The following is a 57,671-nucleotide window of genomic DNA, read 5'->3' as shown; positions in this document are numbered from 1 at the left end:
CTTTTAATGCATCAACAAAGAAACTTGAGGATGTGCCTTCTGTTAAACTCGTAAAAAACAGACCAATTGTAAATGATTTTTGCGAGACAAGGCCTCTGGCATGGACATTCGGTGAGTAATTCAGCTGTTTTGCAATCGACAAGATGTTTTGTTTTGTTTTCTCTTTAATAAAAGGACTGTTATTCAAAGCCCTTGATACTGTGGTATGAGAAACGTTTGCCAATTTTGCTATATCTTTGATTGTGACTGTCATGCTATTCCGCCTTTTATGATTTTTTATCATCTTATCATAAAAACGCTTTCATATTCTTGCTTTTTGTTCATATCATCTTGCTTTTATGCGAAAGCTCATTTGCCCGTTCAAATTGAAAATACTGCTTTGCATTTTCATAGCTGATTCCTTTTACCATTCCCCCTAGCAAATTGAGATCATTAGGCGCTTCACCTTTTTCCACCCAATCTCCAATGATGTCACATAACAGTCTACGGAAATATTCATGTCTTGTGTAAGACAGGAAGCTTCGTGAATCTGTCAGCATCCCAATAAATCGGCTGATCAGTCCGATACTGGAAAGTGCCATCATCTGCTCTGTCATTCCCTGCTTTGTATCATTAAACCACCAAGCTGTTCCATGCTGCATTTTCCCAGGAGTCTTTCCATCTTGAAAACTTCCAGCTATTGTTGAAATCACCACATTGTCCCTTGGATTCAAGGAATAGAGGATGGTTTTTGGCAATGCATGTGCTTGTTCTAACCGATCTAATACGCGGCAAAGAGGCTTTGCAATGTCTTCATCATTCATTGCATCATATCCGGTATCTGGTCCAAGTCGCTTAAACATTTTCGAGTTGTTGTTTCTGAGCGCATTGATATGAAGCTGCATCGCCCATCCCCGCTGAGCATATGCCTGACCTAGTTCAATGAATGTGTGTGTTTTAAATTGAACCTTCTCCTTTTCCGTCAATGGATGTCCAGACATTCTTTTATGAAAAATGATCGTAGCTTCTTCTTCCGTCGTGTCTTCGTACGTCATTTCATTGATGGCATGATCTGAAATCAAACAGCCCTGTTCATGAAAGAAATCGATACGCATATGAAGTGCTTTTATGAAGTCTTGATAGGATTCGATCGGGATAGATGAAACCTCCGCCAACTGATCAACATATTCGATAAACAAGTCATTTGTGATATCTAATGCCTTATCTGGCCGAAACCCTGGCAACACTTGCACAGAAAAGCCTTCTTCCCGCAGTTGTTGGTGATAAATCAACGAATCAACCGGATCGTCTGTCGTCACAACCGTTTCAACATTTGATTTCACAATGAAATCTCTCGCACCAAATCCGTCTCCTTGCAACTTTTCATTTACTTTTTTCCAGATGATATCTGCGCTATCTTCATTCAAAAGTTCTTCGACATCAAAATATCGTCTTAGCTCTAGATGGGTCCAGTGATAGAGAGGATTTCCAATCGTCATCGGAACGGTTTTCGCCCATGCTAAAAATTTCTCATCATCTGAGGCATCTCCTGTGATATGTGTTTCAGGTATCCCATTTGCTCTCATGGCGCGCCATTTGTAATGATCTCCGTAAAGCCATGCTTCAGTTATATTTTGGAACGTTTTATTTTCATAGATTTCTTTTGGACTTAAATGACAATGGTAATCAATAATCGGAAGGTTCTTTGCAAATTCATGGTATAGCTTTTCCGCCGTTTGACTGTTTAATAAAAACTGCTCATCTAAAAAGGCTTTCATCAAACTCCCCCATCTCTTATAATGATGAAAATCAATTTGTTCACGTTAACAATTTTATTGTAATCGTTTACAAAATTGATTTCAATCCTAAAACAAGAAAAAACGATTTCCTTTAGAAAAGAAAATCGTTTTTTGGCTATTTTACAGATGGTGTTTTCTTTAGGATAATCGCAATAGTTGTTCCTTGACCTAATTCACTTTCTACTTGAATATCGCCATCGTGCAGTAAGACAAGCTCTTTTGCAATCGCCAGTCCTAGTCCTGTTCCATTTGTTGGATCATTCGTATTTGTCCCTCTATAGTAACGATTAAATAAATGATCCACCGTTTCTTGCGCCATTCCGCGTCCGTTATCTTTCATTTCGATCCGAACTTCATCATTTGTTTCAGATAGAACAGCTTGAATAAGAGTACCTTTCTGGTTATGCTTCACTGCGTTCGCCAGCAGGTTCTCAATGACTCGTCTAAACCAGGCTTTATCGATCTCAAACATGACACCCTCTGTTTGATCTTCAAAGGATGATAAATAATCTTCTGAAAGCGTGCTTCTTGAAAACTCGTCCATAATGGAGGCTAAAAATTCACCAAGTTCAACAGGTTTTCGATTAATAGGCAATGCACCATTTTTCAATCGATACGTGAGGTTTAAATCCTCAATCAAGGTCGACATGTATTCTGATTTCTCACGAATGACTTGTCCCATTTCCATGACTTCTTCCTTGGACCATTGGTATTGATCTGATTCTAGCATTAATCCATAGCCGTAAATCGTGCTAAGAGGCGTTTTTAGATCATGAGACAGCCCTGCGATCCATTCTTCCCTTGTGGTTTGAATTTTTCTTCGGTTTGCTTCATTCTCTTTTAACGTATTGGTGAGCTGATCCATTGTTTTGAGGATATCCTCAAACAGCCGGTACTCCCGCTTAATACGGCCCTTTTTATTTTTACTTACTGGAATACCTTTTCTATTTGTTGGCTCCTGCAATTTATTTCTTGATAAGAAAATCAGCCAGCGGATAATGTGATAGATCGGTAGCCCATAGCGATACGAGTACCATAATGTCATAACGATAATAATCGTAAGCGCAAGACCTGCAATCAAAAGCGTTGTATATTGGTTTAAAGCCTCTGTCTCTTTATCATAAAGCTCGTCTGGGCTGTATACTTTGTTTGGCACCGAAACAATCATATACAAATCCTTATTCACTTTGATATACGACAGGTCACTTCTAAACTCCCAAGGCTTTGATTGATACTTGAGCAGTTCAACATCCGTTACGTTATTTTTCAAATTATTTTTGGCTCGGATACCTTTTAAGTATTTTCCTTCTTCATTAAACAGATGCACCGATCCATTCATTCTTTTCAAAAATTCTTTTGTTTCAACTGAATATTGAGACAATGCAGCCAGGTTTTTTTCATGCTGCTTGAGATAATTGGCTACCTTTGTGCTGTTCGTTTTAAATCCATATAAGACGATAAAGCTTTCTTGATCAATCTCAATTGGCCAGAAGTACATCTTATAATCTTTAAATTGTCTTTTTTCAAAGATCTTGATCATTTCATCCTTTTGATAGGATGTTGGAATGTTTTTAGGGAGTTGATAGCTATAGACGTTGCGTTTTTTGGAATCAATCACTTGTAGCCAGCCATCACGTTTTTCCACTGCTTGTTTGAGCTGATCATCGGCTTCCATTTTTCCATCCTCGTTAAAATAAAGCCAGCTCATGAGTGTATCTCCATCTGCCTTCGTTAAACCAGTTTCAGTCATATTCTCATAGCGTTTTTGAAAATAAAGATTTTCAGAGAATGTTTGCCCGATCGTTAGAATGACGATGACAATAAACATTTGTCCGACAAAGTGAAAGAAAAGTTTTGTTCGTAAATTCATAAACTATTGAAGAACCTTCACAGGTTGGGGAATGAACTTATAGCCCATACCACGGATCGTCACAATATATTCAGGCTGACTTGGATCTAACTCTATTTTTTCTCTCAGCTTTCGGATATGAACCATGACGGTGTTGTTGTCACCATATGACGGAACCCCCCATACTTTCTCATAGATTTGATCTTTTGAAAGTACTACATTCGGATGGTCACAAAAATACTTCAGCAAGGACAAAAGCTGAGCTGAGCAAGCCGTCACCTTTCCCCTTACTTTCAACTCGGCTGCATGAGGATGGTACGAGAAATGAGTATATTCATATTGACTGTGCGCTTCTTCCTGCTCCTCCTGTAAGGAGACATAAGTTCGGTTTAAGTGCGCCTTAATTCTAGCTACTAGCTCTAACGGATTAAATGGCTTTGTGATGTAATCGTCTGCACCTTGTGCAAATCCAGTCAATTTGTCTACATCAGACGTTCTTGCTGTTAAATAGAAAATCGGTGCCTTCGTCATTTTCCTGATGTCAGGCAGAACATCAAAGCCTGACTTACCGGGCATCATCACATCTAGAAGTAAGAGGTGGATGTCCTCGTTTTTGACAATATCTAATGCTTCATCTGCATGATAGGCTTTATAAATATGTTGAAACCCTTCTTTTTTTAATACGCGTTCAACCATTTTTACAATTGCTTCTTCGTCATCTGCAATCAATATTTTTGCTGTTTCCACGCATCTCTTTCCTTTCTAGCTATGATCTCTAACCGTATATTACCATTGTCCAAAGTAAAAAAGTACCTCTTTTCTACATAAAAGCGAAAAAAGATCGACTGGAGAAAATGGCATAACAAGGTAATATCAAAAAATGCAAAAAAAACCCGGTCATACATACCGAGTTTTTGTCCATCTATTATCCGTTCACAGCTTCAAGCTTTCTTTCATGATTCATTAAGTCATATGTTAAACAGATCGGCTTATTCGTTCTCGGATCAAGAACAATTTCTGCATCGATGTGGAACACCTGACTGAGCACCTCTTTTGTCATGACCTCATGAGGCGTACCCTCTTTAATGACTTTCCCTTGATTGAGGGCAATCATGTAATGCGAAAAGCGTGCAGCATGATTGAGGTCATGAATTACCATCAGCACCGTTCTGCCCTGTTCTCTGTTTAAGCGTTCTAATAGCTGAAGGATCTCCAGCTGATGAGCAAGATCTAAATACGTCGTTGGTTCGTCTAATAAAAGCAGCTCTGTTTCCTGAGCGAGTGCCATCGCAATCCATACCCGCTGACGCTGTCCACCGGAGAGTGCTTCAATTGGCCGGTCATGAAATGCAATCATTCCCGTCTCCTCAAGTGCCCATCTGATGATTCGTTTGTCCTCATTTGATAAGCGGCCAAATCCATTTTGATGTGGGAAACGTCCATATGACACAAGCTCATAAACGGTCAGACCACTTGGGGCTTCAGGCGTCTGCGGTAAGATAGCCATTTGTTTTGAAATTTCTTTTGTTGGTGTTTGATGGATCGCCTGGCCATTTAAATAAACAGCACCTTGATGGGACTTCATAATACGAGACATTGTTTTTAAAATCGTTGACTTCCCGCACCCATTCGGCCCAATTAATGTGGTCACCTTGCCTTTTGGGATGCTGATATTTAAATCGTCTACAATCAAACGGTCATGATAGCCAATACAAAGCTTTTCTGTTTCAAGTGATTTCATCTGTTGTACTCTCCTTCCTCATTAGTTCGTTTTCATCAATAAGTAAATGAAGTAAGGTGCGCCTAAAGCAGAAACGACAAGTCCAACGGGCACCTCTGATGGAGCAAGTATGACACGCCCAAGTGTATCTGCAAGTAATAACAGCAGTGCACCAATCATAGCGGACGCCGGTATCATTCCTTGATGTTTCGGTCCAACTAGCTTTCTTGCGAGGTGTGGTGCCGCTAACCCTAGGAACGATATACTCCCTGCAACAGCAACACTTGCACCGGCTAATGCAACTGCAATCAGCATGAGAAAACTTCTTTCTTTATGAACTGAAATCCCTAAGCCATAAGATATCTGGTCACCCAAATTCATGATATTTAAGTAGCGTGCCCTCACCATCGCTAATACAAGAAAAATCAGCATCCACGGCACGACTGATAAGACATATGTCCAGCTTGAGCCCCAAATACTTCCTGACAGCCACACAATGGCTTGGTTAAAATCATTTGGGCTCATCTTTAATTGAATGACCACAATTGCTGCCGAAAATGCAGCATTGATCCCAATACCAGTTAAAATCAATCGAACAGGCGTAATGCCCTTTTTCCACGCTAGCACATAAATGAGAAATGCAGCAAAGGCTGCACCTGCGAAAGCGAAAAGCGGCAGTACAAATATCGTAAAATCACCTAAGTTCGACATCGAACCCTGAAAGGCAAAGATAAACAAAACAACCGCAAAACCTGCACCCGCATTTACACCTAGAATGCCGGGATCAGCTAAACCATTTTGAGAAACACCTTGCCAAATAGCACCTGATACAGCGATAGAAGCGCCAACAAGTAAAGCGATGACCATCCTTGGAAGTCTGAACTCGAATAATACAAGCTCATCCATTTCACTTCCGAGTCCAAAAAATGTTTTGAATGTATCCATCGGAGAAATCCTTATCTCTCCGGTATTTAAACTAATCAGGAACACAGCCACGATGGCTAAAAAGATCATGACCATCGTTCGTTTGTATTTCTTTTTCTTTGCCTGCTGCACCATTTCCATTTAAATTCCGCTCCTTTCACGTCTCGCTAAATATAAGAAGAAAGGAACGCCTATAATGGCTGTAATGGCACCAACTGGCGTTTCAAACGGCGCATTGACAAGCCTTGCCGCAATGTCTGCATAAATGAGCAAAATAGCCCCTAAAATAGCTGAGCAAGGTATAATCCAGCGATAGTCAACGCCGACCAAGAAACGCGTAACATGAGGAATCACAAGCCCGATAAAGCCAATAGAACCTGCAACTGACACGGCTGCACCTGTTAAAAGGATCACGACCAATATGCCAAGTACCTTGACTGTTCGTGTATATTGTCCAAGCCCTTTTGCTAATTCATCACCTAAGCTTAAAACCGTGATGGAGCGGGCAAGAATCATTGCGATGATCAGTCCTACAACCGCAACTGGAATGATGATCTTAATATTGCTCCAATTTACCCCAGCCACACCGCCTGCGTACCAAAAACTCATATCTTGCGCGACGTCAAATCGAATGGCAATCGCTGAGGAAATTGAGCTTAAAAGTGCGCCAACAGCCGTACCGGCTAATGCGAGTTTCACAGGAGTAAGCCCCCCTTTTGAAAGGGTTCCAACCCCAAATACAATAGAAGCACCGAGTGCGGCACCCAAAAATGACCAAAGAATTAATGTAAAAGAAGATTGGCCTGGGAAAAAAGCAAACGCAATGGCAATCGCAAATGCAGAGCCATTTGTCACACCCATGATTTCAGGAGACGCAAGCGCATTTCTTGTCATGCCTTGCATGATGGCACCCGATACTGCTAAAAAGGCACCGACAAGTGCGGCACCAACTGTACGCGGCAGCCTCAGTTCCCTAATGATTTGATGTGAGGTTTGTTGTGAGTCAAAATGAAAGACGGCTTCCCATACCGTGTGTAAATGAATGTTTGCCGCTCCTAGCGATACTGATAAAAAAAGACCGAATGCTAAAGCAATGATTCCTATGATGACAACAGCTGCTGTACCAAAAGGCTTTGTCACAATATCTATCGCATCATCTTTAGCTGACAGCTGTTTATTCGATTGTGAGCCCAAAACCAGTCTCTTCCTTTCCGTTCATATCTATTCGTTATTAGTGATAATGATTATCAATCTCGGAGTCTAGTATATCACTTTCTTCACGTTTTGAAATCCTTGTTCTGATAAATTTCTTTATTTTCATCAAAAAACCGGGAGAATTTCACCATTTTCATTTTGGTCATAAAATAGCCGATGCATTTTTTCTTCTATCATGTTAAGATATAATCGCGAATGAGAATCATTATCATAAACAATTGAATAGGAGCGAACTTTTGTGAAAAAACGAACTGGACTTCTTTTGATTTCCTTCATGACCCTTATGATTTTTACTGCTGCTTGCGGCAGCACTTCCAATAAAGAATCGGGAGCCAAAAAAAATGCCACGATCACCTATCAAGATGTAAAGGGTGAAGTGAAACTGCCTCAAAACCCACAACGAATTGTGCTTCTGGCGGAAAGCTATTACGGGGATCTCGTCACACTCGGCAAAACCCCAATTGCTGCCACTGCGCCCATCTTTAAAAACCCTTTCTATAAAGGGAAAACAGATGGAGCGAAAAATCTCGGAAAATCTCCCTCTGTTGAGAAAGTAGCCTCTTTGAAGCCAGATATGATCATTGCTTGGGAAGAAGATGAGAAATTTGATCAATACAAAAAAATTGCACCTACAGTTGCCATTCAATACAATCAATATTCGTTTAAAGACCAGCTAAAAGAATTCGGTAAAATGACAGGCACATCAAAAAAAGCAACGGATTGGATCACAAAATGGGATGCCAAAATTGCTGAAGTGAAACCAAAAGTAACAAAAGCTGTAGGAAACAAAACCGTTTCGATCGTATCACCATTCGATAAGGGCATTTACATTTTCGGTAACACTTTTGCACGCGGTGGTGAAATCATTTATGACGAGCTGAAATTAAAAGCTCCGAAGGCCGTCCAAAAAGAAGCCATCGACAGTGGTGTCGGTTATGCAAACATTTCTCTTGAAAAGCTTCCAGAATTTGCAGGTGATTATATTTTCACAAGCCCATGGAGTGGATCAAAAAGTAATGGCGATCAAGTGTATAAAAGCAGCATCTGGGCATCACTTCCTGCTGCCCAAAACAAACGCGTATTTGAAACAGATACAGTCGGTTACTTCTTTAATGACCCTGTGTCACTAGAAGGTCAGCTCGAATTTATTGTGGATCAATTAACATCTGCCTCATAAAAAAATACGTTTCTCCAATGCTGGAGAAACGTATTTCTTATACTGTACCTTTGGCAAATTTTTTGGACATGAATGGGTAGAGTAAAATGCCAACTAAGAACAATCCAATACCAAGACCAAATGTTTTGAAATCAGCTGTGCCTGAAATAATGACCCAAGCGGAATACCCCATGGCCACAAGCGCAATGATCCCGTCTCTTGTCCGATTTCCTTTTTGGAGCTCATATGTGTCACCTTGCATGATGACCTTAAAGCTGTAGATCGACGACACGATATACGGAATGAGATACGCAAGTGTCGCTGATGTTGTTAAGAAAGTAAAGGCTTCATTAATCGTACGTGACATGACTGAGAAAATAAACAGCTGTGACATGATATTTGTGACAGTCAAAGCAAAAACAGGACTGCCTTTTTTGTTTGTTTTTGCAAACACTGCTGGGAAATCGCCAGCCTTTGCTGCTTGATAAGGGACTTCAGAACCAAGCAAAATCCAGCCAAGCATCGAACCAAATAAACAAATGATCGCAAGAAGTGCCATGACAATTCCGCCAGCCGGTCCGATAATGAGCTGAAGCACGTCTACGAATGGTTTATCAGAACCTTGCAATTGATCATGCGGCAGAACGCCCATTGTAATCAAGGTAATAATCATATAAATAGACAGTGCAATTAAAAGTCCTGTAATCGTCGCACGTTTGACATCACGCTGCGAGGAAGCTCTTCCTGATAAAATGACAGCAGATTCGATGCCGATAAATGCCCATAGTGTGGAAATGGCTGCATGATGAATTTGGCCTCCAAGTCCGAGCACTCCTTCACCACTTGCTGCTTCAACAGGGAAGTAATAATGTTCAAATAATGCGGTTTGGAATGCAAATAAGCCTGCGACAATAAAAAGGACGAATCCAAGCACCTTTGAAAAGGTCGTAATAAAGTTCAGCTTACTTGCTGCGCTTAAGCTTGTAATTAAAATCGTATGAGTCCCCCATAGAAGGATTGTACATACGATAAACGTTGTGAGCTGACCAAGTGTGATCGCTTCTTTTCCAAAAGTAAAGACCTCCGTTTTCACGGTTAAAATTGGGAAAAAGGTTGTTAAATAACCAGCTAGGCTTGTGATAATGGCGACATTACTAATCCAGCTTGCCACCCAATATCCCCAAACCATTGTAAAACCGGCTGCTTTTCCTTTTTTCGGATCTTTAAAAAGCGCTCTTGCATAGCTTTGTGGTCCAGCTGTTAGCTGCGGTTTATGAATGGACAAATGTCCAAACACAAAGGCAATCATCAGTACGCCGCCACCTGTGACAAGCCATGCCATCGTCACACCTAAAGGACTTGCATGCTGGGCAAGTGTACTAGGCAGCATAAAGATGCCTGAACCTACCATATTTCCGACGACAAAAGCCGTCAATAACCAAAAACCCCATTTTTTTGTCTGTTCCATTTTCGTACCTCCGTTATATTCACTTTGGACCAGACCCGGCAGTATCTTCATTGATATATTTGTGAAGCAATGACTTGCATTCTTTATGTTCATGTTGGGTCACTTTCTTACCAGCATACCCTTTTCTTAGGCAATCAGAACATAAAAAAAAGCCTGAACAAAAGTCCATGCTTTTCAAAACATACACCTTGATCTCCGGATAGCCCTCCACGCTTCAAAGACGTGGCAGTCCTGCATTTGTTCAATGCAGACCCAGCATAAAGAAAGTTGGAGCTCTCTCTACACTTCGGCGCTGATGCCTTTTTTCTCATGATCAACGATTCCATCTCTCCCATGAGTGACTCATCATCCGCGCAACCTCTACCTCACTGAGACATAGCGTGAGGATTTCTATTCATTTTTACTACACGAAGGTTATCAAACATTCTCATATCTGTCAAAGGGAAAAACATAGAAAAAAGGCAGAGAAATGATTCTCCGCCTTTTTGTCAGCTTATTGATGGTTGTTTTTCTTCTTTTGGACAGCTTCCTGAAGCGGATCGCCTGCTAGTTCTTTACTTGCTTCTTCTAACAGCTGATCGACCTGCTGATGGTCTTTCTCGCTTTTCGCCTTTTTATCCTTTTGGAAAAATGACATCGCTATTTCCCCCCTTTTCATAAAATGCCTTTGCCTGTTTAATTTGTGCTACAGCGCTCAGCATTATACAAAGAGGAGCGGTTCATTCATCGTGAAAGGTCTGTCTCATTTTTTGCAAATACGTTAGAAAGGTCTTTAAGTCTTCCTCTGTGAAGTCTGACATCATATGCTGAATCACCTTTCCAAAAAGACGTGTATGCTTTTCGTAAATAGCCAGCCCTTTTTCCGTGGCTTCTAGCCGGACAAGGGAATGATCGTCCTTGTCCCTCTCTCTCTGAATGTAGCCTTGCTCACATAATTTATTGAGGGCAATGGAAGCGGCACCTGGGTTGAGAGAGAGTCTTTGTTTGAGCTCTTCAGCATGTGATACTTTTCCTTGTATCAATATAGAAAGAGCATATATCTGTGGAGGCGTGATGTCTTTTTCTAACTCAAGTAACTTGCGGTTTAATTTACGGCTGACTTCATAATGTACAAGTACAATTTCTTTTAAAATGTCTGCATTACTCATCCGAATCGCATCCTTATCGTTAGTGTCAACATGACTTCCTTCTTATTATAGAATGTTTTTCCAAACAACCAACTATTTTATCCCATTTTTCTTTAGAAATAAGCCTTGCTGAATGGATTCACCCTTGATATAGTGAGTACTTGAACAAAAAACAGAACAGGAGTACGCATCATGACAGGAAAAACACATATTATGGGCGGAATTGCCGCCTCCACAGCCGTCGCCTATTATTACGGATTCGAACCAGTGACGATGGCTGCTGCTGGATCAGTAGGTGCCCTCATCCCAGATCTATGTCATACAAAAAGCAAAATCGGCAGGAAATTCCCGCTCCTTTCCACACTGATCAGTAGTGTGTTCGGGCACCGCACCTTTACACATAGTTTATTATTTTTGCTGATCATTTATTTTATTGCGACAACATACATTCCAAATGACAGCCTCAGTACCGGGTTACTAGTTGGGATGGCAAGCCACCTCATCCTTGATGCAGGCACAGTGAACGGTATTAAATTTTTGTTCCCTGCAACCATGAAAGTACGTCTCCCCTTTTATGTCAAAACAGGCAGCACAGGAGAACAAGTCGTACTAGCTGCTCTGACCATTGTCACCTGCTATTACATGGCTGTCATTTGCGGGATATCCATCCCATTGCCGTTTTAGAAAAAGAAAAAAGAGTTTTGCAAAAAAGCAGGATATGAATTGATCATTCCTCATTTTTTTAGTAGTTTTAAGATAAGTGTTTTTGCCTTGCAGCTGAATACAGAATGGTGAGGAGTTACATAAATGAAAGCGTTTTTCAAAAATCACTGGTTTTTAGTATACTCCATCCTCTTTATGTGGATGAAAACATACATCATTTATCAATTCGGATTTCATATACGAACGGCCAATCTGTTTCACGAATGGCTGCTTTTGATCAATCCACTTAGCTTTTTGCTCCCTTTGTTTGGGATTGCTCTTTTCTTAAATGAAACGAAACAAAAGGTCTTTTTATTGACCACAAATTTTATTTTGACAGCCATTTTGATATCGAATACGATCTTTTACGGTTTTTATATTGATTTCATTACCATTCCTGTCTTATTTCAAGCAAAGAACATGGGAGATATGGGCAGCAGTATGAGTGAATTGTTTCATCCGCTATTTATACTCATGCTGATTGATTTTGTGGTGCTGGCATGGCTCTTAAAACGGAAACCGCTATCACCAAAAGCGTCTTTTAAGACGATCAAAACATACTATGTGGTTTGCTGCAGCTTGCTATTGTTCCATGTCAGCTCAGCTTTGATGGACCACCCTCGATTTTTGACAAGCTCGTATGATCGAGAAGTCATTGTACGCAACCTTGGGCTGTTTCAATTCCATTTGTATGACGGTGCCGCTCAAACAGCACGTATTGGTCAAAAAGCCTTTGCTGACGAAGATACACTTTCAACAGTGGCAAACTACACAAAAGCTGATTACAGTGCACCAAATGAAGACTACTTTGGACTTGCTAAAGGCAAAAATGTCGTGTTCATTTCACTTGAATCAACGCAGCAATTTGTCATGAATCAAAAGGTGAATGGACAATACATCACACCATTTTTAAATCAACTTGCCAAAAAAAGCTTCTATTTTGATGAATTTTATCAGCAGACAGAGCAAGGCAAAACGTCGGACTCAGAGTTTATCGTCGCAAACTCCCTCTATCCATCTAGCAGTGGCGCTGTCTTTTTCACAGCGAGTGACAACGAATATGACACACTGTACAAGCAATTGAAAAAAGAGAATTATCAATCCGTCCAATTTCATGCGAATAATAAAACGTTCTGGAATCGTGATGTGATGTATGAGTCTCTTGGGATTGACCGCTTTTATGATGTCGATTCATTTGATGTCAATGAACAAAATTCGACTGGCTGGGGCTTAAAGGATATCGACTTTTTTGACCAATCCATCAATTATTTAAAAAAGCTGAAAACGCCTTATTACAGCACGTTTATTACCTTAACCAATCACTTCCCATTTGAAATTGATCCAAAGGATCAGTTCATTGATGAATACGATTCGACTAGCACCATTTTAAACCGCTATGTGACCACCGTCCGCTATCAAGATGAAGCCATCAAAAGGTTCTTTGAACGAATGAAAGAAGAAGGACTATATGAAAATACAATGTTTGTCCTGATGGGAGACCACTATGGCATTTCAGAAGCACATCATGAGGCAATGGCAGAGCTGCTGAAGCAGGATGAAATCACACCGTTTGATGCGGTTAAACTGCAGCGGGTTCCTTTTTTGATTTACATTCCTGGAGTGACAGATGAGGCCCCTCAAACCATTTCTGAAACAGCCGGTCAAATGGATGTCAAACCGACACTTCTTCATTTACTCGGCATTGAATCAAAAGATGCCATTCAATTTGGAAATGACCTTTTCTCCAATGAGCGTACACCGTTCGCTGTGCTGAGAAATGGAAACTTTATTACGGATGATTATCTTTATACAAAGAACACGTGCTATGATCAAAAAACAAAACAACCTGTTGAAGAAGATGAAGTATGCCAGCCCTATATAGAAAAAGCCAATAAAGAGCTGTCTCTATCAGATAAAGTGATCAACGGGAACTTACTACGTTTTTATCAGCATTAAAAGCTGCCCTCTGGCGGCTTTTTCTTTTCTCTTTTCCTGAAAGCCTATGAATGGTCAAATAAGTTTGATTATAATAAAGGATACACATGATGTTGAATGATAAAGAGGTGTGATCATGAAATATTTATTCTTAACCTTCGTCGCCATCTGTTTGCTCCTGACTGGGTGTCAAACGGAGTCGACGTCACCAGATCAAAGCAAAAAGACAGAACTTGTGATTTCAGCGGCGGCAAGCCTGCAGGATGCTTTGAAAGAGATTGAATCTGCCTATGAAGATGATCATCCAAACGTGACACTCACGAATAATTTCGGGTCATCCGGCGCATTGAAGCAGCAAATCGCTCAAGGAGCAAAAGCGGATCTCTTCTTCTCAGCAGCTGAAGATCCTTTTGATGACCTTGTTCAATCTGGCGACATCGATCAGGACCATACAAAGGATGCCATACAAAATGAGCTTGTCCTCATCGTGCCAAAAGAAGGTTCTTCTGCTATCAAAACCTTTCGAGATGTTCAGCACATAAAAGGAAAGTTAGCGCTTGGCACACCTGAATCTGTTCCTGCTGGTACATATGCAAAAGAGATTTTCACAAAACTGAATATATGGGATCAAGTGAAACAGAACGCTGTCTATGGCAAGGATGTTCGTCAAGTATTAAACTATGTCGAAACAGGAAATGTGGAAGCTGGTGTCGTGTATAAGACGGACGCGCTCGTTTCTCACAAAGTAAAGATAGTAGATGAGGCAAATCAAGACATGCACTCCCCCATCATTTATCCTGTTGGCATTGTCAAACAGACCGATCACATGAAAGAGGCGAAAGCATTTTTTCAATATCTCCAATCAGATCCAGCCGCAGCGATTTTTAAAAAGTACGGCTTTCAAGTGAAATAATGCCGATGCTGACCGAAGATTTTCTTTCACCTATCTGGCTGTCCGTACAAGTGGCTGCTTTCAGCGGGTTATTGGCTGTCGTTTTAGGAACGTCCATAGGTTTTTGGATGGCGCGTACATCTTTCAAAGGAAAAATGATCGTGGAAACGCTCCTCATGATGCCGCTTGTCCTGCCGCCAACGGTCGTAGGATTTCTGCTGCTCGTCGTGTTCGGGAAGAACAGTGTGATTGGACAAGCCATTGAATGGATCTTCCATCAGCCTGTCATCTTCACTTATTGGGCAGCGGTCATTGCATCGACAGTTGTCGCATTCCCGCTCATGTATCAATCAGCGAAAGCTGGTTTTTCTACGATTGAGTCAGACATTGAAGGTGCGGCAAAAGTTGATGGTGCGCATTCTTTCCAGGTCTTTGCCTATATTACCGTCCCACTCGCACTGCCATCTCTTCTCTCTGGTGCAGTTCTAAGTTTTGCAAGGGCTTTAGGAGAATTTGGAGCGACTTTAATGTTCGCCGGCAACATTCCTGGGAAAACGCAAACCCTCCCAACAGCCATCTATGTGGCGATTGATTCTGGACGAATGGAACTTGCGTGGGCTTGGACCATTTGTATTGTGATCCTGTCTTTCCTCATGCTGTTGGCTGTTCGCCGAAGCAGGAATTAAAAAATCCCCTTCTCAAAAAGAGAAAGGGATTCAGATTGTTGACAAAGGGCTAAAATGAACTTGATTTTAGCCCTTTGTCTTCTTTTCAACGTGATAGAAAACCTTTGCTAGTCTAGGAAGTACCAGTACTCACTGACAAAATATGCGAGGGTTTGTCTACACGCTAAGGGGATTTTTTATTTATTCAAACCCAACCGTCATCGTTTCTGGATTAGACCCGACACGTTCATTATTATTAAGTGCATTGATTTTTTCCATGTCTTCTTGTGAAAGCTCGAAGTCAAAAATGTCGGCATTTTGTTTAATGCGTTCTTCATTGATTGATTTTGGAATGGTGACAACGCCGCTTTGCAGATCCCAACGCAAGATCACTTGAGCCACAGATTTGTTGTATTGTGCTGCAATTTCCTTTAATACGTCATGATCCAAAAGCTTTCCTTGCATCAGCGGAGACCATGCTTCAATTTGAATGCCTTTTTCTTTCGCATATTGTCGTAATTCGACAAGTGTCAGTTTTGGATGAAACTCTACTTGGTTCACCGCTGGAACAACCTCTGCATCTTTTAACAGCTCTTCTAAATGCTGCACGTAGAAGTTGCTGACACCAATCGCTCTTACTTTTCCATCTTTATAAAGCTTCTCAAGCGCACGCCATGTCTCTTTAAATGTATCTGCATTTGGTCCAGGCCAATGAATCAAATAGAGGTCTAAGTAATCAAGACCGAGCCGGTTTAAGCTTGCATCGAATGCAGCGAGTGCTTTGTCATATCCTTGATCTGTGTTCCATACTTTTGACGTAATGAACAATTCTTCTCTTTTGACGCCAGATTCTTTAATGGCTTTCCCTACGCCTGTCTCGTTTTTATAAACGGCAGCCGTATCAATGCTGCGATAACCGTTTCGTATGGCTGCTTTGACGGCATCAACCACTTGGTTGCCGTCCTCCACTTTGAATACACCTAAACCAAACCATGGCATTTCTACTCCGTTATTTAGTGTTACGGTATCATTCAAGCTTTTGACCATGTTAACAACCACCTTTTCATAGATTCCATCTTTTTCATTATCTCATGTTGCGTTTGAAAACTCTATTATCAGGCGTTTCTCTTCGCTTCAATCGCTAACAGCAAAGCACCTGTCATACCTGCCTTGTCCTCAAGTCCAGGAGAGACAATGTATGTATCAAGCGGCGGCATGTCGACATAATCATTGACATACGCAACCAGCTTCTCTCGAATGAGCGGAAATAGCTGTTTTTGCTTCATGACGCCTCCACCCATTATGATTCGCTCTGGGCTTAATATCAGCGTGTATTGCATTAATGCCTGTGCTAAATAATCTGCTTCAAGAGACCAAACTTCTTCTTCTTCGGTAAGCTCTTTAGCCGGCTTCCCCCACCTTGCCTCAATAGCTGGTCCTGCCGCCAGTCCTTCTAAGCAAGTACCATGCGCCGGGCAGACACCTGCAAACTGATCTGATTCATGCTGCCTGACCAGGATGTGTCCCATCTCTGGATGTGAGTGACCGTGGAGAAGCTCATTTTTCACAACAGCCCCGGCACCAATCCCCGTACCGACCGTGATATACAGACAGCTGCTTAGCCCTTTGGCGGCCCCTTTTGTCAGTTCACCTAATGCTGCGGCATTGACATCTGTCGTAAAGGACACCGGTACGCCTAATTGTTTCTCCAGCTCAGGTATAAACGGGTAATGTTTCCATTCAACTTTAGGCGTATTCATGATGTAACCGTAAGAAGGATCGTCTTTCTGGACACAAATCGGTCCAAAGGAACCAACCCCTAATGCTGCAATTTCATGTTGCTGAAAAAATGGAATAAGTGATTGGATGGTTTTTTCCGGGTGCTCTGTTGGAATGGTCAATTCCTCTATGATATCACCATGTTCATTGCCAATGGCACAACAGAACTTTGTTCCCCCAGCTTCAATCGCTCCGTAATATGTCATCCTGCCTCTCCCCCTGCTCGTCTCTTTTTTTCATCATAAAACATAGGCGAGAAGATGACAACATCATGTATTGGTCAGTAAGACTGCTTCCATGTCGTTGATATACTCCCTTAAATGATGGGCAATATCACGATTGATTTCGCCATTTTCATATAAGGTTTGGATTTCATTACGAATCGACTGTACGGCTTGGAAGTTAAGCTCTTTCTTCTTCCGGTCAAACGTACGATCCTTTTGCTGAAAGAAAGAAGGACCATGTTCACAGCGGAATATCACTTGATTGTAAAACCCAATGACTTGATGACACGTTTGTTGATTGTCTTCGGTCATATGGTGCTTAATAGAATCCACCGCAGCTTCAGCCGTTTTCTTACGGATTTGTTTATACGATTCCTCGTTTTCTAATATGCCGCTTGAAATACGCTGATTCGGACGCCATAGTTGAAGCCATTGTAGTAAGCGCAGAAACTTCACTTTTGAGAAACGAATTTTAAAGGAGTTGGAATAGAGCATTTCCAGCTCATGAAATCTCTCTTGCAGCTCATACGCTTCTTCTTTGTCGATTTTCTCTTCCTCAATCAACTGCTGAAGTTTCATCTGTTCTGCTTTAATGCCGTGTAGTCTGATTTTTCTCTCTTGTTTTCTCATACCAAACTGATACGGTTCCCGCTGAATATTTCTCAGCTTCATTCGGTAATCATTGATGAGTGCAAGGGAGACTTCTCGATTGTCTTCATTCATTCCTTCTTTTAGGGTTTTAATGGCACTTCTCAGCAGCTTCCGTTTCGCGTGCTGAATCTTTGTATCTAAGTCCACATCCACTTGCTTATCTTTTTTCTCCGATAAAATAGGCAGCAGCACACTCGCTAAAATGAGTGTACATAAAATGACGCCTGCTGCGAGGAAAATAATTAAATGACGCTCAGGAAATGGTGATCCGTCTGCAAGCGTAAATGGGATGGAGAAAGCACCTGCTAATGTAACAGCACCACGAACACCAGAGAATGTCATCAGCATGGAAGCACGCAGCTTCGGTTTTTTCGCGTTCTTCTTTTTCGATACACTCCAGTTTCCTGCCCAGAACAGCCATACCCATAGAAATCTGAGAATCATTAGACAGAATGTAATGATTAAAATGTAACTGATGACCTGCATATTATTAAAGGCTTCATCTTGGAAAATGACGGTCGATACATCAGGAATTTGTAACCCAAGTAAAACGAAAACAAGGCCATTTAAAATAAATAAAATAATATTCCACGTGTTTGAAGAAGCAATTTGCAGTTTTGCTAAATTCGCTTCCATTCGGTCTTGCTCGATGGCATGTGTCACACCACCGGCAACAACGGCTAAAATGCCGGATACGCCAATTTCTTCCGCTGCTAAATAAATCACAAACGGCGTGAGGATTTGCAGGATGATGTGCATTGTGACATCGTCCATGCCTAAACGGCGGAGAAAGTAGCGGAAACGAATGATAAAAAACGACAGAATAAATCCAGTCAATAATCCGCCAGCAGCAATAAGAACAAAGCTAAAGGATGCCTCTGCAATGGAAAATGCCCCTGTAACCGTTGCTGCAATAGCAAATTTAAAGGCAACAAGTCCTGACGCATCGTTCATCAGCCCTTCGCCTTCCAGCAGTCTCATGATCCCCTTTGGCATATTCACACGGCTGGAAAGTGCACTTACAGCAACCACATCTGTCGGTGATAAAATCGCTGCAAGCGCAAATGCAGCTGGAAGTGGTATGCTTGGAATCATCCAATGGATGGTATATCCTGCGACAATGACTGTCGCAAATACGAGCCCTAAAGCTAATAGAAGAATGGGCGCTCTTAATTTCCACAGCTCGTCCCTTGGGGTACGCTTCCCATCATTAAATAACAGCGGTGCAATAAATAAAACGAAGAATAGCTCAGGATTTAAAGAAATATGTAAACCTGAAGGAAAAGCTGCGACCAATATCCCTAAACCCACTTGGATTAATGGAACTGGAATAAAGGGCAGAAAACGATTGATAATATTAGATGATGCAATGAGTGCTAGTAGTACGAGCACTGCCAAAAAAATCTCCACTAGTACATGTCCCTCCCATTTCATTTTTTCCGTCATGTTTTGCTTACATGCAAAGATGTGTTCATTTCTTTCAGATCCATCCGTTCGGTCATGAGCGTTTCTTTAGTATCCCGCAAAAAGCGAAACCAACACATAACAATCCATCTAGGCAAAAAAAGACTGAATCTACATATTCAGTCAAATGACAACATTTTCATCTCGTGTATTGTTCCAATGATGAATAAAGAACCTACTTTTATTTTACACGAAAACAGCTTGACCTGCTGACATCAAGCTCGAATAACACATAAAAAAAAGAGCGACATCGCCCTTTTTTCGTTTTACCCTTTATTTAAAAAATAAGACCTTGCGGGAAGCCGCCATTTGAATAAGTAGGAACAAACCCTGCATATGACGAGGATGACAAACAGCAGATATAAAGCAAGCTCTCCTTGCGCTAAGCCGAGTCCGACGAGTAAGCCGCCTAGGGCTGCCCATACTGCGTAAATCTCTGCTTTTAGCACAAGTGGCTTTCGTCCTGCTAATAAATCACGCACAATGCCGCCGCCGCTTCCAGTCAAAATGGCTGCCACAATGACCGCACTGAGCGGGAGCTCTCTTTGTACTGCAAATAATGCACCTTGAATCGCAAAGGCTGCTAAACCGATCGCATCCGAGAAATTCCCCCACGTGCTCCAGTGCTTGAGCAAAAGCTTTGGAAATAGGAACACGATCGTAATGGATACAAGGGCAATGGTAAACATTTTGCCCTGCGACCATAAAGCAGACACCGGAAGACCAATTAATAGATTCCGAATCGCTCCACCGCCAAATGCTGTGACAATCCCTAAAATGTACACACCAAGAATATCGTACTCTTCCTCCATTGCGACAATCGCACCACTAATGGCGAATGCCACAATGCCTATAATACTTAAGACTTCCCATGCCATTTTCCGCTTATCTCCTTACCATTGTCTGATCATCTAACACTCTCCCCTTAATGTATATCTGACACAAATGAAAAGCAATACAAATTTTCTTTAAATTTTATCTTTTTGCAAAAATAAAAAATAGCCTGCTTAAAAGCAGGCTCAGATTGTTGACAAAGGGCTAAAATGAACTTGATTTTATCCCTTTGTCTTCATTTCAGCGTGATAGAAAACCTTTGCAGTCTAGGAAGGACGAGTACTGGCGCGGAGCGAATTTGACATTCGTGAGCACCAGCACGCAGGACTGACACCGAATGCGAGGGTTTGTCTACACGCTGATAGCCTGCTTAAAAGCAGGCTATCTCCTCAATCTTCTTTTGCATTTAAAAGTAGCATACTAATGATGATCAGAATAAATGCAATAAGAGCTAAGAGTGGAATGGTGATAAAACCAAACCAGTTCAGATAATCAACGGAACAAGGAATACCGCTTAGACAAGGACGAATCGATGCAAAGCCTGGAATCTTTTGTTCCATATAATGATAGATGGAAAAGCAAGCACCAATCCCGGCCAAAGGGAGAACGTAGTACTTCACTTTGACATCGCCACGGAATGTAGCAATTCCAAGTAAAAGCACAAGCGGATACATGAAAATGCGCTGAAACCAGCACATATCACATGGAATAAACTTCTTTACTTCACTTAAATACAGGCTGCTCATCGTCGCCACAATCGAGACGATCCAAGCGCTGTATAAGTAAATCAGTTTATTCTTCATGATTTTTTCCCTTTCAGCTCTTGATCAATTAATTCTTTGATTTCATCATAGTCATAAAAGTTTTGGACTTGTTTATTGTTAATGAAAATAGTTGGTGTTGCATTTACTTTGTATTGATTCACCAGCTGATCATCTGTGTTAAGCTGTGGCTGATATGTTTTCTTTGATAGGTTATCTTTCAGCTTGTCCGTATCAATTTTCGTTGTCTTCTTCGCCAATTCGGTGAGCTTTGCTGGCGTTACCCATTCTGCTTCACTATCTGGCTGTGCGTTGTAGACCGCTTCATGAAATGCCCAGAAGTTTTTTGGATCTTCTTTCCACACTTCTTCAGAAGCCAGTGCTGCTAATACCGCACCGTCCCCATGAACAGGCAGTGGTAAGTTAATAAATGAGAAGGATACATCGCCATTATCTATGTAGTCTGCTTTCAATTTTGGGAAAATGTCTGTCTCAAATGATTTACATGATGGACATTTGTAGTCCCCAAACTCGACAACTTGCACTTTTGCCTTTTGATCTCCCATGACAGGCTGTCCTTTAATAGACGGCTTACTGTCGACTGTTTGTGCTTCTTGGCTGTTGTTGTTACCGATCACAACGAAAATACCGATGAGAAGAGCTGCAATGATGGTTAATATAACTGCAAACTTGATGGATGAAGATTGATTATTTTTTTTACTCACAAAAGCACCTACCTTATCTTTTTCATTCATTCCTTTACAAAGAAAAAGGATAACAGCTCAGGAAAATGCCATTATCCAACTTCTTCTATTTTAACAAGAGGGGGTCTATTATGAAAGACGCTATTCATGAATTTTTCCTTACAATTTTATTTCATGACCCTCATCGCATTTAAAACAGCCAGTACAGTGACACCAACATCCGAGAAGACGGCTTCCCACATTGTTGCAATACCGAATGCACCCAGTATGAGAAAGACGGCCTTCACCCCAAGAGCAAACGCAATATTCTGCCATACGATGGCTCTCGTTCTTTTAGCGACAGCAATAGCTTCCGCTACCTTTGATGGCTGATCTGTCATAATCACAATATCAGCCGCTTCAACTGCTGCATCCGAACCAAGTCCACCCATGGCAATACCTATATCCGCTCTTGCCAAAACCGGCGTATCGTTTATGCCGTCACCAACAAACAATAATTTGTCTTGAGATGCTTTTTTCTCATACATGTCTTCGATTTTGGCGACTTTATCCTGTGGCAATAATTCAGTGTGAACTTCGTCAATGCCGATCTGCTGTGCGACTGCATTTCCTACTTGCGAAGCATCCCCTGTAAGCATCACGGTTTGAATGCCCGCAGCTTTTAGAGAAGATATCGCTTCAACTGCATCGTCTTTTACTTCATCTGCAATCAAGATAGATCCCGCAAACTCATTGTCTATTGCTAAATACACAACCGTTCCGCTTCGTTTTTCTTTTTCAAAAGAAATGCCCTCTCGTTCCATCAGGCGATGGTTACCTGCCAATACATGGGCTCCGCGAATTGTCGCTTTGATCCCATGACCCGCAATATCCTCGTAAGATTCGATCTGGCTCTCATCAAGAGACGCTCCGTAAGCCGCCTTAATCGATTCCGCAATCGGATGCGAAGAATGCGCTTCTGCCAGCGCTGCAAAAGAAAGCAATTCCTCTTCTGACCATTTCTCATTCGCTGCTTCGATATGAGTGACTGTAAAGTTCCCTTTTGTCAAAGTACCTGTTTTATCAAACACCGCATAGCGGACAGAGTTCAAGGCTTCTAAGTAATTACTGCCTTTCACTAAAATACCTCGTTTTGATGCGGCACCAATCCCGCCAAAGAAACCTAATGGAATGGATACAACGAGAGCACATGGACACGAAATGACAAGGAAGACAAGTGCCCGGTACACCCAATCAGACAATTGAGCTGATGGGATGAGAAGCGGTGGTACAAAGGCAAGCAATAAAGCTAGCACGACCACAGCAGGTGTATAATATTTAGCGAACTTTGTGATAAAGTTTTCTGTCTGCGCTTTACGGCTGCTTGCATTTTCGACTAAATCCAAAATCTTCGTAACCGCTGACTCACTGAGCTCTTTTTGCACTTCAATTTCAAGAATGCCGTTTTGGTTCACAAATCCAGCAAGCACTTCTTTTCCTGCTTCCACATCTCTTGGAACAGACTCACCAGTTAGTGCAGAGGTATCCACAAGAGAATAACCGTCTATCACGCGTCCATCCAAAGGAATTTTTTCACCTGGTTTAACAACAATACGGTCACCCGCTTTGACTTCTTCCGGCTTTACCTTTTTTGTTTCTTGCCCCACTTTGAGGTTAGCGTATTCTGGACGGATATTCATTAATTCGCTAATTGATTTTCTGGAGCGATTCACAGCTGCCCCTTGGAACAGTTCTCCAATTTGGTAAAACAGCATGACTGCCAATGCCTCAGGATACTGCTGAATCACAAAAGCACCAACTGTAGCTATGGTCATTAAGAAGTTTTCATCAAATACTTGACCGCGCACAATATTTTTCAGCGCTTTCAAGACAACATCTCCGCCAACGAGTAAATACGCGGCGAAAAACATGATGAACTTCAGTAAGCCATTGTCAGGTATAAAATAAGCCGCCGTTCCAATGACTGCACCACCAATTAATTTCAGTACAATCGTTTTTAAATTCTTTGTTCCATGATCGTGATCGTGGTGATGTCCTTCTTCTTTTGGTGATACACTCACATGAGGTTCAATGGACTGAACGGTTTTTTCAATACGCTTTGACATCGTTTCTTGTGCATCAGCATGTGTCACAGTTAATGTACCCGTCGCAAAATTAATTGAGCAGGCTTCCACTCCTTCAAGTTTGCTGACACCTGTTTCAATTTTACGGGCACAGTTTCCACAATCGAGACCGCTTAATACGTATTCATCCTTCATCTTTTTCATGTTCTCACCTTTTTCTATATAAGTAGCCTTCCCTGATTCAATCAAACCTATCAGCTGCTGTAGATATTATATATGAGCACATATTCATATATTGAATTACCCTTATTATATGAGGAGTTCTTACAAACTGTCAATCATTTATAAACAAATGTTTGAGATTTTTCGTATTCAGGATGTCATGTGAATTTTCAATAATCCATGCTCGTGTCCCCTCTTCGTTGCATAACATAAAAACGATCGTTTGATGGGAATATTCAGCATTTCTCTTTACAAAAGAAGGACATACGCTTAGAATAAGATAAAAGTTTCCTTAAGGAAACAAATTAGCGTTAGAGAATCATTTCATCCTTTAGTCAAAATTATTAAATATATGCATATATTTTTAGGAAACGCAATTGATGATCGAAAGGGGCCGCAAGAGATGTCAAATGCTTTAACAATCGACCGCCTGTATGTCTCATACCACGGACAGGATGCACTAGAAAACGTCTCTCTTTCCATACAGGAAGGAACGATGACTGGAATCATTGGTCCAAATGGTGCTGGTAAATCGACTTTATTGAAAGCATGTTTAGATTTAATTGAAAAGGATCAAGGGGACATTCGTTTTTTTGAACAACCCTTTAAACAAGTGAGAAAACAGATCGCCTATGTACCGCAAAGAAATGATCTAGACTGGACGTTTCCTATCCATGTGCTGGATACCGTACTGCTTGGCACATACCCAAAGCTCGGATTGATCAAACGACCGAAAAAAGAAGACCGTGCCTATGCGTACCATTGCTTAGAAAAGGTCGGGATGCAGGACTTTGCCAAAAGACAGATTGGGGAATTATCTGGCGGTCAGCAGCAGCGTGTCTTCCTTGCACGAGCACTCGCTCAAAACGCACAGCTCTTTTGTTTAGATGAACCATTTGTCGGAATTGATATGGCAAGTGAAGAAACGATGATCGGCATTTTGAAGGAATTACGAGATGAAGGAAAAACCATTCTGGTCGTCCACCATGACTTAAGTAAAGCCGATGATTACTTCAGCCATCTCGTTCTTCTAAATAAAAAGCTGGTCAAAGCAGGGCCTGTACATGATATTCTTCGTCCTGAGGTCATGCTCCAAGCATACGAAACACAGCTGCCATTTTTAAAATCAGCAGGAGGAGACGCGTAATGGAATTCTTAACCGGACTTTTTGAATATGCGTTTTTACAAAAAGCGTTATTTACATCCGTTATGGTAGGGATCATCTGCGGCGTCATTGGCTGCTTTATCATTTTACGGGGAATGGCTTTGATGGGAGATGCGATTTCACACGCTGTACTTCCAGGTGTCGCCATCTCTTATATGCTCGGCATTAACTTTTTCTTTGGTGCGGTTCTAACTGGTGTACTGACAGCCATCGGCATCGGATATGTCAGTCAAAACAGCCGTATTAAAAATGATTCTGCCATCGGGATCGTATTCACTGCTTTTTTTTCCATTGGGATCATTTTGATTACATTTTTAAAAAGTTCCAGCGATTTATATCATATCTTGTTTGGAAACGTACTAGCCGTTCGTTCATCTGATATGTGGATCACGCTTGGCATCGGCATTTTCATTCTGCTGGCTGTCATTGTTTTCTACAAAGAACTGCTCATTAGTTCATTTGATCCAGTGATTTCTTCGGTTTACGGTTTACCGAATCGCATGATCCATTATTTCCTCATGACCTTATTGACCCTAGTGACCGTGGCGTCTCTGCAAACTGTAGGTATTATTCTTGTTGTTGCAATGCTTATTACACCAGCTGCCACCGCTTATTTACTGACAGACCGGCTATGGATCATGATTTATTTATCTGCTTTTTTTGGAGCAGTTTCAGCCGTCGTAGGACTTGGGCTCAGCTTTACGTATAACTTGTCGTCTGGTGCTTCCATTGTGCTGGTCGCGACCATATTATTCGGCAGTGCCTTTATCTTTTCACCGAAACAAGGGATATTGTGGAGATCCTTAAAATCGAAGCGAAAACGAACACAGTTAAAAAAGGAAGCGTCTATGTAAAAGGAGGACATATATGAAGAAGGTATTAGCAATCCGTTTGACCGCAGTATGTATTGCCCTTTTGGTCATCGCAGGCTGTTCTACTCAGCAAAAGAGTTCCGGAAAAGATGAAGGTACATTAAAAGTTGTCACGACCTACTCCATTCTTTATGACATTGTGAAGGAAGTAGGCGGACAGCATGTCTCTATTCACAGCATTGTTCCCATTGGTACAGACCCACATGAATTTGACCCACTACCAAAGGATGTTCAGTATACGACGGATGCAGACCTTGTTCTATCTAATGGCTTGAACCTTGAAACAGGGAATGGCTGGTTTCAAAAACTGCTTGAATCGAGCGGCAAGGACGGAGCTGATGCACCTGTAGCCGAGCTGAGTAAAGGCGTCAAAGTGAAGCATTTGTCTTCAAAAGGGCTTGAAAGCCAGCAGGACCCACACGCATGGCTGAATGTCGAGAATGGGATTCTTTATGCGCAAAATGCCAGAGATGCACTCATTCAAGCAGATCCTGAGCATAAAGAGGATTACGAGAAAAATGCTGAAACCTATATCAAAAAGCTTCAAACGCTTCACAATGAAGCAAAAGATAAGTTTGATCAGCTGCCAAAAGACAAAAAACTCCTTGTCACAAGCGAAGGGGCATTCAAATATTTTGCGGATGCGTATGGACTGAAAGCCGGCTACATTTGGGAGATCAACACAGAAAGTGAAGGAACACCTGGACAAATGAAGCGCATCATTCATTTTGTTAAAGACCATCAAGTTCCTGCCCTTTTTCTTGAAACAAGTGTAGATAAGCGCAGCCTTGAAAGCCTATCTGAGGAAACCGGAGTTCCGATTAAGGGGAAAGTATTTACGGACTCTATTGGCAAAGAAGGTGAAGATGGGGACAGCTACTATAAGATGATGAAATGGAATATTGACACCATTTACAAAGGATTGTCCTCATAGCAAAAAGACAGGTGGAATGAGTCCGCCTGTCTTTTTTGTCAACCTGCTATATTTTCTGGGTGTTTTTTCGGCCAAATGACGTAGCTGATGCTAATGACGAAATCAATGGCTAAGACTATCCCCCACACACTGACAAGCTGCATCAGAGATTCCGTTCGTTCTGGTGCTTGGATGAGATAGGTCAATCCATATAACAGCCCCGCTCCGATGACATAAGAGATGAAATGACGCGTCCAGCCCACCATTTCATACAAAGACCGCTCCTTCCCGTACTTTGGTTTCCCCTTTGGCTTAGGACCACCTGCAAAACGATAAGCAAACCGGGCATCTGCCCATTTCACCATTTGATGTCCAAAGGCCAGACTCACACCAATATAGACAGCCGCAAGCCCGTGAATGACGCTCGCCACAGCCCCTTGCTTTAAATCTATATAAGTAGCCGCAAGAAGGATGAGATCTAAAACCGGCGTACAGACAAGAAAGAAAGCACCCCATTTTTTCTGTTTAAACACATAACGCAGTGTTAAGCCCATAAGAATAAACAACCAAAAACCAATTTCACAGGCCACAATCAATAAACCGACCAATTTCCCCACATCCTTTTTAACACGATTGTATTAAATAAAAAATAACACAACTGTGTTAAAAAAACAATAGCTGTGCTAAAATCAAGGTATGCCAAAAATCGTCGATCACCATAAACAAAAACAAAAGGTCGCTCAAGCTGCTATGAGAGTGATTAAACAAGAGGGATTGGAAAGCGCTTCTGTACGAAAAATAGCCGTTGAAGCTGGCATTTCAGCCGGCTCTATGCGTCATTATTTTTCCACACAGCAAGAATTATTTCTATTCTCCATGAATTTAATTCAGGAAAGAGTGAAGGAGCGAATTGCTAAGCTTCCATTAAACGGTTCAACAGAGGAAAATGTATTCACTTTATTGGAGCAGGTTCTTCCACTAGACGAAGAACGAATATTTGAAATGGAGGTGTGGCAGGCTTTTACAGTCAAGGCACTGACTGAACCAGATTTACAGCCGCTCAATGCAAAGATGTATGACGAGCTTTTTCAAACCGTTCAATTTTGCTTAATGAAATTGAACGAGGATGAGCTACTGCTAGATCATGTCGATCTTTTATTAGAAACTGAGCGGCTTTATGCGGTCATCAATGGGCTTGCGTTGAATGGAATCGTACAGCCCCATCGTTTACCGCCTCAGCTCATGCGCTCCGTGCTACAGATGCATCTTCAATCCATCACAAAAAAAGACATGCCCTCCTTATAGAGAGCATGTCTTCAGATTGTTGACAAAGGGCTAAAATGAACTTTATTTTGGCTCTTTGTCTTCTTTTCAGCGTGATAGAAAACCTTTGCAGCCCTAGGAAGGACGAGCATTGGCGTGGAACGAATTTGACATTCGTGAGCACCGAAGCGCAGGACTGACACCGAATGCGAGGGTTTGTCTACACGCTGAGACATGCCCTCCTTATAGAGAGCATGTCTTTTTTAATCTTCCATGAAAATACGTTTCGCCTCGTAATAGAGCACCTGCACAAATTTCTTCACATTGATACGTGTGTGCTCTTCTCTTCCACTTGTCTCTTTTGTGAGTTCACTCATTTTCTTACGCACAATGGTAAAATCGAAAAATTTTGATGCATAGTTTTCAAAGGTTGGGTGAGAAAAATCGGTTAACCCGAGCGAGGCGATGTGTTTCAATGATTGGTTGATCGCACGTCTTACCCGCTGTTCCGCTGCTTTTGCTTCTCTTGCGATGTCTGCTGATGTAAAAGGTTCGTTTAATTTATCCTCTGTGATGCCAGTGAAAATTACTTTTAATGAAGGAAAAGAGTCGTGCTGATCGGCATGTAACGCTAAATACTGATCTGTGAAAAGAATCATATCTAGTAAATCCTTAGACCCTTTTTCGCCGACAATCCCAAGCTCCGCCAGCAAAAACTGACCTGCCTCTGCAAGACTTTTCCCACGCTGCTTCGTTTTCGTGGTCTGTCCGCGCTGCTGGAACTGCATGACCGATTTGAGCGAATGCTGAATATTTTCAATTGAGTGCTCTAAATGCAGACGTTCAATCATGAGGTGGAGCACACTTAAGACCTCTACCCGATTGATCGGCTTTGTCACATAATACTCGACACCGAGCGTATATGCCTGGCCGATGAGTTCCTTTGTTTCTACCTGTGACAGCATTAAATATTTCCCATGAAATTCATCCTTGATCGCTCGAATCGTCTCAAGCCCGTCCCTTTCCGGCATCAGAAGATCAATACACAAGATATCAATATGCAAATCATTTAAGTAGCTCGCTGTTAATTCAGCACCATCCTCTGCTTCCCCTGCCACAATGCCAAGCTCTTCATCTTCAATGAGCTGTGCCAGTGAAGAACGAACGGCTTCATCATCATCAACAATAAAAAATCTCATCTCCCATTCCCCTCTTTTCTGCTGACTTGATCAATTGGTATCGTTAAAGTGAACTTCGTTTGTTGATTCGGGACACTCTTCATTTCAACACTGCCGCCAAGCTTCTCAGCTGTGTCTTTCACATAGGAAAGACCGATGCCGCTTGATGGGTTCCCGGCTTGGTCGTATTTTAAAGTGAAGCCCGGTTTAAAGATCACATGATGGTTACGCTCTTTAATGCCTGGCCCGTTGTCACTGATTTGAAAAATTACATCATTCTCTTTCCGCGAAATGGATAGTGATACCTCTCCATTTACTGGAATCGCTTCAACGGCATTGGATACAATGTTATTTAATAAAGATAGAATGGTATACACATGATAAGCAGGGTGTTGTCCTTCTTCATCATAATGAAAAACGATGTGTTTTTTAAGAGATTCCGTATAATTTTCATGGATACGAATCACAAGTCCAGCGATATGAGCAGGACTTGCATACTCCTGAAAGTTTTCCTCATGAATCAGTTTTGATAAGGCAGAAAAAATTCGCTGATTATCCTTTTTGATTTCGTGTACCTCACCTGCAATTTGCAAAGCTGTTTTTCCGAGTTTTTTTAAATCTAATGATTCCGTATCCTTTGCATGATGCAGTGATTGATACAATTGATAGGAAGTAGCTGTAATGTGCTCAGCATGTGCAAGGGTTTTATAAAAATATGTAGATTCCGTATAAAGATTCGACAGCAGCATCAACAGGTGTTCCTTTTCCTTCTTCATTTGGCGCTCTCTCGCCTGTTCTTCGTATAATCGAATCATCGTATAACAAGCCAATACGAAAAAGCTTCTGAAAATCGCCAATACAAATAGTTGAAACAGCGTTCTCACTGTTAAAATTTCATCAATGGCTCCCCTGAGTGCAATCATTTCGACTACACTTGCACATAGTTCCATGATAATCCCTGTCGCCCCAATGAGCCAAGGCTTATCACGAAAACGTCTGACCTGTAATACATAAAAAAGCGTACCATAGACGACGTAATACAGCAGGGAAGGAAATCTTAAAGAAACGGCCTCTTCCAGCGCTAAGTGGCCTGACACAGCGGTATCAAGAAGCACCCGGAATGCAAACACTGATCCCCCCGCAATGATGCCGCTTGCCCATGCCGGGAATTTTTTCATTTGAAGCAGGATAAAGAAAAAGACAACGGTTCCAAAGCTGACCCGAAAGCTATCCTCAAATGGATAAAATTTCAGCTCTCCCCCAATCGGAGTCAGAACAATGAGCATGATAATTAAATAAGGCTCTGTATTCAACCATTTTTTCAGTAGATTCAAACGCAGTCACATCCCTAATAATTGACGATAGTATACTATGTGCGCTTCAGAAAAACAAACAGTCCATGAAAAAACGCACACCGGACATTTGTCGGTGTGCGCTTCTCATGATGCCGCTTAATCTTCTAAACGATCCTTTTCTAAAAGTGATGCGCCAGCAATACCTGGTTTCGTCATTTCAAAAGGATTTAAGATGATATCAAGCTCTTCCTCTGATAACACATCATTTTGCAGACAAAGCTCACGTACAGATACGCCTGTAAGTATCGCTTCTCTCGCAATTCGTGCAGCAGCTTCATAACCAATATGCGGATTGACCGCCGTCATGACACCAGCACTCTTTTCTACATATTCTTTTAATCTAGATTCATCTGCTTTTAGGTCACGCAAGCAGTTATCGACAAAGGATTCAAATACATTTTTCATCATGCTGAGAGACTGTAGTAAGTTGAATATTAAAACTGGCTCCATGACGTTCAGTTCAAGCTGACCAGCCTCTGATGCAAGGCAGATCGTGTGGTCATTTCCGATGACTTGGAATGCCACTTGGTTCATGACCTCAGGCATCACTGGGTTGACTTTCCCTGGCATGATGGATGAACCTGGCTGTCTTGGCGGCAAGTGCAACTCACCAAATCCTGCTCTAGGACCTGAAGCCATCAAACGAATATCGTTTGCCATTTTGGACATATTCATCATACATACTTTCAGTGCAGCTGATACTTCTGTATAAGCATCTGTATTTTGCGTAGCATCGACCAAATCTTCTGCTCCAACTAACGGCAATCCGCTAATGTCAGCTAGATAACCAACTACCTGGCGAATATATTTAGGATCAGCATTCAGTCCTGTTCCAACTGCGGTTGCGCCCATATTGACTTCATATAAATGCTGTCTAGACTGCTTGATTCGTTTAATATCACGAGCAAGAACCTTTGCATATGCACTAAACTCTTGACCAAGTCTAATTGGAACAGCGTCCTGAAGATGCGTACGTCCCATTTTGATGACATGATCGAATTCTTGCGCTTTTTCTGTCATGACTTGATGCATGTTTTCCATCGTATAAAGTAGTTTTTCAATCATATTCAATGTTGAAATATGAATCGCTGTTGGGAAAACGTCGTTTGTTGACTGCGACATGTTCACATGCGTGTTTGGACTTAGCTCAGTATAAGCGCCTTTTTCCTTTCCTAGTAGTTCAAGCGCTCTGTTTGCAATGACTTCATTGGCATTCATATTCATTGAAGTGCCAGCCCCGCCTTGAATTGGATCGACAATAAATTGATTGTTCCATTTTCCTTCAATCACTTCATCTGCGGCTTGAACAATTTTTTCTCCAAGACCAGCATATAGTCGCTTTGTATCCATATTTGCAAGTGCGGCTGCTTTTTTGACAATCCCTAATGCTTTGATGAGTTCCTCATGAACATGGTAGCCAGTAATTGGAAAGTTCTCTACTGCACGTAATGTTTGAATTCCATAATACGCTTGAGTGTCTACTTCCTTTTCACCTAGAAAGTCTCGTTCGATTCGAACTTGCTTGTCCTGTAGCTTCGTCATTTGAAAAGATCTCCTTTTACGCTGCTTTTGTTTGTTGTTTTAATTCCTCAATATACTTCTTCGATTTCTCTTGATCAAACACTTTTTCCCACTTAGACATGACAATGGCTGCAAGTGAGTTACCAAATACGTTAACAGTTGTACGAACCATGTCAAGGATACGGTCGATCCCAACGATGAAGGCAAGTCCTTCAAGTGGAAGTCCCATTGCTCCAAGTGTTGTGATGACAACAACGATCGATGCACCTGGTACACCAGCCATTCCTTTTGATGTGAGCATTAAGATTAATAGTAACGTAATTTGCTCATAGATGGAAAGAGGCATGCCGTACATTTGTGCAACAAATATGGCGGCAATGGATTGATAGATGGCACTTCCATCTAAGTTAAAGGTATAGCCTGTTGGGATAACGAACGACGTGATCGCTTTCGGGCATCCGAACTTCTCCATTTTGTCCATTAATCTAGGCAATACAGCTTCTGAACTTGCTGTTGAGAATGCAAGAATGATTTCTTCTTTTAACACTCTAAATAGTGTAAAGACGCTTGTTCCAGCTAATTTTGCGATAATGCCAAGTACGACAATAACGAAGAATGCCATTGTACCGTAAACGACAAGTACCAGTTTACCTAGCGGGAGAAGCGCTCCGACCCCGAATTTGATCACCGTCACACTGATGAGCGCGAATACACCAAATGGTGCAAACTTCATCACTTTATTGGTCACCCAGAACATCGCTTCGAGGATGCCCTCAAAAAATCCTAACACTGGTTTTCCTTTGTCTCCAACTGCTGCAATTCCTAATCCGAATAACACTGTAAAGAAGATTGTTGGTAATAGATCACCTTCTGCAATGGATTGGAACACGTTTGTTGGCACAAGATGCACAATCGTTTCAGAGAAACTAGCTTTTTCGGCAGAAGACTTAGATGTCTCTTCATATTTAGAGATATCGCCTTTCTCCATGTTGCTCATATCAATTCCTGTACCAGGATGGAAAACGTTTGCTGCAAGCAGTCCAACTGCTAATGCAATCGTTGTCACAATTTCGAAGTAAAGAATCGTTTTCCCACCGAGTCTTCCGATGGTTTTCATATCGCCTACACCTGCAACAGCTACAATCAATGCAGCAATAACAATTGGAAGAACGATCATTTTAATTAAGTGGATGAATATATCGCCAATTGGCGTTAACACATTAATAACGGTTTCATTTTGATAAAACAGCGCTCCTACGACAACACCCAAGACAAGTGCGATGAGTATTTGAGAAGCTAACCCTAACTTTTTCATACGTGGACCCCCTTTTTTTGATAACGCTTTCTTTGTTGCTTAATCGCATCTTAACGATGAACCTACAAAAAACGACAAAAAGGAACAAAAAGAAGTGAATTTTTTATGAAAAATCTTTTAAAAGGTGGGTTTTTCCACAAAATTGTTAAAAAAAGACTTCGCTTTTGGCGAAGTCTCAGGTTGTTGAGAAGAGCTAAAATGAACTTTATTTTAGCTCTTTGTGATAGAAATCCATTGAAGTCTAGAAAGGACGAGCACCGAAGCGCAGGACTGACACCGAATGCGAGGACTTCGCTTCTGATGAAGTCTCATGTTGCATATGATCAGTTGGCGGCTCTTGAAAAGGAGAAAGTTCGACATAAATCGCATAGCCTATCAGTACAAAGGCTACATAAATCACAGCACTCAACGTCCACACCCATTTGACATTCAGCTTCATTTTGCTACACCCTCTCTGACAGGTTTCAATCGCTGTAATCTTAGTGCGTTCAGCACAACCGATACAGAACTAAAGGCCATTGCGGCTCCTGCAAGCCATGGCGCCAGGAACCCAAATGCAGCGATCGGTATACCAATACAATTGTAAGCAAGCGCCCAAAATAGATTCTGTTTAATGTTTCTCATCGTTTTTCTGCTAAATTCAAGTGCATCTGCAATGGCATGGAGATCTCCTGTCATGAGCGTAATATCTGCCGCTTCCATGGCAACATCTGTACCTGTTCCGACGGCCATCCCGATATTTGCTGTTGCAAGGGCAGGGGCATCATTGATGCCGTCTCCAACCATCGCCACTTTTTTTCCTTGTTTCTGAAGCGCTGCAATATGAGCCGCTTTTTCCTCAGGAAGAACTTCAGCGATCACATGATCTATGCCTGCCTCACTCGCAATCGCTTCTGCTGTTCGTTTGTTATCTCCTGTCATCATCACGACGTGAATCCCTTGCTCTTTGAGACGAGCGACCGCTTGAGAAGAAGACGATTTGATCGTATCTGCAACGGCAACAATACCTGCTGGCTCGCGGTCAATGGCAATGAGCATCGCCGTTTTTCCTTGTTCTTCAAGCTCAGTCACAACTGCTTCTAGTGCTTCGCAGCTGATATGATGTTTCTTTAGGAGCTTCCGTGTGCCAATCAAAAGCTCATGTCCTGCAGCTCTTGCTTCAATTCCATGACCAGGATCTGCTTGAAAAGCTTCTACCTCTACCGCTTGGAGACCCCGGTTCTTCATGCCTTCTGTAATCGCTCTGGCAAGTGGATGCTCTGACTGCTGTTCTGCCGATCCTGCTAACTGAAGCAGCGTATCTTCTGTCCAATTGGCAGACGCGATCACATCTGTAAGACTCGGCTCCCCTTTTGTCACAGTCCCTGTTTTATCTAGCACTACTGTATCTAGTGATTGGGTTACCTCTAAGTGTTCTCCGCCTTTAAACAAAATCCCTGATTCAGCTGCCCGGCCGCTGCCTGCCATAATAGAGGTCGGTGTAGCAAGACCAAGCGCACAAGGACATGCGATGACGATGACCGCTATAAAGGTCTCAAGGGCTGCTGTCACATTTCCTGGATCAACAAAGATATACCAAATCAGAAAAGTGAGCACAGCCAATCCTACAACAATGGGGACAAATATCCCTGAAATTTGATCTGCCATTCTTTGAATTGGTGCTTTTGAGCCTTGCGCTTGTTCGACGACTCGAATGATTTGTGAAAGAGCCGTTTCTTTTCCTACTTTTGTTGCTTTCACTTTCACAAATCCATTTTTATTGATGGTTGCCCCGATGACTGTATCTCCTGTGGTTTTATCAACTGGCAGACTTTCACCTGTAATCATGGATTCGTCGATCGCTGTTGTTCCTTCGATGATTTCTCCGTCTACCGGGACTTTTTCACCCGGCTTGACGAACACAAGATCATTCACTTTCACTTCAGAAATAGGAACGGTCATTTCTTTCCCATCTCGCTCTATCACAGCTTCTTTCGCTTGTAAGCCCATCAGTTTTTGAATCGCTTCTGATGATCTCCCTTTCGCTCTTGCTTCCATTAACTTTCCGAGCACAATCAACGTAATCAGCACAGCACTCGTTTCATAATAGAGGGCCGCCTCATGTGTGCCTTGAACCGCTGACTGAATACTTTCATATAAACTATAGAAAAAAGCAGCTGATGTCCCTAATGCCACAAGGACATCCATATTGGCACTTTTATTTTTCAACGCTTTATAAGCACCTACATAAAAAGGCCAGCCGACAATGAACTGGACGGGCGCTGCTAATGCGAGCTGAACCCATGGATTCATAAACGCTTCTGGCAACCAAATAAACGATGTGAAAGAAAAATGACTGACCATTGCCCAAAGAAGAGGCAATGACAAAATCATCGAGAACAAAAAGCGTGCCGTTTGTTTCTCAATCGCTACTTGGCGATGGTCTTTTTTTCCTTCCTCTGCATGCTCTTCGGCTGATTCGATTAATGAATACCCAATGGATTTCACAGCCTCTTTTATGTCACTTGGAGATATTTGCCCAGGATGATACGTCACCTGAAGTGACTCAAGCGCAAAGTTCACTGACCCTTGATCAATACCCTCCATCCGGTTGACTTTTTTCTCAATTCGGTTTGCACAAGCCGCACACGTCATTCCCTCTATATCAAATTCGGCTTGCTCCATCACCACATCATAGCCAAGAGATTGAATTTTTTGTTTTAGATCCTCTGCTGTGAGTTGTTCTGTTTCATACACAATGTGGGATGTTTCAAGCGCTAAGTTCACACTGGCGTCGTCCACACCTTCCAACCTGTTCAAGCCCTTTTCAATGCGGCCTGCACAGGCGGCGCAAGTCATTCCCGTAATTTGAAAATCAATTTCTTTTTTCATTTATCTCACCTCTCCACATACTCCATGGGGGTATTGTTATTTTTAAAAAAATACGTGCTGTCTTATGCAGCACGTATGCTCATTTTATACGACATCATATCCCTGTTCTTCAATGACATCAGAGATCTGGTGTAACGTGATTTGATCTGAGTGAAAGGAAACCTCCACCTGACCCTTATCTAAATGGACTTTCACAGATTCAACACCTGCTAATTCTCCTACATTTCCTTCGACTGCTTTCACACAATGTCCGCAAGACATGCCTTGCACTTGTAGTGTTGCTTGTTCCACTTCTCATCGCCTCCATCAATCATTTTCTATTCTTACTATACCCTAGTAGGGTATCATTGTAAACATAAATGATCCGCTGTTTGCTACGATTTTGTCAGCTTCGTGAAGACATTCATTAACTCCTCAATGGCTTCATCCCCATTACCGCTCTTAATGGCATCTGCTACGCAATGATGTGTATGCTTTTCCATTAATTGAAGACTCACTTTTTTTAAAGCTGCATTGACAGCAGAAATTTGATTCACGACATCTATACAGTAACGATCGTTTTCAATCATTTGCTGAATCCCTCGCACTTGACCTTCCACTCGTTTTAAGCGGTTGATTAATTGCTCTTTTTCCTTCTCGGCTCTAGGCGAAGCGATATGTCTTTCTTCTTGTTCTGTCATCTGATCACCTTTTTTCTATCATACTTGTCTTACATTCAATTAAAGCATATCTTCACCTGAAAAGGCAAAGATATGCTGAGATCACCGTTTGTTTATCCTAGTTTGTCAACTGTTCAATATCTTGCAAAAGGTTGACAGATTGCTGAAGCTGCTTCATGAGGCCTTGCTGATCCTCTAAAATAGCTGCAGCATCGAAGTTGTCCATTTTCAATTGCTGTAAATAGGTTTGAATCTCCTCTGACAGTACTTTATTTTTCTCCATGATTTGTGCGTGCAGGTCTTTTGCTATCGATGGTGCTGTGAGTTCATTAAATTCTTGAATGTCTGCTTTCAATGATTCAAGCTGCTGCGTCAAATCTGCTCTTTTGGCAGCATCTTGTACAGCTTCTTCCGCAAGCTGTGGAAAATCCTCTGTGAATTGCTGAATATCCATCACATACTCATTTGCTTCTGTGACATATGTCGTTGTATCGTTCACTTGGTCTAGCAGTCCTGAACATCCACTTAACAAAAACGTACCGGTAAATAGAAACGCCATCACATGTTGTTTCAAGATCCATCATCCTTTCATCTGCTATGTTGAAACCCCTCATTTGTCCAGCTCCCAACCACACAGATGCAAAAAGACCTTAAAAAAAGCCAGACCTTTGCCTCAAGTGTGATAGGCAAAGGTCTGGCTAACATGTTCATGCCGGAATGGCCGAGAAACAACGGATGTTTCTGTAATGACGACCAAACCGTAAAAGCTACTCCCCTTTAGGAAACCGTTCAAATGTTATGTTTATCATATCTAAATGAAGGACAACAGTCAATGAGAAGCAGGCGGAAGATCCTGCTTTTGGTACAGCATATAGTCCGAACCAGTTGATGCATAAATCCGATTACGTCCTTGGCGTTTTGACATATACAAGGCTTGATCTGCCTCAAATAGAAGCGTTTCTAATATAGAGGGATCATTCGCTGTATGGGCGACGCCAAAGCTTGCTGTCACTCTTACTTTTTTCTCATCTGTCTGAAAGAAACTCACTTCAAATGAATGTCTCATTTGTTCCGCAATACGACATGCCTCTTCAAATGAATGATGCGGCAGACAAATGGCGAACTCTTCTCCACCATATCGCCCAAATAAATCATCCATCTTCAAATGCTGCTGACAAATGGACACAACATGGCGCAACGCCTCGTCTCCAATGTGATGGCCGTGCGTATCATTGATTTGTTTAAAGAAATCAATATCAAATAGAAGTATTGCAGTATCCTGCGCATCCTCTTCCAATAACATCTGCGTTCGTTCAATAAAGGAAGACCGATTGAAGATATTCGTCAAACCATCAATATATGCTCGGCGCTCCAGCTCTTCCTGCAATAGTCGCTGCTCAGTAACATCACTGATCACAATTTGCCTGCCTTCGACTTCGCCTCTTCTATTAAAAAGAGAAGAAGCAGTGAGATGATAATAGAAGGGCTGCTCTTTTTCCCACATTAAATCATACTGTGAATGATCCTGCGGAGAACGCAGCCACTGTATAAACGCTGGCTCTTTGATGATCCCTGAGAATATATCATCGATTTTATAGCCGATTCCCTTTTTAGCGAGCACAGGAATGATCAATGCAGCCGCAGGGTTATAATCAATCAGTGTTCGGTATCGATCCAATATAAGAACACCTTCTGACATATGTTCAAACACACGCTCCATCGCAATGGGAGAGAGCTTAAAGAGATGAAAAGACATAATCGCCCATAAGTAGAGTGCGTTGGTTAAAAACATCACCACTGGTACTGGGTCAATGTGAAAAGGCGTGACACCTAATAAATAGATAAAAGAAGTCGTGATCGGTAATAATATTCCAACGAGCAAGATCAGAACCTGTTTCAAATAATCTTTCTTCACACGTAAAAACCAAAGCAGCATAAAAATAGCGAGCATGGAACAACCAAATGTATAGACCCCATGAATGATATACCAATAACCAATGGTAAAATCAGCTAATAAAAACCCGTCTACTGTATTCATCGTGATGCTTCGGTAAAAGAGTGAATGAAAAGAGTTGGTGAACACCAGAATGGTGGTTAAAATTGGAATCAGCAAGAAGAGAAGCACGCGGCGCTTTGTTACATATTGATGGAAACCAGTAAACTGCAGCACAATCATCAGGCTGAACGGTGCAATGAACGGAAGACCTATGTATTGAAAACTAACCCAGAATGTAATTTCTTGAGGGGTGCGCGCCAATAATTCAAATGTATGTCCAAAAATATAAATCGCAGTTGCTCCAGACATATACATAAACAATTGACAGCCAATATACCGATGGCGATTTGCATGAGCAATGATTGATAATATTACGGACAGAATGCCAGAAACACTCATGATCACAATAAAATGTAAAACAATCGAATCCATGTAAACGCCCCAATTTCAGTTATTTAGAACTAGTCTAATCTTACTATATATGAGGACGTCTCAAATGGGAAGATGTGATTTTGATTTGGTTGGCGGTTTTTTGGAAAGCGTTCGTCATTTTACTAGTCGTGGCGCCTTATCTGTTCATTACTTTTTACTTATTTTATGGATAAAGCATATTGTAGCAAGTGAAATATCTGTACAATGTGGAGATGAATGAAAAGGAGGCTTGATAGGAGATGACTTTTTTGATCATCATGGCAGGTTTGTTCATGCTGATTCTTTTAGAGAAGCCATTTCAGAAGAAACGATCTGAGCTGTTATTTTTGATGAGTTATTTGCTGCTGATTGCGGTTTATGTGATTCAGACAACATTTGTGGAGATTATGCCTGATGGGCTTTTGTTGATGATGGCGGTGATTGTGGTTTGTCCTTTGTTTATTCGGTTGGTTCGGTTTTCTTCAAGGAACTTACATGAAAAGTAAGAAGGATGACAGTATGTAGCATCCTTCTTACGTTGTGAACTAAACTCGTTATTCTTAAGACCCTCTGAGCTTTGTAAAGCAGACGTCTTTTTCTTTACTTAATTATGAATTTGATTTATCTTTTTGTTTTTCATTTGATTTATTGTCTTTCATTTTACTCATCTCTTTTTTAGCATTATCCACTTCTTCTAAAGCTTTTTTCATTCTAGAATTCATGAAACTTAAATCATCATCACTGACTTTATCTCGCTTGATTACTTTTAAGATATCTTTGAAAAGTGATTCAAATTTGTCATCCGCTTTCACCAAGTACTCGTTTACTTTTTTATACGTATCAGGAACTTTAACTTCTTTGTCTTTGGCTTCGCTGAGTAATTCTCTCATGCTATCAATCTTTGTCTCAACATCACTAGCCCATTCTTTATCGTAAACCTCGTCTAAAGGAACCAACGATAAAACAAAAGACATAATTCTTTCTTCAAACCGTTTTAGATATCCCTTATACCATGATGCATATTCGCTATCAGTCATTTTTTCTATTTTTTCTTGTTTTGCTGCTGCTTTGTTTGATGAACCGTTTGCTGATTCATTTTTACCGCATGCTGTACCCATCATCAATGTAAATACTAAAAGAAATACTGAAATGATTGTCTTTTTGTTTGTTTTCATTTTTATGAATTACTCCTTATCCTTTGAGACTTTTTCTAATTCGTCAACTACTTTAGCTGTTTAATCATATGCTTTGTAGGGTCTATTCGAACTTTTTTCTTTTAACTAAATTGTCCCCCTGTCATTATCTGGTGATATTTCCCTACAAATTATCATCGGTTAAAAAATAGGTATATTTAGGTATTCTCCCTAACTTTCTAATAAAAAATTCTATAAGAAACAACCTAAGCATCTATCTTCCAGACACTAGATACGACGGCTTCTGAAAGTTTAGAAACAAGCTACATTGCCGAATCGCTTCTTAATTTTTGAATTTCAAGTGTGAAATGAATTACATGAAGTATATTAAAGTATAATAAAGAGGTTAAAAAATGAAGTTAGATAATCTTCTAATAAATAAAGAGTGGACATAAAGGAGAACTTACGAATGACTTTTGATGAATTAATGGAACTTTCAGAAGAAGAATTTATAAATTATGATTTCAAAAGAGAGGTTTTTGATTTAAGAAATTTAATATATGATGAAAAAAACCCTATTGCAAATATTATTCTATATAAAGGTAATATTTATGGTTCCCAATCTGATTGTGATAGATTACCTTTGACCCTCGAAATATACAAACGCTTATGGGGAAATCAATTTGAATTCTGGAATACTAAACAAACAGATTTTGTTGAGGCAAATGGAGAAACAATGAATTCATTTGTAACTCCTTACAAAGCCTTTTATAAGGAGACATATGATTTATCTAATCCTATATTTAAAGATTATGCAAAATTAACACACACAGTAGGTAATTTTATACCTGTATACGCCATCAAAAATAATAAAAATTGGTTTTCTCCTTTTAATAGCAAACGTTATAAATCTACCTATGATTATTGGGATCTAACTTTGAACCATATGAAAGTCATTTTAAATGATTTTATGAATAGTAATGATTCTATTGAGATTTTTTTAGAAAACACAATGAACAATAACACTTTTAAGTATAAAAAATATATTATTGAATCCGCTAAGTGGATTTTAAGTTTTAAAACTTGGCCTAATTTTGTGGAGAAGAATTTTTTGCAGAGCTTTTTAGAAAACCCAAAAGATTTAACCAGTGAACCAAAAGAATTTTGGCGCAATCACTTTAAAGGAACAGTTAGTACCAAAGATGAAAATAATCTGAGTGAATTTTTAACTTTTGTTAATCAAGCTATTCTTGAACGAAGTTCACTTATATATAAACAACTGAAACTAAATTATGAATTCCTATAATATTTGTAACAGCAACATATAGCAAAAGTTCATTGCAACTATAAAATTTCACGTATTTAAAAAGTGTCAAAACCCTTATCTAACATGGGTTTTGACACTTTTTTAAAATCATATGGAGACGGTGGGAGTCGAACCCACGTCCAGAGACATCGATTACTTAAGCGTCTACGAGCGTAGTCAACATATTTACGTGTTCGCTCATCCTCATGCCTGCTGACGGGCGCTTGGAGAGCTAGTCTGATGGATCTCTTCTTACGTCCTCAGACGAAAACGTAAGCGTAGCCTACTTCATTGGGCTCCTCACAGACACATAGGCGATGTCAGGAAGAGCTCGCTGCGCTTATTAGGCAGCTAGTGCTAAGTTTTGGTTAAAACTTTTAGTTTTGCCAGTTACATTTAGGTGCGTGTTAACGAGATCGCCTCTCGGCTCGCAGCCTAAGCTCGAACCATCCCTGTCGAATCCGTAACGTCCCCTTGTAAAAGGGATATACGGGATGGAAACGTTCTTTAGCTTAACTGCTTCCGTATATGACTATTATAACAATCTCATCGCTCGAAACAACTGGTGGTTTCTGTAAAAAAACGACGATGATTGTTTACTGCATAACATATTGTAGCATAATGCTTCCGCTCTCAGCAAGCCATCTGCATGCGTCTAGAATTGCTTTTGCCGGTCACGGAAAGCTCGCTCGATTTCACGTTTCGCATCTTTTTTCTTCAGATCTTCACGTTTATCATATTTCTTCTTCCCTTTACCGACTCCAATTAGCACTTTGGCAAAGCCATTTTTCAAATAGAGTTTAATGGGAACAAGTGAGTAGCCCTCTTCCTTTGTCGCACCAATCAATTTACTGATTTGTTTGCGATGGAGCAGCAGCTTTCTCGTTCTGAGCGGATCATGGTTATAACGGTTCCCCTGCTCGTATGGGCTCACGTGCATATTGTGAAGAAACACTTCTCCTCGTTCGATTTTGGCAAAGGAATCTTTTAAATTCACTTTTCCTGCTCGAATGGATTTGATTTCAGTTCCTTGTAATACAAGGCCGGCTTCGTATGTTTCTTCTATAAAATAATCATGATTGGCTTTTTTGTTTTGGGAAACAACCTTTCCCTCTCCCTTTGGCATTAGCGTACACCCTCCTTTTGGCACAGACACGGTCCAAATCGTACGGATTATTTTATCAAACAATCCAGCTTTCGACAATGCTGCTGCCACGTGGTCAAAAAGCAAATAGAGCGTGATGCCCTATTTGCTTTTTGTCACGTTACTTTTTCTTTTTGCGCTTTTGTTTCGGTGCGTTATCAAATACGCGTTTTTTCTTTTTCTTCTTTTTACGACCTGTAAACCAGTCGCCGCCTTTATCCTCTTTGCCTTTTTCCCCAGAGGCCTTTTGACCTCCGCGTCCTTTTTTGGCTGGTGGATCTGTCCGTTTTTTGAACTTGAAGTCTTTTGGTGATTTACGGCGAGTGCCTTTCATCCCGACGATTTCAAAATCAATGGAATGCTCATCTTTATTTACACTCACCACTTTGACAGTAATTTCATCACCGATGCGATATACATTCCCTGTCCGCTCACCGATCATGGCAAAGTGCTGTTCATCAAAACGATAGTAATCGTCTGTCATGTAGCTCACATGGACAAGACCTTCTATCGTATTCGGCAGTTCAACGAATAGTCCGAAATTCGTGACGGAACTAATCATACCATCAAACTCTTCACCGATTTTATCAAGCATAAACTCTGCCTTTTTCAGGTCATCTGTTTCGCGCTCAGCATCAACAGAGCGGCGCTCCATTGTAGATGCATGATCTGCGATTTCTGGCAGCAGTTGTCCCCATTTTTCAAGGGTCGCTTCGTCTGTCTTTTTCTCTATTAAATAGGTTCTGATCAGCCTATGCACGATTAAATCCGGGTAACGGCGGATCGGCGATGTGAAGTGTGTATAGAATTCCGTTGATAATCCAAAATGGCCAATGCTTTCTGGATCATACTTCGCCTGTTTCATAGAGCGAAGCATCACAGTTTGAATGACGACTTCTTCTGGTTGATCTCTGACAGCATCGAGGACACTTTGAAGTGCGCGCGGGTGAATGTTCGTTGACGTCCCTTTCACAATGTAACCAAACGTCGTCACGAATTCTAAAAAGCGCTGAAGCTTCTCAGGATTTGGTTCTTCGTGAATTCGGTAAATGAACGGAACATTCATCCAGTGGAAATGCTCGGCAACTGTTTCGTTTGCCACCAGCATGAATTCTTCAATTAGTTTTTCGGCAACAGAACGTTCACGAATGACGACGTCTTTTGCTGCGCCTTCATCATCTACAAGCACTTTTGCTTCCTTGAAATCAAAGTCGACTGCTCCGCGCTCCATTCGCTTGTCACGCAGAATTTCTGCAAGCTTCTCCATCTCTTGGAACATTGGTACTAACGGCTCGTATTTGTCTAAAAGCTCTTCATCTTGGTCAACTAAAATCTTATTCACATCGGAATAGGTCATTCTTTCCGTCGTTTTGATCACACTTTGGAAAATTTCGTGTTTGACGACTTTCCCACTTCGATCAATGATCATTTCACAAGAGAGTGTGAGACGATCAACCTTCGGATTCAATGAGCAAATGCCATTTGACAGGCGATGAGGAATCATTGGAATGACGCGGTCAACAAGATACACACTCGTTCCGCGCTCATAGGCTTCCTGATCAATCGGCGAATTCTCTGTAACATAATGAGAAACGTCTGCAATGTGCACGCCGAGCTTATATTTGCCATCATCGAGCTTTTGCACGGTTACGGCATCATCTAAGTCCTTTGCATCTGCACCGTCAATCGTCACGATCGTTTCATTGCGCAGATCACGTCTACCTTCAAGATCCTTTTCATCGATCGTTTCAGGTGTGTCTGCTGCCTGCTGGAGCGCTTCTTCCGGAAACTCACCTGGTAGACCGTGTTTATGAATAATCGATAAAATATCGATGCCAGGGTCATTTTTGTGACCGAGAATTTCCGTCACTTCACCCTCTGCACTCATTCTTCCTTCTGGATAGCTTGTCAGCGTGACAACGACTTTATGACCTTCAACCGCTCCGTTTTTAGCGGATTTTGGAATGAAGATATCGTTTGTGATTTTTTTATCATCAGGAATGACAAAACCAAAACTTTTCGTTTCTGTATAGGTACCGACAACCGTCTGAGTATTACGCTCCAGAATACGGATGACCGTTCCTTCTTTTTTGGTGCCATTTGATTTGTGGCTGACACGAACCATGACGGTGTCACCATTCATTGCTGTGCCTAGCTCATTTGGCGGAATGAAAATATCATCCTGCCCAAACTCTTCTGGTGTCACAAATGCAAATCCTTTTGCATGCGCAGACAGCTTCCCTTTTACCAAGTTCATTTTTTCCGGTACACCATAGCGGTCGCTGCGGGTACGGACGATAAGCCCCTGATCCTCTAATATCACAAGTGCTTTGACGAGCTCTTTATAATCATCTGGATTGGTAATTTCCATCATGACTTCTAATTCCTGCACCGTTAATGGTTTGTACGCCTCTTCTTGCATAAACGCAAGTAATTCATCCATAAATTCTTCTTTTTGCACACTCTAACCCCCTATATATTTAAATTGACCAATCGAGTGATTCTAAGAATGCATATACATCCTGATGAACCTTCTCTCGCTCTTTATCAAGCGTGATAACATGGCCCGATTCTTCATACCACTTTAAATGTTTTTCATCTGTCTCTACTTCGTTATAAATAATGTTTGCACTGTCTGTATTAATCATATGATCATGACGTGCCTGAACAACAAAAGTAGGTGAATAAATCATGTCAACATTGTTTCTGACATCTGCAATGAGTTCTTGAAGAGCCTTGAGTGTACCCATTGGTGTTTTCTTGAACTCTTCCATCTCTTGCTCAATTTGATCCTCTGACTTACCCTCGAATTTTTTATAGTTACGGGCATAATCTAGTACACCCTGGTACATGACTTCTTCACTTTTTATGTACATAGGTGCACACATAGGTACAATTCCCTTTACAGGTACAGTGTAACCTAATTTTAATGAAAAAACTCCTCCGAGGGATAGTCCGCAGACCGCAATTTCCTCATAACCTTCGTCTTTTAAAAATTGATAGCCTTCTTCTACATCTTTCCACCAATCTGTAGGACCTGTATGAACAAGCTCCTCTGGCGGTACACCGTGTCCTTTGTATTGAGGTGCATGGCATGTATAGCCTCTTTCATTCAAATAACGCCCAAGCATACGAACATCGGCTGTATTCCCAGTAAAACCGTGAAGAAGAAGCACCGCCTTTTCTCCACCTTTAAACGTAAATGGTTTTGGTGTAACAACTTTCATGATGTGACTTCCTTTCCTTCTGATATGGTTTATATTTTCCACTTGTATGTATGAAACAAACACAAAAGAGTGCTGATAATAAAAAAAGGTCTGAAAAAAGATCAGACCTTCTGTTACTCGCGCCTACACGCCTAAATATGCCAATGCAAGTGTTAAGATGAAGAAAAGCACTGACAAAATGACAGTTAATCGGTGAAGAATCAAGTCAAGACCTCTCGCTTTTTGCTTACCGAAAAGCTGCTCGGCTCCACCTGAAATAGCGCCTGACAGTCCTGCACTTTTACTTGATTGTAATAATACAACGATGATAAGTGCAATACTGACAATTACGAGTAATGTGATAACAAATGCGTGCATGAAAACACCTCCAGACAAACTGGTACACATAACTTTATTTTACATGAAAACAAGGTGCATGTCACGAAACATCAAAATAAAGATTTCCTATATATTGTCGACTTTATTTGTCATTTAGATTCAATTTCGCTCCAATGGATTGTATGCAGCATTTTTTATATGCAATTTTTGAGGTTAAAAAACGTTTTTAGCGAGTTGCTTCTTCTTTTAAGAGCTGTTTTAATTCTACTAACAGCCGTTCAGCTCCTTCAGGACTCAGTACGACGTTACCGTTTCCATAGCTTTTGTTGTATTTCGTTATTTGGCCAGTTAATAAGCAGCTCTTATCTGCATCATATTTTTTCAGCATAATGGTTTGATCTTCGATGAAAATTTCTAACAGCTGCTCTTCTTTTATATTGAGTACCTTTCGCATTTCTGAAGGCAGAACAATTCTGCCAAGCGAATCAATGTGTCTTACCATTCCAGTTCTTTTCAATGAAGCCGCCTCCTTAATGATCATACGATGATTTCATTTATTGACTTTTGTCAACATCTTCATAGTAAAATAAATCTTCAAATTTTTTATCAAAGTAATGAATCATTTTGCCAATGACAAGCTGTCCTGGCTTCCGGTGACCATTCAATACCCTGCTGAGTGTGGCAGGAGAGATGCCAATTTCATCTGCGAGCTGATTTAAAGACATATCGTTTTCGATCATATACTGCATCACAAAAGCCCGCCTGATCTGAATCTTTTCGACCATCATTACAACCTCCTATAGGATCAATATGTACAACATGTAGGATTCTCACATCTCTCGGATTCATTAACTTATGTCAACACTTTTACGCCCTTTCTATTTCCTTTGGTCAATGATCATACTAAAATAAGTCATATACTGAAATGTGAGGTTCGATGACATGAATCACTTTGGTGAACAATTACGCATTTTAAGAGAGAATAGAAAGATGTCTGTCAATCAACTCGCCATGTATTCAGGCGTAAGCGCTGCCGGTATTTCTCGGATTGAGAATGGAAAGCGTGGTGTGCCAAAGCCTTTAACCATAAAAAAATTAGCACGCGCTTTGAAGGTGCCTTATGAGGATTTAATGTTGCTTGCCGGTTATATTGAACAGGAAAAAGTGCATGAAATGAAACCGAAATATGAGTCCATATTAAAAATCTATCAAACGGCGCTTCAAAAGGATGTAGAACATCTCCCTATTTTCGATGGAGACCAATGGAAAACACTCACCGCACAAGACATCAGCCAGCTGAATCAATACTTTCTCACGCTCATTAACCAAAAAAAGGCGAACAAATAGCGGGGCATAAACATAAGATACATCCACCATTAACTAATGTCAATATTTTCATGGTGCACTTATTGCCAATAGTCAACAAATCGAGTACACTAGAGATAACTAATCTTTAACCATGTGAGGTTTTGAGTTGATGAACTTCGGTGCATATTTAAGAGCATTACGTGAGAAAAGGAAACTATCGGTGAACCAATTAGCGATGTATTCAGAGGTCAGCGCTGCTGGTATTTCTCGGATTGAAAACGGGAAACGCGGCATTCCGAAACCTCCTACAATTAAAAAACTAGCAGGTGCATTAAAAGTACCTTATGAGGACATGATGCAGGCTGCAGGGTATATTGAAGAAGCGTCTTCTGCCTATGTCATAAAGGAAGAAGAAACGGCTTTTACCCAAATAAAAGAAGCAGCAGAGCAATATGAACTGGATGATCTTGAAATATTTAATGGGGACATATGGTCCACCCTTTCTAAACATGAAATAGAGGATTTAAACCGCTATTTGTTATTTCTACTAAACAGCCGTTCGTCATCGTAAAATGTTTTGATCATTGACAAGCTTTTTGCGCCGATTTTTGACAGAATTACGGTATAATGGGTTCAGATTGGAGTGAAGAAAGATGAATCAATCTGATATGTGCCCGCGGTTTGAAAAAGCAGTTGAGTTATTAAGTAAACGTTGGGTGGCACTGATTGTTTTTCAGCTTCTCTCGGGTTCACAGCGCTTTAGTGAAATCGAAGCAGCTCTGACCAATTTAAGCGGAAGGGTTTTATCTGAGAGATTAAAAGAGCTGGAAGCAGCAGGCATTGTAAAACGGGAGGTTTTTGCTGAAACACCCGTGCGTATTGAGTATTCATTAACTGATATGGGGCGCTCACTTGCACCCGTTTTTGAGGAAATTGCGAAGTGGTCCTCTGAATGGATCACACTTGAATCATAAATGTCTCCTGATGTGAGCCGCCTAATCATGATAAAAAAACCTCCCCTACAGATGTAGAGGAGGTTTTGTCTTTTCAAGCATTTATGCGGATGTCATGTTTTTTTCAGCTAACGCCTTGCTTTCTTTTTTCTTGTTGGTTGGGCTTAAATAGCGTTCAAGCCAGCCCATGACAAGGTCGGCAATAATGGCCATGAGCGCAGTTGGAATAGCACCTGCTAAAATAATGGCTGTTCCGTTTGTCGCGTTTGATCCTCTGATGATGATATCACCAAGTCCTCCAGCACCAACAAATGTCCCAATCGCTGTAATACCGATTGCGATCACAAGTGCGGTTCTTAAACCAGCCATAATGACAGATAAAGCAAGCGGTAATTCAACCATTCTCAGCACTTGCCATTTCGTCATACCCATCGCTTTCCCCGATTCTAAATAGGCATGCTCAATGCTGACTATACCTGTGTACGTGTTACGGATAATCGGCAGAAGCGAATACAAAAAGAGTGATAAGATGACTGTATTTGCGCCAAGTCCTAATACAAGCATCAACACAGAAAGCATCGCTAACGCTGGAATGGTTTGAATGACATTGGTTATTGCGAACACCCAATTGCTCAGTTTGCGGTAATGCGCCACAAAGATGCCGACTGGTATTCCGACAATTGCCGCAAATAATACTCCATACGCTGACATGAGGAAATGCCGGTAAAATTCTTCTAACACATATGAACCGTTCTGTTGATAATACGCCCATAATTGCTGCAGTGTGTCCATCAGCTCTGACACCTCCCAATCTTACTCAAAGTAATTGTGTTTCTTTAAAAAATCTCTCGCAACAGTCGCTGGTTCTTTTAGTTCTCCATCGACTTGATAATTGAGCTCTTGCATTTGTTCGGTATCGATTTTTCCAATCAACCTGTTGATCACCTTGTCCAGTCCTGGATTTTCTTTTAATACCTTCTCAGGGACAACTGGTGATGCATCGTATGGTGGGAAGAATCGTTTATCATCTTTTAAGATTTTGAGATTATACGCTTTGATCCGGCCATCTGTTGAATAGGCAAGCACAATATCCATTTTTTCATTTTTCAATGCGTCATAGACTAGACCGATCTGCATCGGAAAAGTGCTTCCAAATTCAATTCCGTATGTTTTCACAAACCCTTCGTAACCGTCACCTTTCTTTTTCAGCCAAATATTATCTACACCGAAGCGATAATTTTTGGCATTCTTTTTTAAATCAGAGACTGTTTCTAGGTTGTTTTCCTTCGCCATCTTCTGCGTCACAGCAAAGGCATACGTATTATCAAACCCATAGGAATCAAACCATTTGTAATCATAGCGTTTTTTGAATTCTTTCTGGACGATTTCCATTGCACGCTTTGGATCTTTTTCTGCATCCATTCCTAGCGTACTTGTTAAATCCGTGCCTGTATATCGTGTTGCCGAAATGTCGACATCACCGTTTTCCATTGCTTTCTGCTGCACCGTATTTGAGCCTAAATTCTTCACAATGGTTGTCTTTTTATCTGTGTAATGCTCAATGATGTCTCCCACCATATAGGCCATAATTTCTGATTCTGTAAAGTTTTGTGCACCGATTCGCAGCGTGCTCCCTGAAGAGCCGGCTAGTCCAGGAAGTGAACAGCCACTTATGAATAGCAAGCATCCGGCAAGCAGTGCACTGATCCATTTTGTTTTTCGATTCTTCACATGAGCCAACTCCTTATGAAACTTCCTTCAATCCTTTTAAGCCTTCTGGTGTTACTTTTTTCTCAAGCTTCATCAATGTAAGGTCAATGATGACGGCTAAAATAGTGACAGGGATCGCACCCGCAATAATGTATTCCGGCTGGTAAAGCTGAAGCCCAATTAAAATGTAGTCACCAAGACCGCCTCCACCGATAAAAGCAGCAAGTGTTGTCCACCCAATTAAATAAATCGTTGAGGTTCTGACCCCTGCCATAATGACCGGAACAGCAAGCGGCAGTTCCACAAGACGAATTTGTTCCCATGTCGTCATGCCAATCCCTTTACCAGATTCAAGCAAGTTTTTGTTCACACCTTGAACACCGGCATACGTATTTCTTAAAATAGGCAAAACGGAATAGAAAAATAGCGCAACGATCGCAGGTATTTTTCCAACTCCCAAAATAGGAATAAAAAATGCAAGAATCGCTAAACTAGGGAGTGTTTGAAAGATATTCACGACGCCGATGACAAAACCGGCGCCTCTTTTCATTCGTGTAAGAATGACGCCTAAAGGAACGGCCACGATAATGCCTAACACAACGGCAATTAAAGAAATGTATAAATGCTCCCACATTTTTGTGAGGAGTTCCCCACCATTTTTCTCAAGAAAATCGATGATTTGATCCATGTGTACACCTCCCTTAGTTCATTTCAGTGACAGCCTCCGGGGTATCTTCTCCCCAAATAGAGTCATATACGACATCTACAAGACTTGCACGTGTGACGATGCCTTTTAAGTGCCCTTTTGCATCGACAACCGGTACATATTTAATGCCGCGTATTAAGATCTTTCGGACAGTATCTCTAAGAAGCGCACCTTCTTGTACTGTATAAAATTCTGTATTTAAAATATCGCCAACGAAGGCTGCTTTTCTGCGGTTTGCATCGATGGTTTCAATATCGATATAGCCTTTCAGCACATGATTTTCATCAACGACAAGCAGGGAATCAACCCGCTTTTCTCTCATAATAAAGATGGCATCTGTCAATGTTTTTTCGACGGTAATTGTGACTGGAGACGTGTTCATCATTTGTTCCACACGTTCCATATTCGGGTTTGATTGAAGCAGACGTTCTTTCCCGATGAATTCTTCTACGAATTCGTTCACAGGGTTACGTAAAATATCATCTGGCGTGCCCACTTGGACAATCTCTCCATCTTTTAAAATGACAATGCGGTCTGCAAGTTTAATCGCTTCATCCATGTCATGTGTGACGAATACGATTGTTTTATTTAACGTTTTTTGCAGTTTCTTAAATTCTTCCTGCAATGAATCTCTTGTGATCGGGTCAAGTGCTCCAAATGGTTCATCCATCAGGATTAAAGGGGGTTCTGCTGCGAGTGCGCGAAGAACGCCGATACGCTGCTGCTGTCCTCCACTGAGTTCATGCGGGTAACGCTCTAAGTATTCCGGCCCCATATCGACGAGTTTGAGCAATTCACGCGCTCGTTCTTTTCGTTTTTCTTCCGGCCATTTCAGCAGCTTCGGCACAAGGGAAATGTTTTGTGCGATGGTCATATGAGGGAAAAGTCCAATTTGCTGAATCACATAACCAATTTCTCTTCTTAATTGGACTGGATCTTTTTTCATAATGTTTTCTCCCTCGATCAATATGTTTCCTGAGGAAGGTTCAATCAGTCGGTTAATCATCTTCATGGTTGTTGTTTTTCCACAGCCACTCGGTCCAATAAAACAAATAAATTCTCCTTTTGCTATTTCTAAATCAATATTTTTGACAGCTTTTTTTCCGCCTTTATACGTCTTAGATACATTCTCTAGTTTCAGCAAATGAGACACCTCCAATTAGTCGGATATATATTTTCAGAAAATTTACACCTTATTTATTATAGTGCAAACTTTATAAAATAAAAAGTTTACGATGTGTTTGTATTGCATAAGATTTATTTAAAATTTTCAGTTAACGGCCTGATATGTACCGATCCCTCCTTTTTCCTCCAACTTACGAGCAAATACTCAATATTTATTGTTTTCATGAACAAACAGGTATATGATATATTGTGTTACAAATTGTCAGTCGTGAAGGGATGAAGCGGGGAATGGACAAGCAAGCGTTAGGCGCCATTCAAAAAGCACAGGATCATTATATTGAAAAAGCTGCCGAGAACATGAATGCCTTTGGTCTTTCTGCCACAGTGGGTAGAGTGCTTGGTATCATTCATATGAACCGTAAACCAATGACGCTCGGTGAGCTCTCAGAGGCGACCGGCATGAGCAAAACAAGAATGAGTCAAGTCGTTCGAGAAATGCTTGATCTGAATATTGCTGAAAAGGTTTATGAAAAAGGAATACGCAAAGATTTATATGACGTTGAGCAAGATCAATATCAAACCTTTATTTCATTGTTTGCAGCCAATTGGTCACGTGTTGTCAGCAAAAATCGCAAGGCACATAAAAAGACATGCAAAGAATTGCTGGAGCTGCTTGAACAAGATGACCTGCCAGAAGAAACAGTAGATAAAATCAATCTTCTTCTTTCAGAAATCAAGGAAAGTCTCGATTATTATGACTGGATTAGCCGTTTAATTGAGTTCTTTGAAAGTGAAGAAGTATTTCAACATGTGCCAAAACCTTAAAAAAGCTGTTTTATTTTACAATTTTGTAGAAAAAAACAGCTTTTTTATATACACTTATGACATCAGCATTGGGAACATCCCTTTGATCCCTGCGCCAATCATCTCTACTGCCACAACAGCTAGAATCAATCCCATTAATCGTGTCACGACATTCATCTCTGTTTTCCCCATTTTTCGCATAATGAAACTTGAATAATGAAATGCATAATAGGTCATGGCAAGTACAACCACAATGCCAATAAGAATCGCAAGCAGATGAAGCGTTACTTGGTGGCTTCCTGGCGTTAAGCTCATGACAGTCGCAATTGTACCAGGTCCGGCAATGATCGGAATGGCGAGCGGGGTCACCGAAACATCGGCCTTCTCTTTGCTCTCTGCCTTTTCATCCGAATGAGGGTTTTGAACATGTGATTCTTTTGCATTCAGCAAATTGTAAGCGATACCAAAAATAAAAATACCTCCGGCGATACGGAGTGCATGGATATCAATGCCAAACAATTTGAAAATGAGCCTGCCTGCCAAAAGAAAGGCAATCAAAATCATAAAAGACACAACAATCGCTTTTTTGGCCGTCTGGGCGCGTTCTTTTTCTGAGTAGCCTTCTGTTAAAGTGATGAAAAGAGGCACGTTTCCAATGGGATTTGAGACAGCAAATAGTGACACAATGACATGAATCATAAAGGAAATCAACAGACACCCTCCTTTTTTCATAGTGTCTGCTAATCTGATGCGAATATTCCCTTGTTCTGTTAAAACCTGGTTTGTTTTAACCGATGATAATAGAGGTTTAACGAAAGGGGAATAGAACATGAAAAAAAACATCACGATCATTGTCTTGTCTGTCATCATCCTAGGTACAACTGGCTGGATTGTGTGGCAGCAGCAGTCGCTCACCGCAGCAGAAAATAAACACCAGCAAGAAATGAGAAAGAATGATGAGCAGCTGACACAATTAAAGTCAGAAGGAACGGATATGAAAGATGAAATGGATGGTCAAAAAAAGGAATTGTCCACCGTCACAAACAAGCTGAAGAAAGAAAAGAAGGCGCATCAAAAAGAAACCAAACAGCGTAAAGCGCTTGAATTGAAAATAGACCAGCTTCAAAAAGAACTGGCATCAGCGAAAGCAACGGCTCAAGCGAATAAGCAGGCAGCACAAACGACTAGGAAAGCAACTGTCAAAAAAGACCCAAATGTCACCCATCATCCTCCTTCTCAATGGGTGCAGGATCAATATGATTGGGGTGTTAAACAAGGGTATATCAAAGAATAGAGAGGATGAAATGATTTGATACAGGTTCGGCCATTGTCTCATGATCAATCTGTTCCTATGGATCTTTTACTATTAGCTGACCCTTCAACTGAAAAAGTCCTTGCCTATGTACAATCTGGTTCTTGTTATGTTGCTTTTCATAAACAGGACATGATTGGTGTGTATGTTCTGACGCCTCTGTCTCAGCAGACAGTGGAAATCATGAATGTCGCCGTGAAGGAGTCATGGCAAGGGAGAGGAATTGGGAAGCAGCTGATCCGCCATGCTATTTCAGAAGCCCAGGCAGCTGGCTTTCATACAATTGAAATTGGCACAGGCAACTCTAGTATTCAGCAGCTCGCCCTTTATCAAAAATGCGGTTTTCGCATGGCGTCTATCGATCACGATTTCTTTCTGAAGCACTATGATGAACCGATTTATGAGAACGGTATTCAGTGTATGGATATGGTGCGGTTGTCACTCGTTCTTCAAGCAGACTGACTTCATTCAGCCTGCTTTTTTTATGTTCTGCTCTTTTTCACTGCATGAATCACATATTGAATCAAGAAGTAGAGAGCGGCACCCGCTAAAAAACAGACCACGCACCCAAAGAGCGTTGCCTCTGAGCTGAATTGATACTGTTCAATTTTCATGATATAAAATGGCATACCAAATAGAGTTGGACTTGATTCAACATGATGAACCTCTAGCAGCATTAAAAATACTGGTGTCATAAACACAGCAAACACATAAAGCATCGCAAGCGTTAAGCCGCTAGAAAACGAATGAAATACTTTAACCATTTAGTTCTCTCCTTTCATCTCTTTTAAACTGGCGATGATATTTTTCCCGTCTGGGCAAGCTGGATGCAGCATTACTGTATTTAATAAAGAAAATAGCAGCAATGGATGCGTCAATGGATGCCTCCACATGAAGAAAAGCACACCCGAGCAGATCACTGGAAACACAGGACCTGCAAGTGCGACCATCATATTAAAACCCGGCCGTGAAAATTTCTCATGGACAATCGACACGTGCTTCCAATCGATCATCACCACATAATCAAAGATGGGTTTTTTTTCGATTTTGTTGCACACCATCACCATCAGGATATGTCCGAGTTCATGAATGAGCACAACGGCTATTAAGCAAAATAAAAGCGTCATCATCGCACAATCGGCCTCTTTAGCATGGCAGCATATATGAAGATGAAGAATGCGGCTGAACAAGCCATATAGGCAGTTGAGAGCAGCTGGATATTTGCTGAAAGCCACTGGACTAAAAGCATATCCAACATACTGAACACAGCAATCATCATCACGATCACAAACAGTTTATTAAAATCACTAATCTTCACGACAAACCCGACACATGCCGCCATGACAGTAACCAATAAAATGGACAAGCTTGCCAAACCGTGCCCTTCACTTTCAACCCCAATCATGAAATAAGCAAGCCCGATATAGACAAAATAAATCAATATATTCATTGTGTAATAAAATAAAATTCTTGATAATAAATAGGCACCCTTTGATGTATTTAACATAAAAATGGCTCGCTGATGGAGATGATATTCCCTGCCAATCATCAGGGGAAGCATAATAAGGATCTCCTTTAAGGCAAACTGCACAATAAAAGCATACAGCCAGCCAGTCTCTGCCGGAGTAAAGATGAATGGGAGACCTATCGTGAAACAGACAAGAAACAGGAACAAAATACCTTGTTCTTTAAACACAACTGATCGGCTAAAATAAACAAGCTCCTGCCGCAGATGTGTGAAAAATGAAGAATCCGATCTAATTTTTTGGTAAGAAAACGACTTCACCTCTACCTTTAGCTGCAAAAACATCCGATTGACATAACAAGCCGCCAACCCTTTCAGCCAAAACCACCCTGCACATAGAAAGATCATCAGAAATACAAGATAGATAGACGGCCATACGTGAATCATCTCAACCGCTTTTTGAAAAAGGAGAAACAAGAAAGCACCGAGCGTCACAAATCCAATCGTTTGCAGCAGTAAATGCTCTTTTGTTTTTGATATAAAATGGCTCACACCAATGCGTATCAGCATCCAAGAAGCAAGCGTATACAGCGCCAATCCACAGCAAGTGATCCCCACCACAATGATCCAATACAAAGATAGTGTAACGCCGCTAATGATCAGCCCTAATAGGATGGGTAAAAAAAGCAGACCAAGCATGATGAAACAAAACAGCACTGGAAAGAAATACACACAAAGGACAAATGAGACACTTTGCATCGCACTATTCAAAAAGAAGAACTGATACTCTTGACGCTTCATTTTATGACGGGAAAAGACAATACCTGCTCCCAAAAGCAGCAGGGTCATTTTCACAAATTGAAGGTATAAAGCAACTGGTTCGCTCTCCCCTACTTGCATAAAAAAACGCAGGCTCATGACAACGTATATGGCGTAGATCAGCAATAAAAAAACAGCTGCGGCGAGAAGCTGCAAAGGATATTTTTTGCCGAGCTGCTTGATTTTCGTTGTGAGCATGCCCCATTCTATTTTATGAAGAACGTGTCGTGTCCAAGTCATTGAGCAACCTCTCCACCTGCATATAGTAATCTTGATTCACTTCTTTATAAATATCCTCAAGTGCTTGATGAGGGAATGTTTTGTTTGTTTCTTGACGTGACATATCCAGCTTGATATCACCGTTTCTTAAGATCATAAGGTGGTCATACAATGTCTCACCAAAGCCCAAATGATGGGTAGAAATGAGAATGCCTGCACCTTGATTTCTCAGCTTCATGAGCACCTTTTTTAAGATGATCATCATATCTGGATCAAGTCCATTTGTAGGCTCGTCGAATACATAATAATCACAAGACCTAAGGAGCTGTGAAATGATTTGGGTTTTCTTTTGATTGCCATGAGACAGCTGGGCAATTGGCTGATCCATATAAGGTCTCAGCTCAAACAGATCGACGAAGGCCTCTTCTCGAGGTCCATTTCGTTTGTCTGGAAGCTGGAGTAAATGAAAA

61 protein-coding genes, 1 other RNA gene and 1 riboswitch (2 of these 63 cut by a window edge) are annotated in these 57,671 nt (G+C 41.1%); of the genes, 17 read left to right on the top strand and 45 right to left on the bottom strand.

What is annotated here, in order from left to right:
* From ACRRMM_RS12685 to ACRRMM_RS12655, 7 genes are all read right to left on the bottom strand, one after another.
* A protein-coding gene (locus tag ACRRMM_RS12685; protein WP_017359253.1) for a LacI family DNA-binding transcriptional regulator crosses the window boundary here: on the bottom strand, positions 1–253 show its start. The gene continues 758 nt to the left of window position 1, outside the view; the window shows 253 of its 1,011 coding nt (coding positions 1–253); it begins with the start codon at positions 251–253; the stop codon falls past the left edge of the window.
* 67 nt (positions 254–320) lie between these two features.
* On the bottom strand, positions 321–1,757 hold the full coding sequence (gene uxaC / locus ACRRMM_RS12680) for a glucuronate isomerase (protein ID WP_428828609.1): 1,437 nt from the start codon (positions 1,755–1,757) through the stop codon (positions 321–323).
* 136 nt (positions 1,758–1,893) lie between these two features.
* The gene (locus ACRRMM_RS12675) at positions 1,894–3,648 is read right to left on the bottom strand and encodes a HAMP domain-containing sensor histidine kinase (protein ID WP_017359251.1); all 1,755 of its coding nucleotides are present in this window, start codon (positions 3,646–3,648) and stop codon (positions 1,894–1,896) included.
* Between the two features lie 3 nt (positions 3,649–3,651).
* A complete protein-coding gene (locus ACRRMM_RS12670; RefSeq protein WP_048002131.1) occupies positions 3,652–4,374 on the bottom strand; it encodes a response regulator transcription factor in 723 nt (240 codons plus the stop codon).
* 178 nt (positions 4,375–4,552) lie between these two features.
* Complete coding sequence (locus ACRRMM_RS12665) at positions 4,553–5,368, bottom strand: ABC transporter ATP-binding protein (protein ID WP_017359249.1); 816 nt, start codon at positions 5,366–5,368, stop codon at positions 4,553–4,555.
* 21 nt (positions 5,369–5,389) lie between these two features.
* Complete coding sequence (locus tag ACRRMM_RS12660; RefSeq protein ID WP_007500263.1) at positions 5,390–6,412, bottom strand: FecCD family ABC transporter permease; 1,023 nt, start codon at positions 6,410–6,412, stop codon at positions 5,390–5,392.
* A complete protein-coding gene (locus ACRRMM_RS12655; RefSeq protein ID WP_144626112.1) occupies positions 6,413–7,465 on the bottom strand; it encodes a FecCD family ABC transporter permease in 1,053 nt (350 codons plus the stop codon).
* Between the two features lie 259 nt (positions 7,466–7,724).
* Between ACRRMM_RS12655 and ACRRMM_RS12650 the strand changes: the two genes are divergently transcribed.
* Complete coding sequence (locus tag ACRRMM_RS12650; protein ID WP_432450825.1) at positions 7,725–8,663, top strand: ABC transporter substrate-binding protein; 939 nt, start codon at positions 7,725–7,727, stop codon at positions 8,661–8,663.
* A gap of 37 nt (positions 8,664–8,700) precedes the next feature.
* On the opposite strand, the gene ACRRMM_RS12645 is transcribed toward ACRRMM_RS12650, so the two are convergent.
* The 3 genes from ACRRMM_RS12645 to ACRRMM_RS12635 form a co-directional block, all read right to left on the bottom strand.
* Complete coding sequence (locus ACRRMM_RS12645) at positions 8,701–10,110, bottom strand: amino acid permease (protein ID WP_017368051.1); 1,410 nt, start codon at positions 10,108–10,110, stop codon at positions 8,701–8,703.
* Positions 10,111–10,302: 192 nt separating this feature from the next.
* Positions 10,303–10,481: riboswitch (Lysine riboswitch) on the bottom strand.
* Between the two features lie 122 nt (positions 10,482–10,603).
* Positions 10,604–10,747 carry a small acid-soluble spore protein SspJ gene (gene sspJ, locus ACRRMM_RS12640; protein ID WP_008347117.1) on the bottom strand — a complete coding sequence of 48 codons (144 nt, stop codon included), beginning with the start codon at positions 10,745–10,747 and terminating at the stop codon, positions 10,604–10,606.
* Positions 10,748–10,829: 82 nt separating this feature from the next.
* Complete coding sequence (locus ACRRMM_RS12635; RefSeq protein ID WP_007500254.1) at positions 10,830–11,258, bottom strand: MarR family winged helix-turn-helix transcriptional regulator; 429 nt, start codon at positions 11,256–11,258, stop codon at positions 10,830–10,832.
* 171 nt (positions 11,259–11,429) lie between these two features.
* Between ACRRMM_RS12635 and ACRRMM_RS12630 the strand changes: the two genes are divergently transcribed.
* From ACRRMM_RS12630 to modB, 4 genes are all read left to right on the top strand, one after another.
* The gene (locus ACRRMM_RS12630) at positions 11,430–11,921 is read left to right on the top strand and encodes a metal-dependent hydrolase (protein WP_008347118.1); all 492 of its coding nucleotides are present in this window, start codon (positions 11,430–11,432) and stop codon (positions 11,919–11,921) included.
* A gap of 123 nt (positions 11,922–12,044) precedes the next feature.
* Complete coding sequence (locus tag ACRRMM_RS12625) at positions 12,045–13,895, top strand: LTA synthase family protein (RefSeq protein ID WP_428828611.1); 1,851 nt, start codon at positions 12,045–12,047, stop codon at positions 13,893–13,895.
* Between the two features lie 115 nt (positions 13,896–14,010).
* The gene (gene modA / locus ACRRMM_RS12620) at positions 14,011–14,787 is read left to right on the top strand and encodes a molybdate ABC transporter substrate-binding protein (RefSeq protein ID WP_428828612.1); all 777 of its coding nucleotides are present in this window, start codon (positions 14,011–14,013) and stop codon (positions 14,785–14,787) included.
* On the top strand, positions 14,787–15,452 hold the full coding sequence (modB, locus tag ACRRMM_RS12615; protein WP_144666038.1) for a molybdate ABC transporter permease subunit: 666 nt from the start codon (positions 14,787–14,789) through the stop codon (positions 15,450–15,452). The genes modA and modB overlap by 1 nt, the downstream gene beginning before the upstream one ends.
* A 180-nt stretch (positions 15,453–15,632) precedes the next feature.
* Here the strand turns inward: modB and ACRRMM_RS12610 are convergent, their stop codons facing one another.
* The 7 genes from ACRRMM_RS12610 to ACRRMM_RS12580 all read right to left on the bottom strand — a co-directional run bounded on the left by ACRRMM_RS12610 (position 15,633) and on the right by ACRRMM_RS12580 (position 24,115).
* A complete protein-coding gene (locus tag ACRRMM_RS12610) occupies positions 15,633–16,478 on the bottom strand; it encodes an aldo/keto reductase (protein ID WP_017359243.1) in 846 nt (281 codons plus the stop codon).
* Positions 16,479–16,546: 68 nt separating this feature from the next.
* Positions 16,547–17,416 (bottom strand): ROK family protein, encoded by an 870-nt coding sequence (locus ACRRMM_RS12605; protein ID WP_216099144.1) that lies wholly within the window; start codon positions 17,414–17,416, stop codon positions 16,547–16,549.
* Positions 17,417–17,479: 63 nt separating this feature from the next.
* On the bottom strand, positions 17,480–19,495 hold the full coding sequence (locus ACRRMM_RS12600) for a Na+/H+ antiporter (protein ID WP_113746986.1): 2,016 nt from the start codon (positions 19,493–19,495) through the stop codon (positions 17,480–17,482).
* A 320-nt stretch (positions 19,496–19,815) separates the two neighbouring features.
* Positions 19,816–20,427, bottom strand: coding sequence for a trimeric intracellular cation channel family protein (locus tag ACRRMM_RS12595; RefSeq protein WP_007500242.1), 612 nt, complete (start codon positions 20,425–20,427; stop codon positions 19,816–19,818).
* Positions 20,428–20,772: 345 nt separating this feature from the next.
* Positions 20,773–21,186 (bottom strand): disulfide oxidoreductase, encoded by a 414-nt coding sequence (locus ACRRMM_RS12590; protein ID WP_007500241.1) that lies wholly within the window; start codon positions 21,184–21,186, stop codon positions 20,773–20,775.
* The gene (locus tag ACRRMM_RS12585) at positions 21,183–21,899 is read right to left on the bottom strand and encodes a DsbA family protein (protein ID WP_008347618.1); all 717 of its coding nucleotides are present in this window, start codon (positions 21,897–21,899) and stop codon (positions 21,183–21,185) included. Before ACRRMM_RS12585 ends, ACRRMM_RS12590 begins: the two co-directional genes overlap by 4 nt.
* A 116-nt stretch (positions 21,900–22,015) precedes the next feature.
* A complete protein-coding gene (locus tag ACRRMM_RS12580; RefSeq protein WP_428828613.1) occupies positions 22,016–24,115 on the bottom strand; it encodes a heavy metal translocating P-type ATPase in 2,100 nt (699 codons plus the stop codon).
* Between the two features lie 421 nt (positions 24,116–24,536).
* Here ACRRMM_RS12580 and ACRRMM_RS12575 point away from each other — a divergent pair, with 421 nt between their 5' ends.
* From ACRRMM_RS12575 to ACRRMM_RS12565, 3 genes are read left to right on the top strand one after another with little or no spacing between them, the layout of a single operon-like run.
* Positions 24,537–25,280: a metal ABC transporter ATP-binding protein gene (locus tag ACRRMM_RS12575; protein WP_008347622.1), complete on the top strand. Its 744-nt coding sequence runs from the start codon at positions 24,537–24,539 to the stop codon at positions 25,278–25,280.
* The gene (locus tag ACRRMM_RS12570) at positions 25,280–26,152 is read left to right on the top strand and encodes a metal ABC transporter permease (RefSeq protein WP_007500236.1); all 873 of its coding nucleotides are present in this window, start codon (positions 25,280–25,282) and stop codon (positions 26,150–26,152) included. Before ACRRMM_RS12575 ends, ACRRMM_RS12570 begins: the two co-directional genes overlap by 1 nt.
* Positions 26,153–26,165: 13 nt before the next feature.
* Entirely contained in the window at positions 26,166–27,104 is a 939-nt protein-coding gene (locus tag ACRRMM_RS12565) for a metal ABC transporter solute-binding protein, Zn/Mn family (protein ID WP_428828614.1), read from the top strand.
* A gap of 38 nt (positions 27,105–27,142) precedes the next feature.
* Here the strand turns inward: ACRRMM_RS12565 and ACRRMM_RS12560 are convergent, their stop codons facing one another.
* Positions 27,143–27,691 (bottom strand): hypothetical protein, encoded by a 549-nt coding sequence (locus ACRRMM_RS12560; RefSeq protein WP_008347628.1) that lies wholly within the window; start codon positions 27,689–27,691, stop codon positions 27,143–27,145.
* 88 nt (positions 27,692–27,779) lie between these two features.
* Between ACRRMM_RS12560 and ACRRMM_RS12555 the strand changes: the two genes are divergently transcribed.
* Complete coding sequence (locus ACRRMM_RS12555) at positions 27,780–28,388, top strand: TetR/AcrR family transcriptional regulator (protein WP_008347631.1); 609 nt, start codon at positions 27,780–27,782, stop codon at positions 28,386–28,388.
* 221 nt (positions 28,389–28,609) lie between these two features.
* On the opposite strand, the gene ACRRMM_RS12550 is transcribed toward ACRRMM_RS12555, so the two are convergent.
* From ACRRMM_RS12550 to ACRRMM_RS12505, 10 genes are all read right to left on the bottom strand, one after another.
* Entirely contained in the window at positions 28,610–29,545 is a 936-nt protein-coding gene (locus tag ACRRMM_RS12550) for a response regulator (protein WP_008347634.1), read from the bottom strand.
* Entirely contained in the window at positions 29,542–30,858 is a 1,317-nt protein-coding gene (locus ACRRMM_RS12545; protein ID WP_008347636.1) for an ATP-binding protein, read from the bottom strand. Before ACRRMM_RS12545 ends, ACRRMM_RS12550 begins: the two co-directional genes overlap by 4 nt.
* A 117-nt stretch (positions 30,859–30,975) precedes the next feature.
* On the bottom strand, positions 30,976–32,421 hold the full coding sequence (gene aspA / locus ACRRMM_RS12540; protein ID WP_007500224.1) for an aspartate ammonia-lyase: 1,446 nt from the start codon (positions 32,419–32,421) through the stop codon (positions 30,976–30,978).
* Between the two features lie 16 nt (positions 32,422–32,437).
* Positions 32,438–33,715 carry a cation:dicarboxylate symporter family transporter gene (locus ACRRMM_RS12535; protein WP_007500222.1) on the bottom strand — a complete coding sequence of 426 codons (1,278 nt, stop codon included), beginning with the start codon at positions 33,713–33,715 and terminating at the stop codon, positions 32,438–32,440.
* Positions 33,716–33,956: 241 nt separating this feature from the next.
* Positions 33,957–34,154 (bottom strand): hypothetical protein, encoded by a 198-nt coding sequence (locus ACRRMM_RS12530; RefSeq protein ID WP_353829607.1) that lies wholly within the window; start codon positions 34,152–34,154, stop codon positions 33,957–33,959.
* Positions 34,151–36,586 carry a heavy metal translocating P-type ATPase gene (locus tag ACRRMM_RS12525; RefSeq protein WP_428828615.1) on the bottom strand — a complete coding sequence of 812 codons (2,436 nt, stop codon included), beginning with the start codon at positions 36,584–36,586 and terminating at the stop codon, positions 34,151–34,153. Before ACRRMM_RS12525 ends, ACRRMM_RS12530 begins: the two co-directional genes overlap by 4 nt.
* An 84-nt stretch (positions 36,587–36,670) precedes the next feature.
* Positions 36,671–36,877, bottom strand: coding sequence for a copper chaperone CopZ (gene copZ / locus ACRRMM_RS12520; protein ID WP_008347645.1), 207 nt, complete (start codon positions 36,875–36,877; stop codon positions 36,671–36,673).
* Between the two features lie 83 nt (positions 36,878–36,960).
* Positions 36,961–37,266: a metal-sensing transcriptional repressor gene (locus ACRRMM_RS12515; protein WP_008347647.1), complete on the bottom strand. Its 306-nt coding sequence runs from the start codon at positions 37,264–37,266 to the stop codon at positions 36,961–36,963.
* 97 nt (positions 37,267–37,363) lie between these two features.
* Positions 37,364–37,819, bottom strand: a complete 456-nt coding sequence (locus ACRRMM_RS12510) for a DUF6376 family protein (RefSeq protein ID WP_046527449.1) — start codon at positions 37,817–37,819, stop codon at positions 37,364–37,366.
* A gap of 255 nt (positions 37,820–38,074) precedes the next feature.
* The gene (locus tag ACRRMM_RS12505; protein WP_008347653.1) at positions 38,075–39,673 is read right to left on the bottom strand and encodes a histidine kinase N-terminal 7TM domain-containing diguanylate cyclase; all 1,599 of its coding nucleotides are present in this window, start codon (positions 39,671–39,673) and stop codon (positions 38,075–38,077) included.
* A gap of 239 nt (positions 39,674–39,912) precedes the next feature.
* Between ACRRMM_RS12505 and ACRRMM_RS12500 the strand changes: the two genes are divergently transcribed.
* A complete protein-coding gene (locus ACRRMM_RS12500; RefSeq protein ID WP_017359230.1) occupies positions 39,913–40,158 on the top strand; it encodes a hypothetical protein in 246 nt (81 codons plus the stop codon).
* Positions 40,159–40,260: 102 nt separating this feature from the next.
* Here the strand turns inward: ACRRMM_RS12500 and ACRRMM_RS12495 are convergent, their stop codons facing one another.
* Positions 40,261–40,827, bottom strand: coding sequence for a hypothetical protein (locus ACRRMM_RS12495; RefSeq protein WP_017368064.1), 567 nt, complete (start codon positions 40,825–40,827; stop codon positions 40,261–40,263).
* 427 nt (positions 40,828–41,254) lie between these two features.
* On the opposite strand from ACRRMM_RS12495, the gene ACRRMM_RS12490 reads away from it, so the two are divergent.
* Positions 41,255–42,091, top strand: a complete 837-nt coding sequence (locus ACRRMM_RS12490) for a hypothetical protein (RefSeq protein WP_108610980.1) — start codon at positions 41,255–41,257, stop codon at positions 42,089–42,091.
* A 110-nt stretch (positions 42,092–42,201) separates the two neighbouring features.
* Here ACRRMM_RS12490 and ssrA read toward each other — a convergent pair.
* From ssrA to ACRRMM_RS12455, 7 genes are all read right to left on the bottom strand, one after another.
* Positions 42,202–42,565, bottom strand: a transfer-messenger RNA (tmRNA) gene (gene ssrA / locus ACRRMM_RS12485).
* 181 nt (positions 42,566–42,746) lie between these two features.
* Positions 42,747–43,217 carry an SsrA-binding protein SmpB gene (gene smpB / locus ACRRMM_RS12480; RefSeq protein WP_008347658.1) on the bottom strand — a complete coding sequence of 157 codons (471 nt, stop codon included), beginning with the start codon at positions 43,215–43,217 and terminating at the stop codon, positions 42,747–42,749.
* Positions 43,218–43,356: 139 nt separating this feature from the next.
* Positions 43,357–45,696, bottom strand: a complete 2,340-nt coding sequence (gene rnr / locus ACRRMM_RS12475) for a ribonuclease R (protein WP_008347660.1) — start codon at positions 45,694–45,696, stop codon at positions 43,357–43,359.
* 19 nt (positions 45,697–45,715) lie between these two features.
* On the bottom strand, positions 45,716–46,462 hold the full coding sequence (locus ACRRMM_RS12470; protein WP_008347663.1) for an alpha/beta hydrolase: 747 nt from the start codon (positions 46,460–46,462) through the stop codon (positions 45,716–45,718).
* A gap of 123 nt (positions 46,463–46,585) precedes the next feature.
* Positions 46,586–46,819 (bottom strand): preprotein translocase subunit SecG, encoded by a 234-nt coding sequence (secG, locus tag ACRRMM_RS12465; protein ID WP_003212746.1) that lies wholly within the window; start codon positions 46,817–46,819, stop codon positions 46,586–46,588.
* 187 nt (positions 46,820–47,006) lie between these two features.
* Positions 47,007–47,297, bottom strand: coding sequence for an AbrB/MazE/SpoVT family DNA-binding domain-containing protein (locus ACRRMM_RS12460; protein ID WP_008347666.1), 291 nt, complete (start codon positions 47,295–47,297; stop codon positions 47,007–47,009).
* A 37-nt stretch (positions 47,298–47,334) separates the two neighbouring features.
* A complete protein-coding gene (locus ACRRMM_RS12455) occupies positions 47,335–47,568 on the bottom strand; it encodes a helix-turn-helix domain-containing protein (RefSeq protein WP_008347669.1) in 234 nt (77 codons plus the stop codon).
* Positions 47,569–47,722: 154 nt separating this feature from the next.
* On the opposite strand from ACRRMM_RS12455, the gene ACRRMM_RS12450 reads away from it, so the two are divergent.
* From ACRRMM_RS12450 to ACRRMM_RS12440, 3 genes are all read left to right on the top strand, one after another.
* Positions 47,723–48,127 (top strand): helix-turn-helix domain-containing protein, encoded by a 405-nt coding sequence (locus ACRRMM_RS12450; protein ID WP_017368066.1) that lies wholly within the window; start codon positions 47,723–47,725, stop codon positions 48,125–48,127.
* Positions 48,128–48,257: 130 nt separating this feature from the next.
* Positions 48,258–48,659 (top strand): helix-turn-helix domain-containing protein, encoded by a 402-nt coding sequence (locus ACRRMM_RS12445; protein ID WP_008347673.1) that lies wholly within the window; start codon positions 48,258–48,260, stop codon positions 48,657–48,659.
* A gap of 82 nt (positions 48,660–48,741) precedes the next feature.
* On the top strand, positions 48,742–49,062 hold the full coding sequence (locus ACRRMM_RS12440; protein WP_007500199.1) for a winged helix-turn-helix transcriptional regulator: 321 nt from the start codon (positions 48,742–48,744) through the stop codon (positions 49,060–49,062).
* Between the two features lie 81 nt (positions 49,063–49,143).
* On the opposite strand, the gene ACRRMM_RS12435 is transcribed toward ACRRMM_RS12440, so the two are convergent.
* The 4 genes from ACRRMM_RS12435 to ACRRMM_RS12420 are packed head-to-tail and all read right to left on the bottom strand — an operon-like array spanning position 49,144 to position 52,601.
* On the bottom strand, positions 49,144–49,833 hold the full coding sequence (locus tag ACRRMM_RS12435; RefSeq protein ID WP_008347676.1) for an ABC transporter permease: 690 nt from the start codon (positions 49,831–49,833) through the stop codon (positions 49,144–49,146).
* Between the two features lie 21 nt (positions 49,834–49,854).
* Positions 49,855–50,772 (bottom strand): osmoprotectant ABC transporter substrate-binding protein, encoded by a 918-nt coding sequence (locus tag ACRRMM_RS12430; RefSeq protein WP_008347678.1) that lies wholly within the window; start codon positions 50,770–50,772, stop codon positions 49,855–49,857.
* 13 nt (positions 50,773–50,785) lie between these two features.
* Complete coding sequence (locus ACRRMM_RS12425; RefSeq protein WP_008347681.1) at positions 50,786–51,439, bottom strand: ABC transporter permease; 654 nt, start codon at positions 51,437–51,439, stop codon at positions 50,786–50,788.
* A gap of 13 nt (positions 51,440–51,452) precedes the next feature.
* Positions 51,453–52,601 (bottom strand): betaine/proline/choline family ABC transporter ATP-binding protein, encoded by a 1,149-nt coding sequence (locus ACRRMM_RS12420; protein ID WP_017359222.1) that lies wholly within the window; start codon positions 52,599–52,601, stop codon positions 51,453–51,455.
* Positions 52,602–52,870: 269 nt separating this feature from the next.
* On the opposite strand from ACRRMM_RS12420, the gene ACRRMM_RS12415 reads away from it, so the two are divergent.
* Positions 52,871–53,407 carry a GbsR/MarR family transcriptional regulator gene (locus tag ACRRMM_RS12415; RefSeq protein ID WP_017359221.1) on the top strand — a complete coding sequence of 179 codons (537 nt, stop codon included), beginning with the start codon at positions 52,871–52,873 and terminating at the stop codon, positions 53,405–53,407.
* A 54-nt stretch (positions 53,408–53,461) separates the two neighbouring features.
* Here the strand turns inward: ACRRMM_RS12415 and ACRRMM_RS12410 are convergent, their stop codons facing one another.
* Positions 53,462–54,097: a MarC family protein gene (locus ACRRMM_RS12410; RefSeq protein ID WP_035389414.1), complete on the bottom strand. Its 636-nt coding sequence runs from the start codon at positions 54,095–54,097 to the stop codon at positions 53,462–53,464.
* 118 nt (positions 54,098–54,215) lie between these two features.
* Between ACRRMM_RS12410 and ACRRMM_RS12405 the strand changes: the two genes are divergently transcribed.
* Complete coding sequence (locus ACRRMM_RS12405; RefSeq protein WP_048001980.1) at positions 54,216–54,680, top strand: hypothetical protein; 465 nt, start codon at positions 54,216–54,218, stop codon at positions 54,678–54,680.
* 15 nt (positions 54,681–54,695) lie between these two features.
* On the top strand, positions 54,696–55,160 hold the full coding sequence (locus ACRRMM_RS12400; protein WP_080964583.1) for a GNAT family N-acetyltransferase: 465 nt from the start codon (positions 54,696–54,698) through the stop codon (positions 55,158–55,160).
* A gap of 20 nt (positions 55,161–55,180) precedes the next feature.
* Here the strand turns inward: ACRRMM_RS12400 and ACRRMM_RS12395 are convergent, their stop codons facing one another.
* The 4 genes in view from ACRRMM_RS12395 to ACRRMM_RS12380 are tightly spaced (each overlapping or abutting the next) and all read right to left on the bottom strand, a layout consistent with a single transcriptional unit that may run on beyond the window.
* A complete protein-coding gene (locus ACRRMM_RS12395; protein WP_008347692.1) occupies positions 55,181–55,462 on the bottom strand; it encodes a hypothetical protein in 282 nt (93 codons plus the stop codon).
* Positions 55,463–55,828 (bottom strand): hypothetical protein, encoded by a 366-nt coding sequence (locus tag ACRRMM_RS12390; protein ID WP_108610984.1) that lies wholly within the window; start codon positions 55,826–55,828, stop codon positions 55,463–55,465.
* A complete protein-coding gene (locus ACRRMM_RS12385; RefSeq protein WP_428828616.1) occupies positions 55,825–57,222 on the bottom strand; it encodes a hypothetical protein in 1,398 nt (465 codons plus the stop codon). Before ACRRMM_RS12385 ends, ACRRMM_RS12390 begins: the two co-directional genes overlap by 4 nt.
* On the bottom strand, positions 57,194–57,671 hold the 3' portion of the coding sequence (locus tag ACRRMM_RS12380) for an ATP-binding cassette domain-containing protein (RefSeq protein ID WP_008347699.1). It continues 290 nt past the right edge of the window; 478 of the gene's 768 nt are visible here — the last part of the coding sequence; its start codon lies beyond the right edge, outside the window; its stop codon occupies positions 57,194–57,196. The genes ACRRMM_RS12385 and ACRRMM_RS12380 overlap by 29 nt, the downstream gene beginning before the upstream one ends.

The organism is Bacillus sp. XT-4 (assembly GCF_050864245.1).
Taxonomy (GTDB): domain Bacteria; phylum Bacillota; class Bacilli; order Bacillales; family Bacillaceae; genus Bacillus; species Bacillus altitudinis.
The sequence above is the reverse complement of the archived record's forward strand: the minus strand, read 5'-3'. Positions and strand labels throughout refer to the sequence as shown.

Coding starts and splice junctions, on each gene's coding strand:
- modA (WP_428828612.1), top strand. CDS start 14,011: ATGAAATATTTATTCTTAACCTTCGTCGCCATCTGTTTGCTCCTGACT.
- ACRRMM_RS12530 (WP_353829607.1), bottom strand. CDS start 34,154: ATGAAGCTGAATGTCAAATGGGTGTGGACGTTGAGTGCTGTGATTTAT.
- ACRRMM_RS12610 (WP_017359243.1), bottom strand. CDS start 16,478: ATGGTCAAAAGCTTGAATGATACCGTAACACTAAATAACGGAGTAGAA.
- ACRRMM_RS12590 (WP_007500241.1), bottom strand. CDS start 21,186: ATGAAGAATAAACTGATTTACTTATACAGCGCTTGGATCGTCTCGATT.
- sspJ (WP_008347117.1), bottom strand. CDS start 10,747: ATGTCATTTTTCCAAAAGGATAAAAAGGCGAAAAGCGAGAAAGACCAT.
- ACRRMM_RS12675 (WP_017359251.1), bottom strand. CDS start 3,648: ATGAATTTACGAACAAAACTTTTCTTTCACTTTGTCGGACAAATGTTT.
- ACRRMM_RS12405 (WP_048001980.1), top strand. CDS start 54,216: ATGAAAAAAAACATCACGATCATTGTCTTGTCTGTCATCATCCTAGGT.
- ACRRMM_RS12505 (WP_008347653.1), bottom strand. CDS start 39,673: ATGGATTCGATTGTTTTACATTTTATTGTGATCATGAGTGTTTCTGGC.
- ACRRMM_RS12575 (WP_008347622.1), top strand. CDS start 24,537: ATGTCAAATGCTTTAACAATCGACCGCCTGTATGTCTCATACCACGGA.
- secG (WP_003212746.1), bottom strand. CDS start 46,819: ATGCACGCATTTGTTATCACATTACTCGTAATTGTCAGTATTGCACTT.
- ACRRMM_RS12580 (WP_428828613.1), bottom strand. CDS start 24,115: ATGAAAAAGATGAAGGATGAATACGTATTAAGCGGTCTCGATTGTGGA.
- ACRRMM_RS12605 (WP_216099144.1), bottom strand. CDS start 17,416: ATGACATATTACGGAGCGATTGAAGCTGGGGGAACAAAGTTCTGTTGT.
- ACRRMM_RS12385 (WP_428828616.1), bottom strand. CDS start 57,222: ATGACTTGGACACGACACGTTCTTCATAAAATAGAATGGGGCATGCTC.
- ACRRMM_RS12515 (WP_008347647.1), bottom strand. CDS start 37,266: ATGACAGAACAAGAAGAAAGACATATCGCTTCGCCTAGAGCCGAGAAG.
- ACRRMM_RS12525 (WP_428828615.1), bottom strand. CDS start 36,586: ATGAAAAAAGAAATTGATTTTCAAATTACGGGAATGACTTGCGCCGCC.
- ACRRMM_RS12660 (WP_007500263.1), bottom strand. CDS start 6,412: ATGGAAATGGTGCAGCAGGCAAAGAAAAAGAAATACAAACGAACGATG.
- ACRRMM_RS12435 (WP_008347676.1), bottom strand. CDS start 49,833: ATGGACACACTGCAGCAATTATGGGCGTATTATCAACAGAACGGTTCA.
- ACRRMM_RS12495 (WP_017368064.1), bottom strand. CDS start 40,827: ATGAAAACAAACAAAAAGACAATCATTTCAGTATTTCTTTTAGTATTT.
- ACRRMM_RS12500 (WP_017359230.1), top strand. CDS start 39,913: ATGACTTTTTTGATCATCATGGCAGGTTTGTTCATGCTGATTCTTTTA.
- ACRRMM_RS12455 (WP_008347669.1), bottom strand. CDS start 47,568: ATGATGGTCGAAAAGATTCAGATCAGGCGGGCTTTTGTGATGCAGTAT.
- ACRRMM_RS12440 (WP_007500199.1), top strand. CDS start 48,742: ATGAATCAATCTGATATGTGCCCGCGGTTTGAAAAAGCAGTTGAGTTA.
- ACRRMM_RS12570 (WP_007500236.1), top strand. CDS start 25,280: ATGGAATTCTTAACCGGACTTTTTGAATATGCGTTTTTACAAAAAGCG.
- ACRRMM_RS12550 (WP_008347634.1), bottom strand. CDS start 29,545: ATGAGATTTTTTATTGTTGATGATGATGAAGCCGTTCGTTCTTCACTG.
- aspA (WP_007500224.1), bottom strand. CDS start 32,421: ATGACGAAGCTACAGGACAAGCAAGTTCGAATCGAACGAGACTTTCTA.
- ACRRMM_RS12630 (WP_008347118.1), top strand. CDS start 11,430: ATGACAGGAAAAACACATATTATGGGCGGAATTGCCGCCTCCACAGCC.
- ACRRMM_RS12470 (WP_008347663.1), bottom strand. CDS start 46,462: ATGAAAGTTGTTACACCAAAACCATTTACGTTTAAAGGTGGAGAAAAG.
- ACRRMM_RS12425 (WP_008347681.1), bottom strand. CDS start 51,439: ATGGATCAAATCATCGATTTTCTTGAGAAAAATGGTGGGGAACTCCTC.
- ACRRMM_RS12395 (WP_008347692.1), bottom strand. CDS start 55,462: ATGGTTAAAGTATTTCATTCGTTTTCTAGCGGCTTAACGCTTGCGATG.
- modB (WP_144666038.1), top strand. CDS start 14,787: ATGCCGATGCTGACCGAAGATTTTCTTTCACCTATCTGGCTGTCCGTA.
- ACRRMM_RS12645 (WP_017368051.1), bottom strand. CDS start 10,110: ATGGAACAGACAAAAAAATGGGGTTTTTGGTTATTGACGGCTTTTGTC.
- ACRRMM_RS12490 (WP_108610980.1), top strand. CDS start 41,255: ATGACTTTTGATGAATTAATGGAACTTTCAGAAGAAGAATTTATAAAT.
- ACRRMM_RS12665 (WP_017359249.1), bottom strand. CDS start 5,368: ATGAAATCACTTGAAACAGAAAAGCTTTGTATTGGCTATCATGACCGT.
- ACRRMM_RS12445 (WP_008347673.1), top strand. CDS start 48,258: ATGAACTTCGGTGCATATTTAAGAGCATTACGTGAGAAAAGGAAACTA.
- ACRRMM_RS12585 (WP_008347618.1), bottom strand. CDS start 21,899: ATGAATGAAAAAGATAAGGTAGGTGCTTTTGTGAGTAAAAAAAATAAT.
- ACRRMM_RS12535 (WP_007500222.1), bottom strand. CDS start 33,715: ATGAAAAAGTTAGGGTTAGCTTCTCAAATACTCATCGCACTTGTCTTG.
- uxaC (WP_428828609.1), bottom strand. CDS start 1,757: ATGAAAGCCTTTTTAGATGAGCAGTTTTTATTAAACAGTCAAACGGCG.
- ACRRMM_RS12415 (WP_017359221.1), top strand. CDS start 52,871: ATGGACAAGCAAGCGTTAGGCGCCATTCAAAAAGCACAGGATCATTAT.
- ACRRMM_RS12450 (WP_017368066.1), top strand. CDS start 47,723: ATGAATCACTTTGGTGAACAATTACGCATTTTAAGAGAGAATAGAAAG.
- ACRRMM_RS12625 (WP_428828611.1), top strand. CDS start 12,045: ATGAAAGCGTTTTTCAAAAATCACTGGTTTTTAGTATACTCCATCCTC.
- ACRRMM_RS12565 (WP_428828614.1), top strand. CDS start 26,166: ATGAAGAAGGTATTAGCAATCCGTTTGACCGCAGTATGTATTGCCCTT.
- ACRRMM_RS12635 (WP_007500254.1), bottom strand. CDS start 11,258: ATGAGTAATGCAGACATTTTAAAAGAAATTGTACTTGTACATTATGAA.
- ACRRMM_RS12390 (WP_108610984.1), bottom strand. CDS start 55,828: ATGATGACGCTTTTATTTTGCTTAATAGCCGTTGTGCTCATTCATGAA.
- smpB (WP_008347658.1), bottom strand. CDS start 43,217: ATGCCAAAGGGAGAGGGAAAGGTTGTTTCCCAAAACAAAAAAGCCAAT.
- ACRRMM_RS12555 (WP_008347631.1), top strand. CDS start 27,780: ATGCCAAAAATCGTCGATCACCATAAACAAAAACAAAAGGTCGCTCAA.
- ACRRMM_RS12595 (WP_007500242.1), bottom strand. CDS start 20,427: ATGGCATGGGAAGTCTTAAGTATTATAGGCATTGTGGCATTCGCCATT.